Raw genomic sequence first — 57,671 nt, 5'->3', positions numbered from 1 at the left:
GACCTGCGGCTCCAGGGCGTGATCTCCGGCCCGCTGGGTGACAGCGAGAACTGGTCGTACCGGGCCCGTGCCAGCTACCGCGACTTCGACGGCGTCGTCGACAACGTGCGCGGCAATGAGGTGGACTTTGACGAAGCGCTGCAGCTGGGAGGACGGCTACTGTACGAGGGCGATCGTCTCACCGCCGATTTTCGAGCGAGCTTCGGCGCTTACGAGGCCGGCGCGATCGAGCAGTCCCGAATCCCGGCTCGACCGCTGAGCCCCAACGACTCGCCGTTTACCGCTCGCCATGCGATCCCAGATTTCACCGGGGCGCTGTTTGTGCCGGTATTGAGCATCGATCAGACGGTCAATGATTTCGACGGTACGGCCTTCGATATCCAGAGTGACTTTCTCGGTGCTGAGGAACGAGATTTCGTCAACCTCTCCATGAAGCTGGACTATGAATTTGACCAGTTCACGTTGACGTCGATTACCTCGTATGACGACGCTGACCAGGAGCTCGCCGGCGACTCTGATTGGGCTGCTACGGATATTCTGGGAATCGCCGGCGCCGCGGCCTCTGGCTTTTTCCCGTCGCTGACCGGCTTGACCAACGTCACCGGTCGCGCCCAAAGTCTGGATGATGATTTCGAAGCCTTCACGCAGGAATTTCGCCTGACCTCCAACAACAACGGTCGCTTTCGCTGGCTGGCCGGCGCGTGGTACCAGGACCGTGAGGCCCGGACCGTCTTGTCCCTCCCCGTGGCGCAAAACACCAACCAGCTTGGGCCCGACTTCTTTCAAGCCGTCGGCGCACCGTTTCCGCGGACGGACTTCAAGAACGACGAACTCTGGGCGCTGTTCGGTCAGGTCAACTACGACATCAGCGACCGGCTCGAGCTGACGGTGGGCTTACGTTACGACGACGCCACCTACGACAACACGGGCTACCAGTGTTTCGGCTGTGAGGATGCCGCATTTCTGCTGCCCAGCAACGACGAGTTTGGGAACGTGGTCAATACGCCGGAAGAAAGCGACGACGACCTCCAGCCCAAGGTCTCGCTGTCCTACGACTGGAGCGATCAGCTGATGACCTACGCAACATATGCGGAAGGCTATCGACCGGGTTTCTTCAACACCGGCAACCCGACGGCGGCCGAAAGCACCGAGAACATCGAGCTGGGGTTCAAGTATGCTGACGCGAGCAACCGCTGGTCGCTCTACGGCGCAATCTTCCGTATCGATTACTCCGAGCAGCAGTTCAGCACCATTATCGGCGGTCCGCCCTTCCGCCTGACCACCAACATTCCGTCGGTGGATATCGACGGGCTGGAGCTCGAAGCGGCCCTCAGAGCCACGGACGATTGGACGCTGTCCGCCGGCTACGGCTACGTGGACGCTGAGGAAAGCGGTAGCGGGCTGGCTGTGCCGAATGTCCCGGACTACACCTTCAATCTATCCAGCGACTATCGGTTCCCGGTGGGCGAGTCACTAGACGGCAGTTTCCGGATTGATTACCGGCGCCAGGGATCTTGGTATCTGGCACGGCAGGAGCTTTACGAGGTCACCGACCGTGACTACCTTAACGTTCGTGTTTCGGTCGCGGGAGAGAACTGGATGGTGACCGCCTTTGGCACCAACGTGCTGGAGGAGTTTCAGGCCAACGAGTTTGGACTGATCGACGGCGTTGTCGGTTTCGTGAGGTCCTGGTCCGGCGGTCGACAGTTTGGCCTGGAGGCCACCTGGAACTTCTAGGTCCCTCCTTGACCCGCCGAGGGCTCGGCCCCTCGGTCGGCGGCGGGTAGCGAATATGGGTGGTGCCGCCAAACCCGTGGAACCAACGGGTATCGCGTCGGATCAGTTGGTCAACGGCCTGCAGCTGTCGCTGGTCATCGTCGGGGTGGCAATCACGATCCCAGCCTTTTTGGTGGGTGGTGAGGTGGTCGCCGGACTCGGGCTGAAGCGGGCCGCGATTGCCGTCACCCTCGGCAGCGCGGCGGTTGCCGTCATTGCGGCGCTCACCATGTCGCTGGCCGCCAAGCTGCGGCGCTCCACCTATGAAATCATCCGCGGACCTTTTGGCGCGCAGGGCTGTCGGCTGGTTACCCTGGTCATGGCAACGAGTCTGCTGGGTTGGTTTGGCGTCACGGCGCAGCTGTTTGGGCAGGCGCTCGCCGGAGCAATCCAGCAGGTTGCAGGCCTCAGCGCACCGCAATGGGCGATGACGCTCCTCGGCAGCGGATTGATGGTTGCCACCACCCTCTTTGGCTTTCGCGCCATCGAGCGGCTGAGCCGCTTTGTCGTGCCGCTGCTGCTGGTCCTGCTGGTGGTGGCCGTCTGGTTGAGTGTGGGCCAACTCTCACCGGAAGCGCTGACGGCAAACGGCACCGGGAACATCACTTCCCTCGGCACCGGCGTATCGGTGGTGATCGGCGCCTACATGGTGGCCGTGACGATCGCGCCGGATCTTGCGCGCTTTGTGAAGACCCGTGGCCAGGCCACAGCCGCAGCTTTCGCTGGCTATGGTCTGGGCTATGGCGGTGTGCTAATGCTTGCGGGGATCCCCGGGCTGCTGCCGATCGAAGGCGGCTACGTGGAGCGGCTCGTCTTCCTGGGGCTTGGAATACCGGCATTGGCCCTGGTGGTGTTTGCTACCTGGACCACCAACTGCAGCAACCTGTATTCCGCGTCCTTGGCCTTCGACACGCTGATTCCGGGCAAACGTTACCGTCTGGTCACCGTGCTTGCCGGGGCTGCCGGCACGCTGGCGGGCCTTGCTGGCCTGGCTGATAACCTGGTGCCCTATCTGGTTTTACTTTCAATCGCCGTTCCCCCGATCAGCGGCATTTATCTGTCGCACTATCTGCTGCTGCAGCTGACCGAAGGCGACGAGAAAGTAGGGTTAGCCGCGGAGATTCCGGCGCTCCTGGCCTGGGGTGTAGCCACCGGGGTCGCCTGGCTGGCGAGCACCGGATACCTGACGCTGACCGGCGTTGGCTCGCTGGACTCTTTCCTGGTCGCCGGGGCCAGCTATGCACTGCTGCGCCGGATCTGGCCGGGGCAGCACCCTCGGGGCCACCTCTGAATCTCGGCGACTGGCAGCCGGTGATTACGCCATCCAGCTCCAGCCCGCCCTGGTGAGCGGCAGCTCTCGGAGGCGTTCGCCGGTTGCCGCGAAGATGGCGTTCACAACCGCGGGCGCAGCCGGGGGCAGCGCGGGTTCGCCAAGCCCTGTCGGCGAAGGATTGTCCTCGAGGAATTTAACCTCAACCGGCGGTGCGCTCGGCATACGCATCATGGGATAGCGATCAAAGTTGGTTTCGTTGACCCGGCCGTCGGTGAACGTGATTTCCAGCCCCATCATGGTGGAAAGACCGTCACAGACCGAACCCACAACCTGGTGCTCCGCCATGCTGCGATTGATGATGGGCCCGACGTCGCCGCAGGCAAACACCCGATCGACTCTGAGCCGCTTTTCTTCGACAGTCACCTCGGCAACCTCGGCGAAGTAGCCCCGGTGGCTGTAGTAAAACGCGAGCCCCTGACCCTGGCCGTCCGGCATCGGGCGGCCCCAGTTTGACTGCCGCCCAACCGCTTCGAGCACCGCTTTGGCTCTTCCGGTATCCATGCCTGAGCCTCGGCGCCACGACAGCTGCCGGTCGCGTCCCATCAGCTCCACAAGAAATTCGAGGTGATCACGATCCGCTGAACTGGACAGCTCGTGCAGAAAGCCGTTGCTGACAAAGGCCAGCGCGTTCGATCCCGGCGCACGCCAGGCGCCGGTCGGAATGGCGCTGGGCAGGAGCGTTTGCTCAACCCGATAGTTTTTCACCAGGTGCTGAGGAAAGCTGCCCTGACGCATGCCCGCCGAGGAAGACGGCTTCTCGCCGTCGCTGGTCACCGTCACAAAGTGGTTGTGCCAGGCGCTCAGGCGACCCTTCTTGTCCAAACCGCCCTTCAGGTGGTGGAGTCCGCCAGGGCGATACAGGTCGTTCGCCATGTCGTCTTCCCGCGTCCAGGTGAGTTTGACCGGCACGCCTGCTCGCTGCGAAATCGCTACGGCCTCGACTACGTAGTCGTTGTAGAGCCGGCGCCCAAAGCCGCCGCCGATGCGGGTCTGGTGCATGACCACCTGAGCCGGGTCAAGTCCGCAGATTTCGGCCGCCAGGCTCGCGCCCCGGGCTGGCGTCTGGCTCGGGGCCCAAATCTCCGCGCTGCGACCCGTCACGCTGGCGGTGCAGTTCTGCGGCTCCAGCGGCGCATGAGGCAGGAATGGATAGACGTAGCTTGCGCTGATCTGCTGCTGCGCCGACGCCAGCGCCCGCTCGGCGTTGCCGTCGTCGAACAGGGTGTCCCCGCTCTGCGCAGCCCGCCGCATCCCGTCGCTGCGCAGCGCATCCCAACTGTCTTTGGATGCATCATCGAGGTTCCACTCCACCTGGAGCTGGCGGCGGGCCTTCAGCGCTTGCCAGGTGGTTTCCGCAACGATAGCGACCCCGCCGCGCAGACCTCGGGGCTGTTGGGCGGGCTCCAGCACAAAAACATCGACAACCCCTGGGAGCGCCTGGATGTCAGCGAGGTTGGCCTCGGCGACGGTCCCGCCGGTAGCGGGGGCGCGGACGTAGGTGGCAAAACGCAGGTCCGGCAGATCCTGGTCGATGCCAAACAGCGGCTGACCGGTGACGATTGACCGGTTGTCGACGCCGCCGATCCGGGTGCCCACCAGCTGGTATTGATCGGGGGACTTGAGCTCGATCTGACTCTCGGCTGGGGCCGTTAGGGCTGATGCACGCTCGGCCAGCTCACCATAATCCAGCGACCGCCCGGAGGCCTGGTGGGTGACCTGGGCGTTGCCGGTCTCACAATCTTTGACCGGAACGTCCCAGGTCTCTGCCGCGGCCTGGCGCAGCAGCGCTCTCGCGGTAGCGCCGGCTCGCCGCAGCGGCTCCCAGCTATTGCGAATCGACGTGGAGCCGCCCGCCACCTGCCGGCCGAAGGTGGCTTCATCAACCGGTGCTTGGGTCACGGTCACGCGCTCCCACGGCATGTCGAGCTCCTCGGCCACAATCATGGGGAGCGCGGTCTTTACCCCTTGGCCGATTTCGGGATGCGTGGCAACGATGGTTGCCGAGCCGTCGGGTTTCAGGGTCAGCCATGCGTTATTGGCGAGGTCCGCGGCCGGGGCTTTGGCGTCGCTGCCGCAGGCGGGAATCGTAAACGCAACAACCAGACCGCCACCGGCGCCCAGCAGCTGGCGACGGGTTAAGCGCACGCTCACAGTGAGCTCCCGCTGGTTTCATCCGCCGTGTTCGGTCCGATCTCGGCGGCCCGATGGATCGCGGCCCGGATGCGTTGATAGGTGTGACAGCGGCAAAGATTGCCGGCCATGGCGCTATCGATATCGGCATCGGTGGGCTTGGGGTTGCTGGCCAGAAGCGCGCTGGCGCTCATAATTTGACCAGCCTGGCAGTAGCCGCATTGAGGCACATCCAGCTCGATCCAGGCCTCTTGGAGAGCCGTGAGCTGGCTGCCGTCGGCGAGTCCCTCGATGGTCGTGATTTCAGCGTCAGCCGCCGCCGCCAGGGGCAGACTGCAGGACCTGATCGGGCTGCCGTTCAAATGCACCGTACAGGCGCCGCACTGACCGATCCCGCAGCCGAATTTGGTGCCGGGCAGCCCCAGCACGTCGCGGAGATACCACAACAGCGGCATCTCCGGATCAGCGTCGCCTGAGCTGACGGTTTTGCCGTTGACCGAAAGGGAAATATTGCTCATGGAATCGACCCTGCTTTGGCTGCGCAGGACGCCTGTCCTGCCGTAAGACCAGCGTAGATCGACCGTGCCGGCGGGACAAGGGCAACCGTTTGTCGCCGATGTCCGGCCCTGTGGAAGCGGCGTGCGAAAAATGAGGCATCTTGCCGGGAAGTTCCGAATACAATAGATAGCCTGCGCTGCCGCAGGTGGTCGGATCACGAAAAGGAGCTTGTCGGTGAGGGGATCAAAAAAACAGCAGCACTTGTTTCTAGGTTCAGCTTGCAGAAAGCTGACCTCTCGGTTCGGTCTGGTTCGGACGCTCGCGACGCTGGGCCTGGCTCTAGCGGCGTTTCCTGCGGCTGCACTTCAGGTCGCGCTGGAGGTTTACCCGAACAACCCGGTGCCCGGCCAGGTCGTCAACCTGAGATTTACGGCCACCAATGATACGGCGACGACGGCGAACGACCTGCGCATCGAGTTTGTCATCCCCACGGCGCTCGAAAACACCTCAGACATCCTTCTGTCGGACGGCGGCGACTGCACGCTCATCAGTGGCGCCTCGACCTGTGATGCGGGTGAGACCGCCTTCTGGGACCTGGGAACGCTGGCTGCGGGCACCGGCCGCACGGTGAACATGTACACCACCATCGACAGTGGTCTGAGCGGCGGTGAGATGATCAACATGGATGTGGACCTGCTCGCCGGCGGGATGGTGGAGGCCACCAGCAGCAATGTCATCGACGTGCTGGCCGAGGAGTTCCTGACGCTGTCGGTGGACGCTAGCGCTGAGCCCGTGGCGCCGGGATCGACGCTGACCTACGAACTGACCTTCGGCAACCGCAGCGCCAGCAGTGCCAGCAGCGCCGCGCTGCGGTTCCCGCTGCCTGCCGGGACCACCTTTGTCTCTGCCGACGGCGGCGGCACGCTGCAGACCACCGACGTGGTCTGGAACCTGGGAATCATTGGCGACGGCGCGGGCGGCAGCCGGCGGGTCACGGTACAGCTTGCGGGCAGCGTGCAGGCCGGGGACATCCTGCGGGTCGATGCAGCAGAGTTGTCCGGCTCCGTCGCGCTGGCCACGCGCACGAGGCTTCAGACGGCGACAACCCGGGTTGAGAGCCTGACCGACTTTGCCCTGGCGCTCGACACGGATTACTCCACCGTTGGGGGCGGGGACCAGACGCCACTGCGCCTGACCGTGACCAATCGCTCGGGATCAGCCCTGTCGGACGTTGAGGTCGAGCTGTTTTATCCAGTTGGTCTCGCCAGCGGCAGCGAGGTGCTGCTAACCGATGGAGGCGACTGCACGGACTTTGGCACAGCAACCATCTGCAACAGCGGCGAGCGCGCGGGCTGGACCATTGGTGACCTCGGCGTCGGGGAAGGAAAAACCGTCGCGCTAACGCCTTTTGCGCCTCCCGCCATCACCAACGGAGACCTGGTGTCCCTGGTGGCGCGAGGTTCAGCCTCGGGAACCACCGAGCGATGGGTGCGCCGCGCGCTGCGCAATGACAACGGGCGGGCTCTGGACCTCAGGGTGGACGCCAGCCAGGAGCCCGTGGCACCTGGCGAAAACCTGACCTACGAGCTGAACTTCGGTAACCGTGGCGGTAGCGCCAGCAGCAACACGGAGCTGACCTTTCCGCTGCCGGCCGGCACCACCTTTGTATCGGCCGACGGCGGAGGCACCCTTTCCGGTAGCGATGTGGTCTGGGACCTCGACATTGTCGGCGCAGGCGAGGGCGGCACCCGCCGGGTCACCGTGCTGCTCGGTGGCGGCCTCGCCGCCGGCGACATTCTTGAGGTAAATGCGGCGGAAATCACGGGTGACGCCAACTTCGTCACCCAGGTCACCCGGCAGTACGCGAGCACGCGGGTCGAGGGCCTTGCTGACCTCGCACTGTCCGTCGACAGCGACATTTCGCTGCTGTCCGCCGACACGTTTACCCCAGTAAGGCTCACGGTTACCAATCGGAGTGGTTCGCCCCTGACCAATGTGGCGGTAGAGCTCTTTTATCCCGACGGACTGCCCTCGGCGGGTGACGTCCTGCTGACCGATGGCGGCGACTGTACAAACTTTGGTACCACCACGAGCTGCAACAGCGGCGAAAGGGCCGGCTGGGCGATCGGCACGCTGGCGCCGGGCAGCGGCAAGACGGTGGTCATTAGCCCGCGTTCCTCAGCCAGCATCCCCGACGGAGAGCTGCTGTCGCTGGTTGCCCGAGCGTCAGCCGACAGCACGACGGAGCGCTGGGAGCGCCGTTCCCTGCGCAATGACAGCGGTCGGGTGCTGAACCTGAACGTGGACGCGAGGAGCGAACCCGTGGCGCCCGGCGACACGCTGACCTATGAACTGACTTTCGGCAATCAGAGCGGCTCATCGACCACCGGTACCGAACTCCGGTTTCCGCTGCCGGCCGGCACCACGCTGGTGGCGGCAGACGGCGGTGGCGCCGAGGTCGGAGGCGAGGTCGTCTGGGATCTTGGGCTGCTCGGCGCCGGCGAAGGCGGCTCTCGCCGGGTCACTGTGCAGCTGGGCGGCACCATCCAGGCCGGCGATGTGCTCGAGGTGGACGCGGCGCAGATCTCGGCCGACGCAAACTTTGTCACCGAGATTAGCCGCCAGTTTGCCAGTACTCGGGTCGAAGACCTGCCCGATCTCGCCTTGGCGCTGGATACGGACGTCAGCCCCCTGACCGTGGACAGCCAGACGCCCATCCGTTTGACCGTGAGCAACCGGGGCGGAACGCTCTTAACGGGTGTCGAAATCGAGCTGTTCTACCCCTTTGGTCTTGCAAGCGCCAACGACGTGCTGCTGACCGACAGTGGCGACTGCACCGATTTTTCTGCGACCACCAGCTGCCGCGACGGGGAACGGGCCATCTGGCCAATCGGCGACCTCGGCCCGAGCACCGGTAAAACGGTGGTGATTGTGCCCTCCACCGCCGGCACGATCACCGACGGAGGCCTCGTGCCGGTCGTCGCCAGGGCGTCAGCCGATACAACCACCGAGCGCTGGCAGGCTCGATCGCTGCTCAACAACGCTTCCCGTTTGCTAAACCTGGCGGTGGATCCCGCTCAGGAACCCGTGGCGCCGGGTGACACACTGACGTATTCGCTGACTTTCGGAAACAGCAGCAGCTTCACCGCCACGAGCAGCGAGCTTCGCTTTCCGCTGCCCGCAGGCACCACCTTCGTATCCGCTACCGGTGGTGGGACGCTATCCGGCAGCGACGTGGTCTGGGACCTGGCGGAGCTTACGCCGGGACAGGGCGGCAGCCGTGAGGTGACCGTACAGCTCGGCGCCGGGGTGCTCGCCGGTGACATTCTGGAACTGGACGCGGCGACGATCAGCGCGGACGCCAACTTCATCAGCCAGCTCAGTCGCCAGGGCGCCAGCACGCGGGTCGAAAGCCTGCCGGAACTCAGCTTTGCGCTCGACGGCGATATGTCCCCGCTCCTGGCCGACACCATCACCCCGCTGCATCTGGTGGTCTCCAACACCGGCTCAACGGTCCTTACCGGCGTGGCGATCGAGCTGTTCTACCCGGAGGGTCTGGCCAGCGCTAACGACGTTGTGCTCAGCGACAACGGGGATTGCACCAACCTCAGCGTCAGCACCGACTGCCGTAGCGGCGAGCGGGCGCAGTGGCCGATTGGCAACCTGGCGCCTGGCAGCGGCCGCACCGTGACGATCGCTCCCGAAACAGCAGCCGCGCTGCTGGACGGTGATCTCATCACGCTGCTGGCGCGGACGTTCTCCAACACCACCACCGATCGCTGGGAGCAGCTCACCCTTCGCAACAACGATGAGCGGGCGCTGACGCTGTCGGTCGATGCCGAGCTGGAGCCCATCGCGCCGGGCGGCACAATCGATTTTGACGTCAGCTTTGGCAACGCTGGAGACACGTCCCTGCAGAACGGACAGATCCGCTTCCCGCTGCCGGCTGGCACCAGTCTGGTGACGGCCACGGAAGGCGGCACGGTCACCGATGGCATCCTGACCTGGGATCTAGGCCTCCTGACCCCCGGCGAAGTGGGCGTGCGCAGTGCGGTGCTGCAATTCGACGCTCCGCTGACCGGCGGAGAGCTTGTCGAGTCCAGCGCCGTGGAGATCAGTGCGGACGGCGTGCCTCCGACGCGGACCAACCGGGTGACTCGGGCCAAGACCACCAACGCACTCGATCTCAACCTACCCATCAACCCGGTGCTTGCGACTCAGGGAGATATGCTGCAGGTCGACCCGACGGTCAGCAACAGCGCCGGCATCCAGGCCACCGACGTGGCGCTGCAGCTCTTTTTTGCGCCGTTTCTCAGCGACCTCCCCGATGGCCAGATCTCCGGTGGCGGCGACTGTACGACTCTGTCCGGCAGCACCGTCTGCGACAGCGGCGAGACGGTGTTCTGGCCCAGCAGCCTGCTGGACTCCGGCTTCTCGCGAGTGGAGAGCATCGCGCCCACGATCCGGCTGGGTGCCAATGAGCCGCCGGACGGCACCCTGATCAACTTTTTCTCGAGGGTGAGAAGTTCCTCACTGGACGGTGGTTTTGTGACCCGAACCGCTCGAGTAGGAAACGCTGAAGTGATCGGTGAGCCGGAGATGGAGGTTCTCGGGAACGGTCAGACCATCGCAGACGATGACGTCGTGACCAGCACCACCAACGGGACCGACATTGGCGGGCTGGCGATCAACGCTTCGCCTCGTGATCAGACTTTTGAGATCGAAAACATCGGCAACGCGGAGCTTCAGCTGATTGGCGATCCGCGGGTCGAGCTGCTCAATTCGGACGGCAGCTTCTCTATCTTTCAGCAGCCGGTGAGCGCGGTGGCCCCGGCAGAGACGGTGAGTTTTGTGGTGCGTTTCGATCCTTCGACCATCGGGATCAAGACGGCCACCGTCTCGATCGACAACAGCGACTTTGACGAAAACCCCTACACCTTTGCCATCGAGGGTCTCGCCGAGGGCCTGCTGTTTCCGGAAATTGCGGTTTCCGGGAGAGGCCTGGAGATTCCGTTTGGAGATATTTCACCTCGAGCGGCAGACGGCACCGACTTTGGTGAGGCCGCCGTGGACGGCGCCCCGGTGGACCAGGTTTTTGTGATCGAAAACCTGGGTCTTGTCGATCTCGATCTGACCGACATGCCAGCGGTGACCATCGGTGGTGGCAGCACCGCGGCTTTTCTCGTGGTGAACCAGCCAACCACGCCAATCCCGGCCGGCGGCAGCTCCAGTTTTACCATCCGCTTCGATCCGGATGTGCTCGGCATTCAGACCGCCAACGTGATCTTCGGCAACAACGACCAGGACGAGAGCCCATTTACCTTTGGCATCCAGGGTACGAGCGTGACGGAACTCAGCGACGTGCTGTTTGCTGACGGGTTTGAAAACTGAGCCAGTCCCAGTAGCCAAATTCCGGCGATACCTGAGAGAGAATTGAGTGCAGTCATCATTTAAGGGCCGGACCGTTATCGTCACGGGGGCATCCATGGGCGTAGGCGCTGCGGTTGCCCGAGCCTTCGCGCGACTGGAAGCCAATCTTGTGCTTCTGGCACGAGGTGAGAAGAAGCTGCAGGAACTTGTCTCAGAGCTGGACGCGGGCGACCGGGTCCATGGGATGTCGATGGACGTGACCGATATTCAGGCCTTCAAAGATTTGCTGGCCGACACCAAATCCCGTTTTGGCGGCGTGGACGTATTGGTCAACAATGCCGGATTTCATCAGCGTGGCCCGGTAGAAACGATTGAAGCGGACGATCTGGGCCGGATGATCGACGTTAATCTCAAGGCGCCGATCATGGCGACCCGGCTCGCCTTGCCGTACCTGCGAAAAGCAACAACACCGGCCGTGATCAACGTGGCCTCGCTGGCGGGGCGAACGCCGATTCCCGGCGCCGCTGCCTACTCGGCCAGCAAGTTTGGGATCCGGGTCTTTGGCCTGGCCCTGGCCGAGGAGCTTCGCGGCTCGGGCATCAAGATCGCTGCGGTGTCGCCGGGTCCGATCGACACGGGTTTCATCATGGATCAGATCGACCAGGTGACCAATCTCACGTTCTCTCAGCCGATCAGCACCGCCGAAGAGGTTGCTGACATGGTGGTGAAGCTGGTTACCAGCGACAAAGCTGAGCAGGCTATGCCGCCGATCAGCGGCGTGCTCACAACGCTCACCTATCTTATGCCGGGCCTGGGCCGACTGATGCGGCCGCTGCTCGAACGAAAAGGCCGGCGAACGAAGGCCAGGCTCAAACGCGAGCGCGGCTGACGGGTCGTGTGACCCGCTAAGTTCCCTGCTCCGCCACCGCCGCTTCCGCCGGTGCCTCGCTGGTGGCTGACGCTTCATAGCGACGACCGAGCAGGAATCCGGTAAAGGCCCACAGAGCGGCAATGCCTGCGCCCACCCCGGCGACGGCCGCCAGACCTAGCCCCAGTCCCTGCGTCAGGCCGGTGAAAAACCAGCCCATAATCACGTCACCGCCCCGATAGGCCACGATGTCGATGACCGGTTTAGCCTTAAAGCGGTCCTCCCGGCTGACCTGAGTGAAGAGCATCTCCCTCGCGGGTCGAGTCAGCCCGTAGTTACCGGCCTTGGACACCACGTGCAGGCCAACGGCGACGATCAGCAGTGGTGAAAAGGCCAGGATCAACATGCCCGCGATAACGAGCACGGGCATCAGCGGCAGCGCCACCGGCATCCCCAGCTTCGACACAATTCGGCCTGTGACAAAAAAGGCCAGCACGTAGGTCAGCGTATTGAGCACGGCGTCCCGGTAGCCGTAGATCGCTGTTCGGGTCTCCACGTCATAGGGAGCGAGCAGGTTTTTCTGCTCGAGGTAAACAAAGGATCCGATCCCGGTGTAAAGAATGATGAAGATGCCAATTCCCAGCAGGTAGGGGTTGCTGAAAAAGGCCTTGAATCCACCAAAAGGGTTTCCGCCGATCGCATTTTTGGCCGCTTCGAACTGCAGATCGGGATTCTTAAGCTCCGTAACCTTCAGCTTCCCAAGATAAAGAATGATCGGAATCGGCAGCATGAGCATCACCGCGGAGATGAGCATCAGGTTTTCGACGCCAATGCGGCTGGCGAACAGGCCGGAGATCAGCGGGCCCACGATCGCGCCGAGACTGGCGCCCGCCGCAATGACGGCAAACAGGCGTCCGGCCTGATCCTTGTTGAAGGTGTCGGCCATGAAGCTCCAGAAAACCGACACGTGAAACAGCGCAAAAACGCTGACCCAGAGATAAAACGCTTTGTCGATCAGTACCCCGTCCGACACCCCCTGAACTGCGAGATAAAACACTACAAACGACGCGGCAAAGAAGGTGTAGATGGCAGGAACGAGCCTGCGAAACGGCATTTTGGCCACCGCCAGACCGTAGGCCGCGACGATGCCGGTACTGATAAAGAAGTTCAGCGTCCACAGAAAGCTGACCTCAGCATCCGTCCAGTCGCTGGCGAGCGCATCCCGGACCGGACGCAGAATGTAGTAGGCGGCCATGAGAATGAAGACAAAAGAAAAGGACAGTGCGGCCGCCTTGACCTCGTTGTCGTTGATGGTCGTGATTTTTCGCAGCAGCTTTGCAAGCGCGGTGTTGCTTTGAGCCATGATTTGCCTTTCGCCTGGTGTTTGGTGAGGGCTGGTTCAGCTAGAGCCTACACGTAATTTAGCCCGCAGCCGACCGCTTTCGAAGCAAACAGCTCGCGGCGAAGCGGCTGCAACAGCATTCGGTTTTACGAAACCATGCTAGCGCCGCTGCGGCAGCACCGGTTGCACGATCGTCGTGGGCCCGGGAATTCGTCGACAAAACCCCGAAAATTGTCGTTGAAGATGAATCGCTCGTTGTTCCAGGCCCAGGAGAGCACGGCACGCCGCATGGTCGCGAAGCACTTAGGGCGCCAGGGCCGGAAGGATCCGCTGTCCCAGCCAAAGCAATGGTTCAAGCTGGTTGGGCTTTTCGTAGCGTGTGCCGGCAAAGGTGATAACCGTGGCAATCTCGGGGAGCACGATCAGGTAGTTGCCGCCATTGCCCCAGGCCATCTGTAGCCGAGTCTCCGGTAGCTCAGCGCGTGTTGTGGCGTCCAGCCACCACAGGTAACCGTATCTTTGTGACTGGCCGGGGATGGCCGTGTGCTCTTGGGTCATCGCGTCCAGCCAGGCTGAACTCGCGATCCGATTGCCGCCGCTCAGCCCTCGATCTATCACCAGCTGACCGATGCGAGCCAGGTCCCTGGGATGAAGCCGTAGATGCCCACCCGTATCGACATCGCGGCTACGATTCCAGCGTTCCCAGCGGACCTGCTCAATCCCGAGCGGCGAGAAGAGCTTACGCTTGGCAAACTCGTCGACCGATTCTCCGGTGGCGTTGGCGAGGATTCGGCCCAGCGCAATCACGTTGCCGGTGCAGTAGCGGAAGATCTGTCCCGGCGGCTCGACCTGCTTCTGACCCACCCAGAATCCGACCCAGTCGCGCTGGCGATACATCGTGTCTTCGTGACCCGGCGATAAACGATCCCAGTCGTTGCAATCGAGCCCAGACCGCATGGTCAGCAGATCCTCAATGGTGATCGCACGTTTGCCGGACGCTGCTTCAAAGGCGTCACCGTAAGCCGGCAGCCACCGTTCGATGGGCACGCTTACACCCTCCAGGTGGCCCTCATCAATCGCGATGCCCACCAGCAGAGAAGTGATTGACTTCGTAGCGGAACGGATATCGAGGCCTTTGGCTTTGAGTTTTCGGCTGGCTGCGTCGATCACAACGCGGCCGTCGCGCAGCATGACCATGCCAACAATTCCCGGGTGATCTCCGGCCTCAATTTCATCGCCCAAGCTCTCGATCGTTTTCTGGTCTGCGGCGCAAACCGCACAAGCGGTCAGCGTGAAAAGCACTAGCAGCACCATCCGAGTCATGACGGTCGGTCGTTTGCGGGGAGCGTTCATGGATTCTTCAATGGAAGTGGATGAGCCATTAGTTGTCGTACGGTACCTTGCATGCCCCGCTGGCGTATGGCCCAACAGGCCCAGGACCCTAGAAGGGATTCAGCGTGTACCCGCGCTGCTGCAGCAGCGCATGAGCGGTCATGGCAGAAAGCGACATCTCAACGCCGGGCAGCAGGTCAGACGAACTGATCCCTCGCGCGGCGGCTGTCTGCCCACAAAGCTCAATCGTGACACCCGCCTCGATCAGTGCCGAGACAAGACCGGCGTTGGGGTTTTCGCCGCCGAAGCGGGAGCTGTTAACCACGTCCAGCGCGGCCGGGCCGTGGATCACCAGGGCAACCGACAGGTTTTCGGCGGGGACGCCGGCGGCAGCATGCATATTCAGGAACCGTGCCGCTGACTCCATGGAGCGATTGACCTTGCCCCGCCTGGCGGCCTCAGCGATGTCGAACGCCACCCGGAAAACCGACTGCGAGCCGATCCGGTTATCGGGAACCGAGGCTACCGGGCCGTAGTCTTTGATCAGCGGGCCCTTCGCAAATTCGGCAGCTTGGCTCACTAAGGAAGTAAACATCAGCATGGCGCCGACCCAACAGACACGAAGATTTGTCATACGATTGCTCGCCAAAGGTTTAGGCTGATTGAGGCCTATCGGAGCACAGGCTCCAGGTTGAGGCGTCTTGCAATCGCGCGAAACGCCGGGTCATCGTGGAGCTCAAAGAACACCGAGTCCACCGCAAGATAGAGCAACCGATCGTCCCTGGCCGCCACCGCCTGCTCGAGCGATGCGATGGCTCGCTCCTTGTCGCCTAGCCCGAGGTAGGCAACGGCAAGCTTGAATGGCGGTACGTAGCGCTGCCCGGTAAGGGTCTCGAGCGCCGTCAGGAGTTCGCTGGCCTCCTCGGTGTCACCGCGTCGCGCCAGTGCGTGGATCAGCGGCCCGCCCGCGATCGCCAGACCCAGGTCCGGGAGTACGGCGCGATAGCTGGCTACCGCGCTGTCGAAATCCTGTAGCCCGACGTACGCATGGCCGAGCGAAAGCTGGAGGAACGAAAGATCCGGGAGCTCCGCTCGCGCCGACTCATAACGCACAACCGCGCTCTCAAAATTGCCCGCATACAGATCGGGTGAGCCCTGCAACATCCGCAGCACCGGTGATAGCGGGTCGAGGCTTGCGGCGGCCGCCAGCCGTTTGCGGCATAGGTCGAATTGACCTCGATAGCAGTGCATCTCTCCCAGCCATTGCTCGGACGTGGCGTCATTGAGATTGAGCGTCAACGCACGACGCAGGTAGGCTTCCGCTTTCCCCCAGTCCCAGTCGTACTGCATGCTGACCACACCGAGCACGGCGTGAGCGCGAGCCTCCGAAGGATCGATCGCCAGCGCTCGCTCCGCCGCCGCTCGGGCGGTCGGGATCGCCTCACCTGGCGGCATGGCGGCGTAAAGGGGCAGCAGCAGCCAGGAGTCGGCAAGGCCAACCAAGGCATCGACGTAGTCCGGCTCTAATTCGAGCGCCTGATCGAACGCTTCGATGGCGGCCCGAATCGCCACGTTAGAACGCTGATTCCAATAGTAACGACCACGAAGGTAAAGCCGGCGAGCCTCCGGATTGACCGGCTCTTCCCGATCGCGAAGCTGCAGGCTGGCCCAGAGCCGGCCGCTGACGGCGCGCGCAAGCTGGCGCATCTGGGCGTCACCGCCGTCGCCGGCATCACCGGGTTCACCGGCAAACGACCACAGCAGGCTGGCGTCGCGGGCCGATACCAGTTCCGATCTCAGCAGGGCCGAGCTGTTCGAGCGGCTTAGCTCGCTAACCAGCAGGGCATCGACGCCGAGCTGTTCGCCTGCCTCCAACGGGTCTGACCCGGCCTCGAACTGGGACGCCGAGCCGTAGGCCACCACCGTCACACCCTCTATCCGCGCCAGCGTACGGGTCAGCTCCTGGGTCAGCTCCGCCGCGGCGACGCGGTCACTTTCGGCAGCGGCTATTGGCAGCACGGCCAGTCGGCTGACGCTAGCGAGCGGCGTCGACTGGATCGGGCGAAACATCAGCCAGCCCAGGCCCGCCGTGGCGAGTACCAGGGCCGCGATTGACACCAGCAGCAGGCTGCTGACGCGATTGCCGCGGCCGTGGTCGGAAGCCTTTGGCTCCAGCGGGATAGCAATCGGTGGTGGTATTGGCTCAGGTTCGTCCGTTTCGCTGACCGGGGCGATAAAGCGGTAACCCTCACCCCACCGCGTCTCGATAAACCGGTAGGGCTCATCCAGGTCTCCCAGCACTTTCCGCAACGTGCTGACACAGCGGGTTAAGGATTCATCGTTGGAGGAGCGAGGCCAGAACTTTTGTAGCAGCTCGTCACGGCGTACGAGGCGTGACCGGTGGTCGAGCAGGTAGATCAGCAGCCGCAGCGGCTTGTTTTGAATCTTCTGCGCCTCGCCGTGGCGAAACAAACGGCGTGTCGTCTGATCCAGCGTGAAGTCGGCAAACTTGAGCAATTTGCCGGCATCTTTTGCGCCCGACGAAGTGCTCGGTGCTGCTGGTTGATCGGAGTCTTCCAAGGTGACGATGGCGTTTTGCTGGACCTGGCGCGTTCCCTAACCACTCAAGAATAGCGCAGCCGCGCGTGATTCTCTCGTGACCGTTTTTTCTGCCCGTTTCAGGAAATTTCAGGCTTTGGTCAGGAACTCACCCTGTTCGTACAGCAGCCTGAGTGTAAGGAATCGAGGTCTAACGGACTGGGAGCGAAATCTGATGCTCAAACGGGCGCTTAGCGCAACATGTATGGCCATGCTGGCGTTGTCAGCGTCCGTTCCGGCCGCAGTTTTCACGGTCGACCGAGCAGACGACGACAGTTCCGCTTCAGGCTGTACCGAGGCGCCCCTTGACTGTTCGCTGCGCGGGGCTCTCCAGACCGCCAACGTTGCGCTGGGTCCAGACGAAATTGTGCTGGCAGCAGGCACTTTCTCGCTGACCCAGAACACCGGCAGCGCCGACGCGCTGCCCGTCAGCAGCGAGGTGACGATCCGCGGCAGCGATATCGATCAGACTTTTGTCGTCGCGGGCGCCGGGTTTCCCGGGTCAGCTTTGGTGGTGAATGCTGGTGGTGCCCTGACGCTGGAAGATCTCACGCTGTCCGGGTTCGACCCGAATCCGGCGCAAAGTCCGGCGGGCGCGCTGCACGTCACCGGCGCGATCGGTGCCAGCGCGCTGCTGCGACGAGTCCGGATCGAAAACTCCCGCGGACAGTCGGGTGGCGGCATTCTGGTCAGTCCCACGGACGGAGGCCTTGAGCCGGAGTTTCGGCTTCAGATCTTCGACTCGATCATTTCTGGCAATGGTGCGAACGGAATCCTGCCCGGCCAGCAGTGCGTTGGTGGCGGCATGGCGCTGTTCAACGGTCGAACGTCCATCGAGAACGCCACGATCTCTGAGAACGTTACGGAAAACTCCACGCTCGCGGGGGGTGGTATGTGCATCGTCGATGCCCAGGAAGTTGTCATTCGCGACAGCACCATTTCAGAAAACACCGCCAATCGAACGGGCGCAGGCATTTACAGTGAAGAGACCAATCTGGAGATCAGTGGAAGCATTATTGAGGGTAACGATGTGCCGAGTACCCAATTTGGCCAGGGAGGTGGTCTCTACGTCCGGGGCGGTGAGGTCATAATTTCCAATTGTGAGTTCCGCAACAACGTCAACCTTTCTAACTCGGGCACGGCGATCTACGGTGACGGTTCGGTCAGGCTACATCTCATAGGCTCGATTATTCGGGATACGGTGAGCTCGGGACTCGCGCTCGAATTTCGACCCGCTGATCTTGTCGAAATCACCGCGACGACATTCAGCGGACCAGGTGCAACCATTTTTGCTCGCAATTCAACCGTCGTGATGACACGAATAGAGATGTTCCCATTCTCGGGTCGCGTTCCAGCGGTCTGGATGGCAGATTCGGTGTTCCTGGCAAACGGGCTGGTTGTTAATGGACTCCGGCCTGCAAGCGTGCGCCTTGGCGGCGCGCTTCGGTTGGACGGAAGTGTCGCGACCGTTAGAGACTGTGACTTCAGCTTTCTGCGAGCCGAAGACGGGATGGGTGATCCGGCATCTGGCGTCGGTGGAGCGGTTTACGCCACGGATAGCACCTTGAACCTGTCCGAATGTAGCCTTCACCGCAACTTCGCCGAGGTGAGCGGCGGGGCTATCGCTCTTCGCGACGAATCGGTTCTCACCCTTACGAACAGCACGCTCAGCAACAACGGGGCCAACGGTGGCGAGGCGCTCAGCGTGATCGGCAACAGCCAGGCAACCCTGCAAAACGTGACGATTGCGGATCCTAACGGCGCCAATCAGCTCGAGGTGTTTGGGGCTTCTGCCACTATCGGCAACAGCGCGATCGAGGGGACGTGCTCCCTGTTTTCATCAGGTGGCGACACCGATTCCCTGGGCAACGTGGTCACCGACTCAAGCTGCCAGGTTCAAAACGCCGGTGATCTGGTGGTAAACGATCTGCTGATCCACCCGCTGGCGGACAACGGCGGCGGTTCGCTGAGTCATCTGCCTCGACTCAGCAGCCCGCTGCGGGATTTCGCCATGAACTGTCCGGACGAGGATCAGCGCGGCGAACTTCGCGATGAGCCCTGCGATGCCGGCGCCATCGAGCGCGTGACCTCCGACAACAACGTGTTCATGGACAGCTTCGAGGAGTAGCGGAAACCGCCTCAGTTCGGTGGTTTACCGTCCGCTGCCATGTCGTAGTACTCAAACTTTGGGCTGGTGACAAAAGCCTCCAGCTTCTCGATTTCTCGAGTGAGCTCGGCCTGGCTGGCCGGGTCAGAGTCTTGTTTGAGCTCGGCAATTCTTGCCCGGGCGCTGTCGAGGTTTTTGCGGGTGTCCATCAGCTCGGGATCAATTCTTTCCCAGTTGACGCTGGACATGATGGTGACCAGGCTGTCGGTGCGCTCGGCGAGCTGCTGAATCTCATCACGCGTATTTTTCAGACCGGTGAGCTCTTCCATCTTGCGCTGCTCCCACTTGTGGCCCGTTCCCATCACGCTAAACGCGTGGATCACAATCGCGATGCCCCAACCCATCAGCGGAAACAGGAACCACCAGGTGTCCGTACCGGTGATGACGTTGACCCCCAGCAGGAACGCGTTGACCGCGACATATACCGTCATGTGGGTGTAGAAGTCCTTGAGTTCTTTGATGCGTTCCCGCGCCTGTTCTTCGTTCATCGTTCTGTTTCCCAACCTTGGCCAGTCCAACGTTAACAGCAAGAAGCGTTCCAGGTTTTGGCGCTATAGCAATCAGACACTTACGTGGGTTGATCGCGAGAAAAGGCGATGATTCACCACATGTTGGTGAAATCTCCGGTGGTGGTTAGCTGCCGGCGGACTCTCTCGGCGTGCTTGCCACCACGCTGGACTCTGGCGGCGTGACGTCCGTTTGCCAGACGTCGTCGAGTTCGATCACGGGCTTGTCGTCGCTGTCCAGCACGCCCGCGGTGCGGTCGCTTACCACCTGGTTGCGACCATTGTGCTTAGCTTGATACAGGGCTTTGTCAGCATTTTGCAGGAGCTTTGACGAGCTGAACTGCGGGGAAGGCCGCACCACCGACAGGCCAGCACTGATTGTGAGGTGCGGCGCAACTGGGGAAAACTCGTGACGGATGCCGGTCACCGCGACTCGGGTAACAAAGTTGCGGGTGATCTCAAGCGCCTCAAAGTGTGTGGTGTAGGGCAGTAGCACGACAAACTCCTCCCCACCGTAGCGCGCCACGCAGGACTCCGGCGGTGCGTAGGCGGTAAGGATCCGGGCAACGTCGATCAGGCACTGGTCACCCTGCTGATGGCCGTAGTTATCGTTGTACGCTTTGAAGTGGTCGACATCCATCAGGATCAGCCCAAGCTCGTGACCCCGCCGCATGGCTCGCCGCCAGGCCTTCTCCAGCGACAGCTCGAGGTGTCGCCGGTTTGCGATATGGGTCAACGGATCGGTGGTGCTGAGCTTTTCCAGCTCCCGGGCAAACGCCGCGATACGCTCCTGTTCCGACTTCAAGTTGCTGTTGGATTCGCCCAGCTCGGCGATCTTTTCGTGAAGCGATCGGTTGAGGTCGCTCACTTCCTGATTGCGCTGTTCGAGATCGTGCACGAGCTCCTTATTGGTGAGCGACAGGCGCAGGGCTCGGCGGTAGAAGTCGGCAAACTTGTTTGAGCAGGACCAAAGGAAAAGGAACCAGGCGGCAGCGAGCGCGGCGCCTAAAACCAGCGGCTCCGGGCGCAGCAGGAGTCCGATGGTTGGAGGCAAACACATCCCCGATGAAAAAAGCACGTAGGTAGGCTGACGGTAGCTGTATGCCAGCAGACCGCCGGTCACCAGGCCCGTCATCAGCAGTACCGCCACCACAATCTGTTCGGGCGTGCCGATCAACACAAGGTAAGTCAACAAAGTGCCCCATAGGGTGCCGGTGCAAAACTGAATTAGGTCGACTCGGCGGCGCCAGGCCTTCAGATTGGTGGCAGAGCGGTCGGAGTCCGCAGCACATTCAGCAATTTTTCGGGCTCGGTAAAAGACCAGCAGGCCGTAGCTCGTGATCCAGACTAGCCATGCCCATGACGGTACCTGCCGCCAAAAGGTAAGCGCCGCGATGGAAAACGCGAAAAGCCCGCCGCTGGTGGCGTTATTGTTCTGGGCAAAAACGGTGTCCAGCAGGCGCCACTGAAGCCGCTCGTTTTCGTTGAGCGCTTCGGGTCGATTTCTCACTTTTTTTGCCGACGTCGTTTCCATAGAGACTCGTAGCCAACCAGCAGAGGCATAGCGTCCGTAGCGCCTGTACGTTCAGCGGTTCTGCCGGACCGCGGACTCAACGCCCAAGGCCAACAGAATCGGTTGTTCGAGCAAAGCGCTCCTAAGCGAAAATTATCGGCTAGGGCGAAATAAACTTGAGCGCCCGGCGGTCCTGACTATTGGCACATGGCGACGGCTTTGGAAGCGACTAGGCTCGCCCGCCACAGGCCGTGCCGGCTCTCCCGCCGGCAACTTCCAGTTCTCGAGGACCCTAGTTCCATGAAACGACTTTCCCTGGTGCTGCTCAGTGCAGCTTTGGTCGGCTGCGGTGATGCGCCGGACTCCTCCCCAAACCAATCCGCAAGCTCTGCGGCTGATAAAAACGCCGCAACGATGAACGAAGTGAATCCAACGCTCAGCTATCCGTCGACCGCTACGGTCGATCACGTTGACGCTTATCACGGTCAGCAAGTGGCCGACGCATATCGCTGGCTTGAGGACGACGTGCGTGAGTCCGAGCAGGTGGCGCAGTGGGTGGATGAGCAAAATGCCGTTACCTTTTCGTACCTGGACGGCATCGAGGAGCGTGGGCCGATTGCTGAGCGCCTCACTCAGCTCTGGGACTACGAGCGCTTTTCAACGCCAATACGTAAAGCGGGGAAGTATTTTTTCAGCTACAACGACGGGCTCAGCAACCAACGGCAGGTCATGATGCAGGAAGGCCTCACCGGTGAGCCCCGTGTCCTGATCGATCCGAATGAATGGTCAGAGGACGGCACCGTGGCGTTAGCTTCCTATGAGATCAGCCCAAGCGCTCGCTACCTGGCGCTGGCGATCCAGGACGGCGGCTCGGATTGGCGAACGCTCAAGGTGCTGGACGTTGCCACCGGGAAAACGCTGGAGGACGAGGTCAGCTGGGCGAAATTCACCCCGATGGCGTGGGCCTCGGACGACTCGGGGTTTTACTACTCGCGGTACCCCGAGCCTGACGAAGATGGTGCCTTTCAGGACCTGAATCTCAATCAACAGGTGTACTTCCACCGAGTTGGCACGCCGCAGGCGGAAGACGAGCTCATTTACGGCAACTCTGATAATCCGGAGTGGGGCTACTTTGCTTCCGTGACCGACGACGGTCGGTATCTGGTCATCACCATCTGGCAAGGCACCGACTCGCGCTACCAAATTGCGTGGCAGGACCTGACGGTCGCTGACTCCTCGCCTGCGATGCTGATCGAAGGTTTCAACCACGACTATTCCCTCGTCGGCAACGTCGGCAGCCAGCTGGTTTTTCGCACCGATCGGGATGCCCCGAATGGCCGTCTGATCGCTATCGACGTGAACAAGCCGGGTGCTGAGCTGCCGCTGGTGGCGGAACGGGAAGACGTGCTGCAGGGGGCCGTGATGATCGGCGGCCGGCTCATTACCAGCTATCTGAAGGATGCTCGGTCGCAGATTCGCATCCACCAGGAAGACGGCACTTTCGATCGCGAGCTCAACCTCCCGGGTATCGGAACAGTGAGCGGATTTTCCGGCACGCCCGACAACCCGGAGACCTTTTACACGTACTCCAGCTTCAACATCCCGCCGACGACGTATCGCTACGATGTTCGCAGCGGAGAGCAGGAGACGTTTCGCCAGGCAAGCGTGGACTTTGCGCCGGAAGACTACATCGTGCGCCAGGTGTTCTTTCAGTCCAAAGATGGGACCCGGGTTCCGATGTTTATCAGCCACCGCAAAGACTTGGTGCCGGGCGGACAGCACCCGACGATGCTTTACGGTTACGGCGGCTTCAACTCATCGCAGCGGCCCGCGTTCTCCGTCACCCGCCTGGCCTGGATGGAGATGGGCGGCATCTACGCGGTCGCCAACATTCGCGGCGGCGGTGAATACGGTCAGGGCTGGCACAAGGCGGGCACTAAGCTGAAGAAGCAGAACGTATTCGATGACTTCATTGCGGCGGCCGAGTATCTGATTGCCGAGCAGTGGACAACCCCCTCCCAGCTGGCGGTCTTCGGCGGCAGCAACGGCGGCCTGCTCGTGGGTGCTGTGGTCAACCAACGACCTGAGCTGTTTGCCGCCGCCATACCCGCGGTGGGCGTGATGGACATGCTGCGGTTTCATAAGTTCACGGCCGGGCGATTCTGGGTCGACGACTATGGCTCCTCGGACAACCCCGAAGAGTTTGCTGCGCTGCTGAAATACTCGCCGTATCACAACATCAAAGAAGGCGTGGACTACCCGGCAATCATGGTGACCACCGCTGATACCGACGATCGCGTGGTGCCAGGCCATAGCTTCAAATATGCCGCCCGGCTGCAGGCGGCCAATCCTGACGGCAAGCCGGCACTGATTCGTATCGAGTCCCGGGCGGGCCACGGTGCCGGCAAGCCTACCGACAAGACGATCGCAGAATATGCGGACCGTTGGGGTTTTCTGGCGGAACATCTCAACATGACGCTGCCGGAAGGTTACGGCCAGCAGGCCACCGCGTCTGGGCCTTAGTAGACTGTTGAAAAAGCCATCCATGGCTATATCAAAACGCTGCTAGTTACCGGGCTCGAACGACTCACTATCTGCAGAAAGTTGCGCCCCGCCAGCCGGAACGGGCTGACGGGGCGCAATTCTCCTACCTCCCACTCAATCAGGGTGCTGAGTTCTGCCAACGCTGAGGCACCCGGCGCAGCTCGGTGAGGTCGTAACCCATGGCTGCTACCTGCTTGGTCAGCGCCTCATAAGCCGCATCGGACAGCTCCGGCTCGCGAGCCATGATCCAGACATAGTCGCGCTTGTTTCGACCGATGATGGTGGTGCCGTATTCCTCGTCCAGGTGGACAATGCGGAAGTCGGAACGAAACGGCCACAAGAACTGCATCCCCCACACCGCGTTTGAGTCTGTATCCGTCACAATCGCGTTGGGTTCATATTGCTTCTCGGGTCCGTCAAAACCCTTATTCCGGAACGTAAACGTGGTGTTGATCCGATCGCCGTTGCGCTCGTAGCTCTCAATCGCGTTATACGCATTGCGCTCCACAAACGCCGGGATGTGGGCAATTACATACCAGTCGCCCATAAAACGATCCAGGTCGACCTCCGGGACGGTGGCAAGCTCCGGGCTGCGGCCCGCGCATCCAATCAGGGTGGCCAGCAGCATCAGCGGCGCAATCGCTCGAAGGCGGCTCATGATCGCACCAGCCGGTAACGGAGCTGACGCCCCTTTTTGACGTAAGAAGTCAGGCCCAGCCATTCACCTTCGGGTGAGTACCACAGATCGAGATCGAGTCCCTCCGACTCAAGGCTATAGCGGTCTGCGGCAACCTGCTCACCGTCCACATCAATCGACTCACGACCGACGAGGTCGACATCCACGGACTGATAGGCACCGGTTTGAGAGTTCAGCAGCCGGGCATCTTGGAGCGCCGCCAGGTCCCAGTAGGCAAAGGTATGCACACATCCGGAATCCAGTGAGTCGCTACCGCCCGTCGCCGCCAGCTCGAAGCCAGCGGTATCGCGCTGACCGGTAACCTCCAGACGATCGCCGTTGTCGTTGGTGCGCGCCTCGATCCGCTCCAGGCATCCATCACGCCATGTTTCGATGTTTTCGTGCTCGTAGCGGTAGGCGGTCACAAAGAGCACTTTCACCTTAAACTCGGCTTCCGTCAGGAGCTGGTATCCACCGTCCTGTGGGTCCAGCCGAAAGTTGTGATAACCGATCGGATCGTCGTTCAGATATACCTGAAAGTTCCATTCGCGCGGTTCTGTATCTACGTCCAGCGCGGACAGGTTGCCGTTGGCGACGGCGGCACCGCCTGCCAGCAGCAGGGTCGCCCCAGCAGCGGCCGTTGAGAGTTGATTTAAAAGCTTCATGCCAGATCTCCTTGTTCCAGATCCGAACCGGTCGAGCGACGACGGGGTCCGGGAAAAAACGCGTTGGTTTCCCGCACGTAGCGGGCGTAAGCCGGCCGGCGTTGGCCGATGCCTTTCTCGAGCAGCGCGACGCCGGACACCTTCAGCAGCAGCAGGCCGGACATCAACAGCGGTGAAATAAAGGTCCACCAGCCTCCGGCGCCGAGGCTCAGCAGGAAGAAACCCCACCAAATGCAGAAATCGCCGAAGTAGTTCGGATGCCGGGTAAGGCCCCAGAGACCGCTGTCCAGCACCTTGCCGCGGTTGTCGGGGCTGGCCCGGAAGCGAGTCAGCTGCCAGTCGCCGCCGGCCTCAAAGATCAGGCCGATCAGCCAAAGCAACGCACCAGCCGCGTCCAGCGGCCCGAGCGGCGCGTCGCTCTGGACCGCCACCAGCAGCGGCAGAGCGATGACAAACGCCAGCAGCGCCTGCAGTCCAAACACGATGTACAGACTCTTAAACTCGAAGCCCGGCTGGTTGTTCGCGCGGATCTCCTGGTAGCGAAAGTCTTCACCCTCACCCCAGTTTCTCCAGGTGATGTAGGCCGACAGCCGAATCGCCCAGATCGCCAGCAGGGCCAGCACCAGCGCAACGCGGGGGCCGGTTGAGCTCAGGGTGAAGGCATACGTCGAGACGGTCAGCAAAAACATGAGCGACCACATTGAATCGACGATGCTCACATCCTTCAGCCGCAGGCTCAGCACCCAACCCAGGCCGGCGAACGCGACAACCGCCGCGAGGGCCGTCAAAAATGCGCTCAGCTCAAACATGGGCCACCTCCCGCGACTCAGCCGTTGAGCCGAAATTGGAAGCGAGCGCCAGCAGGCTGGGGAGCAGCACCGACCAGGTTGCCGACAGGCTGACCAGCGCCAGCGCGGTGTCGGGAAAGGTCACGGCTCCCATCTTTGCGCCGGCGAGATACGACAGCGGTCCGGAGACGGCGCCGAGAATCGTTGCCACCGTCCAGCGGTGCTGCAGCCAGCGGAAGGCGACGTTCAGCGTGGTGCCAAAACCGATCCACAGGCCGAAGATCCACACCGGCGCGAGCCATGATGCGAGCTGCCCCGACGTGTACTGCAGCATGCCGGTGGCAGCAAACAGGCTGTCGGTGCTGAAGCCAATCAGGGCTGTCAACAGCACCAGCCGAAGTTCCTGGTGTTTGTTGGGTACGGCAAACAGATGGCCCGTCAGGACGGCTGCTGCGGCCCAGACGCCGAGCCAGGGGCTAAGGTTGGCTGCCCCGAGGATGGCGGCGGCCCACACCAGCTTGAAGGCTACAGCGTTGGCCAGCACGTGGACGGTGGATGGCGTCTTCGCGGCTGGCAGGCTTGCCATGGCGGTTGCGCCGGTTTCGGTTTGGAACTGCATGATGGTGTCTCCTGTTGTGATGGACACATCCTGCGGCTCCGGCGCCTTTCAGAGGTCTCTGTTCCTTTTCCAGTTGTTTCTAAATGTATCTGTAGCCCCGAAACTCGGTGTTTGAACGATTTTTTGATGCCCAATGCCGCTATGCTGTGGCCATGAACAGGGTCCTGATCATTGACGACGACGAGCGCCACTCGGCGCTGCTCAAAAGCTACTTTGAGCGCTTTGGCATCGAGTTGATCTGTGCCGGGGACGCGGAGACCGGGCTGCCGATGATCGACACCGAAAAGCCTGACCTGCTGCTGCTCGACGTGATGCTGCCTGGCAAAGATGGTTTTGAGATTTGTCGGGAGGTCCGGCGCCAGGGCCAGCTTCCGGTGATCATGCTTACCGCCCGTGACGACGTGATCGATCGCGTATCCGGCCTTGAGCTCGGCGCTGACGACTACATCACCAAACCGTTTGAGCCCCGCGAACTGGTTGCCCGCATCAACACGATTCTGCGCCGATCCGGCGGGCAATCTGAAGCACCACAAAATGGTGTGCTGCGCTTTGAGGGGCTGGAAATCGATCCGTCCAAGCGCTCGGTGCACGCTGATGGTGCTGAGGTCAATCTCACGTCCATGGAATACGAGCTGCTGTTCCTGCTCGCCAGCAACCCGGGACAGAAAATGTCGCGGGATGAGATCCTTAATCAGCTCAAAGGGATCGACTCGACAATTCTCACCCGCTCGGTGGACATCATGATCAGCCGACTGCGCCAGAAGCTCAACGACACGGAAAAACCGGGTCGACTGATTCAGACCGCCTGGGGTTATGGGTATCTGTTTACCGGCCAGTCAGTCAGCGAATGAGCAACCGCCTGACTCGATCGCTGTCGCTGCGGCTGCTGATCATTTTCCTGCTGTTAGGAGCCCTGTTCGCGTACGGCGCAAGTCTGGCGGTGCGCTGGGTATACGCCACCGATCAGCTGCGCGAGCTGGTCAGCGGCCACCTGTCGCTGCACGTGAACTACGTGCGGCAGGATGTCGGTTTCCCGCCGGAGATAGCAAGGGCTGAGGCGATCACCCAAAAGGTACCGGTGGACATACGGCTTGCCGGCCCCGATCTGGATTGGGCCTCCCATCCTGATTTCCCCCCGCTTACTGAACTGGAATTTGGGTCGAGCGAAACGTTTGGCGCCGACGTACAGACCTGGCTCCGCGACCTGGAAGATGTGACGTTCGCCGTTTGGGGTGGCCGCGGCTACCTTCGCATGGTCAACGGCCCCTACGTCATCGTGGTGGCAACGCCGACATTGCGTCAGCCGATCGATGACCGCCAGCTAACGCCGTTGATTATGGTTATTGGACTCGCGCTGGTGCTCCTGGCCTACCTTGCCGTGCGGTGGTTGTTCAAACCGCTGGATGCGATACGAGAGGGTGCGGCAAAGATGGGTGGAGGGGAGCTGCAGCACCGGATAACCCGGGTCCGACAGGATCAGCTGGGTGACCTGGCGAGTGAAATCAACGCGATGGCTGATCAGGTTCAACGCATGCTGGACGCCAAGCGTCAGCTGCTGCTCGGCATCAGCCACGAGCTGCGCACACCCCTGTCGCGCATGAAGCTGGCGCTGGAGCTGTCCGAACCAACCGCTCAGTCTGAGGGAATGAAGGAAGATGCGCTCGAGATGGAGACCATCATCGACGCGCTGCTGGAGGCCGAACGGCTCAACGATCGGCACCGCGCGCTGGCCCGCTCAGAGGTTGTCATCAGCGATCTGATCGAGACCATGCTGCGTGATTACTTTGCCCGCGACGGTGAGTACATTCAGGTGGAGATGGAAACCGACGTCACGCTTCTTGCCGATCGGGTCAGGCTGACGCTGATGCTGAAGAACTTGATTGCCAACGCGCTGCGCTACGGGAATCGAGAAGAAGGACCGGTGGCAATCCAGGCGAGACGCGACGTCGATCACCTGCAGATCGCCGTCGCCGACCACGGTCCGGGCCTGGACGAACAGCAGGCTGAGGCACTCGGCGAACCCTTCTTCCGGAGTGACGCCTCCCGGGCTCGCCAAACGGGCGGCACCGGTCTCGGGCTTTATCTCGCGCGGCTGGTTGCCGAAGCTCACGGTGGCAGCCTAGCTCTGGACCGGACCTGGAAATCCGGGGCCCGGCTGGTGGTTACGCTGCCGCTCTAACGCGCATAACCCGCCGGCGAAACGCCGAAGCGCTCTTTGAAGCGCCGGGAAAAATACGACACGCTGTTGAAGCCCACCGTCATCGCAACCTGGCTCACGTTACCGGCCTTGTTTTTCAGCAATGTTGCCGCCTGGAGCAGCCGTTGTTCGCGAAGGTACTCCTCAGGCGCCAGGTCGGTTTCCTTTTTGAGCTGCCGGTAAAGCGTGGTTCGATCCATATGCAGCGCCTCGGCCCAGTCCCGTGGGCCAAAGTCGCCATCGCCGAGGCGTTCATCGAGCACCTCGTGTGCTCTGGTCATAAACGCGGACCGCGTTTCTTGTGGCTCCGCTGCCGCGAGCTCCCGTAAGCGGCGCCTCGAGCTGATCAGTCCCGCCACGCGGGCGGCGAGTTCAGCGGTATCGAAAGGCTTGGCGAGGTAGTCGTCGGCGCCGAGCTCCAGTCCGGTCACGGTATCGCGTTTAGTGGTTTTGGCGCTCAGCAAGATGATCGGAATGAAGTCGGTTTCCGGATCCTGTTTCAGCTCGGCTGTCATCTGGAGGCCGTCCTTCACCGGCATCATGACATCGCTGATGATCACATCGGGCACTTCCGCTCGCGCGGTGTCGAGCCCGGCCTGACCATCTGCGGCCTGCAGGATTCGGTAGTTGGCTCCGAGGCGCATGCTGAGAAAACCGCGCAGCTCCTCATTGTCGTCGACCAGCAACACGGTGGGAATGTCGTCGCTGTCGAGCGAGGCGAGCTCGACTTCCGGATCCACCACGGGGCGAGCCTCCTGGCGAAGGTCCGGCAGCTCGTCGGGGAATCGGACCTCAAAACGAGCGCCGCTGCCGGGCTTGCTGGTCGCCGAAATGTCGCCGCGGTGAAGGCACACGAGGTCTCTGACCAGCGCCAGGCCGATGCCGGTTCCCGGCGCGCTGGCGTGAGTTTGGTCGCCCTGATAGTAGCGCTCAAAAATTCGGGGCAGATCTTTTTCCGTTATTCCGGGACCCTGGTCGGCGACCACCAGCACCACCTCCTGGTGGTCGGGGCCAGGCTCGACGGTGAGCGTGACGCTGATGGCGCCCCCTGCGGGGCTGAATTTCATGGCGTTTGACATGAGGTTCCGAATCACCTGCTGCATATGACCGGGATCGTAATCGGCGATCACCGTCTCGCTGATGCCGGCTGCGTCGAGCACCACTGCCTGTTTTTCCGCCTCATTCACAAAGCTCAACACACCTTCTTTGATCAGCTTTGCCAGGTTGTCCCGTGCGATCGATACCGGCATCTCGCCGGCTTCCAGGCGTTTCAGGTCCAGGATCTGTCCGATCAAACCCTGCAGCGTGTGGGTGTTGCGCAAGGCCATGGCCACATGCTGCTGAGCCTCCTCGCTCAGCTCGCCTGCCCGCCCGCTCGCCAGCTCCTCCAGCGGGCCCCGGGCCAGTGTCAGAGGCGTGCGGAATTCATGGGATACGTTGGCAAAAAATTGCGACTGCGCCTCGTTCAGCGCCTTGAGCTCCCGGGCCTGGCGGCGAACTTCACCGGTCCGCTCCGCAACTTCCGTTTCCAGCTCCTGCTGGCGCGCCAGCAGCGTGGCCTGTCTTCGTCGCTGGCCCAGCCAGCCGGCCAGCCAGAGCAGGAGGATGCCCGCTGCGCCGTAGGCCGCGAGCGCTGGGCCTGAGAGATAGGCAGGGGGCCGTACCGAAAACGCGAGGGGCGCCGAACGCGATACCTCACCTAAAACGTTTCGGGCTTCCACCTCGAATTGATAGTCGCCGCCAGGAAGATTGGTGTAATCGCGGCGCGTTTCCTCACTCCAGGGACTGAACCCCTCTTCCAGTCCATTGAGGCGGACCCGGTACTCGTTGCGCCTGGGCTGCTGAAAACTGGCGAGCGCATATTCGAAGCGGAGCGCGTCACGCCGGTTGGGAAGCACCGCCGACAGCTCGCCGCCATTCCCAGCCAGCAATAGGTCCCCGGTGTCGGTGTACCCCATCCGACGAACGTGCACCTGACTTTCAGCGTCAGCCTTTGAGGCAAATTCATCCGGGTTCACGGCCAGCAGGTCCGGCAAGCGTGGCAGCCACACCTTGCCACGCAGCAGTCGGAAAAACGCTGTAGCCCCCTCATTGATGTCACGAAGAACGCGCCCCTCCCAGACGAACTGTCCAGAGGGCTCGATGCTGCCGTGCCAGATGTCTGACACCCCGCCAAGCACCGCCAGCAGCTTACCGGGCCGATACTCGTCGAGCCTGAATACGTCTTTGGTCTCGCCAAGCTGTTCATTACCAAACAGCGGGTCCAGCTCCAGCGCGTTGCCGTCTGCGGTGAGCTGATAGCCACCTTGGGTCGTACCGAAAACCAGCCGACCCCCAGCACGAAACACGTGGGCGTTGCCTTCCGGGACACCGTCGTCAGCGTCAAGCGTCCGGATCAAGTTCAGCGAATTGCCCTCCCATCGAAGCTGGTGAAACTGACCCGTACCGGACCCGGCCCAAACGGTGCCGTCATCAGCTTCCGCCAAGGGCCCAATGCGTTCATCGATACCGGCGATCTGATCCTGGGCGACCCACCCACTTCCATCATTGGTCAACAAGCCCATGCCGGCATCGAGTTCGACATAAAAAGCGTTGCGAAAGCGCGACGGAAAAAGTGAGTAGGCGTAGCTGTGGCTCAGCAGGACGCCGTCGCTGACAGCGGTTCGTGCCTTGATGTCGATCTGCATGAGCTGGACGCCATTGTGGCCCGCCACCAGCAGGCCTTCTGGCGTCAGCTGCATGTCGAACGACTCCTGGATGGGTGCTTCCAGCGAAACCAGCTCACCGACCGAACCCTCACCTTCGGTTAGCAGCCCCACACCGATCAGCCCGCCAACCAGCAGCTCACTATCCTGCTCAACAATCGCCCGCGGTGAGTTCATGTTCAGGTCAGCGTCATAGACGCGCAGCGATCGCTGCAGCTCTACACGAGCGATGGCGGCATCCTGGGCCAGCCACAAGCCGCCCTGATGGTCGACGGTGATACCGGTCGTCGTGTTCTGGGTGAGCCCGGCGTCCCGGTCGACCTGCTCGAGGAGCTGACCGTCTACCCCCAGCCGGAACACGCCGCTGTTGATGGTGCTCACCGCAACGGTGCCGTCACTCAAGAGCAGCCCCTGGTAGGGCCAGGCAGTCCGCAGCGACTCATCGTTGTTGAACCGCTCAGGCGGCCCATCGCTCAACAGATACATGCCATCGTCGTAGGTGCCGATCACGATGCGCTCCGGGTCGAGCGGCACAAAAAACGTGATCTTGCTGCTTTCGGGCCAGCGCCAGCGATCCAGTGGCTCGGGCGGTTCGGCGGGAAGGTCGGTCAGGTCGTAAAGTCGGTCTTTGGAAAACACGTAGTAGCGATCACCCAGCACGAAAGTGATGCTGAACGGACCGTCCCAACGGTCCATCGTTCTGAACCCGTCGCCGTCCCAGCGATAGATCCGGTCGATCGTGTTGAAGTAGACCGCATCACCGAGAAAATGCACGTGGCGGGTCTCGCCGAAGTTTCGTTCATCCTCGGGCAGCTCATCGCTGATTGACCGATAAGCCAGCTCGCCCCGGCTGTCGCGTCGAAAAACCCCAAAGTTGCTCGGCGAGGCGACCCAGACGCCACCCTGTTCGTCGATCTTCAGGTCGCGTACCCGGCCATCGTTCTGCGTCTGGACGTTGCGCCAGCTCGCTCCGTCATAAACCAGCAGGCTGGAGCTGTTGCCGGCGTAGATCAGGCCATCCGGCCCCTGACGAATCACCCAGTTCTGCGCGTTGCCGCCGTACTCGGCCATGGTCCAGGACTCGATCAGCGGCTTGCCGGCGGGCGTTTGCGCTACGGCGCTGACCGTAACGATTAGGCCAAGCAGCAGAAAGCATAAGGCTAAGCGACGCAAGCCGATGGCCCCCGCTCTGGTGGTGGGAAATCGTTGCCTCGAGGATCTCCCTGCTTTTGCCGGTGCCGGGGCGCCGGACTGCGCGGCTGATTCTTTGGTCCTCACGGTGGTCATGATACCCGGCGTGCCGGGTTTTCGACGGTTTTTGACCCTGAAAGGCCACGGATCACGCCATAGCCAATTGCGGGTGCCAATGCGCCACAAAGCAAAGATCTGCAACGGCGGAGCATGCTACGAGATGTCTCGGCGTGCAGACTGAAGAGCATGACAAGGAGGGATTCAATGGTAATCGGCCCGATACCTATCGGCGGGAAAGCGATACCAATCCGTCGGTTCAGGCTTTGGTGCCTGCAGGTGATTGTGTTGCTCGCCGCCGGTCACTTCACCGGCGCTTCGCGGGCGTCTGTCACCGACTACGGCGTCGATATCTACGCGTGGGCGGCGCAGGCGGGCGACTGGCAGGCGCGGGCTTTCGAACAGGACTTTGCGCTTCAGCCCGGCAACGGCTGCCTGTCCGGTGTCGGCACTCAGGTCATCCTGCTGGCGGGTGGCGGAACAATTCAGGTTAGTTTGTCCGACGGTAGCTGTCCGATCCGCGACGGGGTCGCGCTGGAGGACGTAGCTGACGCCTACATCACCGATGGGGATACGCTGAGCCTGCGGTTTGATCCGCCGATTCATGCGTTCTACAGCTACTACGGCTCTGTGGCCGCCGGTGCCCTTGTGACCGTGACGCTCGTCGATTCGCAGGGCGGCATGATCGATGCGCTCGAGGGTCCTGAGGACCCTTCGTCAGCGTCGCGTATCGGTCATGGGTTTGTGTCTGAAGTTCCCATAGCGGAGCTGATCTTTGACAGCACCGAGGTTGGATCAACGTTGCTGGGGGCGTTTTATGATTTGAATACCGACCAGCAGCCAACCTTCGAAGACCTGGGTCTGCGCTGTGCCGCTCGGCCCGAATATGGCGGTGCGCGGTGCGACTTTGCCTTTAGCTATGGGCTTTCGCCGATTGAAGAGCTGTCCTCAGGCACGGCCAGGTCGAGCTACCGCAGCGCTGTTGCCCTGGACTCCGACACGCTGCTGGCCACTGAGCAGAGCAATCAGGTGGACGTCTTCGATCGGCAGGGGGAACGCTGGGTTGTCTCGCCGTCACCGATCGTGATGCCCGCCACGGGCGGCTTGTTGATTGCGAATCAATTCGGTCGGGCGCTGGCGCTTGACGGAAACCGGGCGCTGATCGGGTCTAACCTCAGCCTGACCGCCGAGATTTTTGATCGCCAGCCAAGCGGCGAATTCCTTCGCGACGAGAATTTCCAGACGCCCGCCGCGCTGCCGCAAAACAATGAATATGGTACTGGCGTTGCCCTGCGGGGGGACCTCGCCGCCGTCAGTGCGCCGCTATTTACTCCGCCTCCCGGCAAAGGCATGCCATCGAGCCTGGTCTATATCTTTGAACGCCTGGCGACGGGTGAGTGGGACTTGGTCAGCCGCATTAGTATCCGTCTGGAGGAGCTGCCCGTGCCTGGCAACAGCTTTGACTCCGGCCAACCCTTCGCCGGTCAGCTCGCGTTCACGGCGGACGATGAGCTGCTGGTCAGCGCGTTCGACAGAGGCTTCGGCGGTGGTCTTGGCACCGTTCAAGTCATTCGCAACAACGGCGTGGCCTGGCGAAGGGAGCAGACGCTGCGGGCGACCGAGCCAAATAGCCAGGTGTTTGGCGGGCGGCTGGCGGCCGAGGATGGGCGCGTGGCCATCGCGGACCCGCTGGGTAAGCGCGTTTACCTGTTTGAACGAGACGCGTCAGGCGACTGGCAGCCCCAGCAGACGCTCATGCCTGCGGACGAGGGCCGGGTCGATGTTTTTGGCCTGAGCCTGGCGCTGGATGAGCAGCGCCTGCTGATCGGTTCTGCGGCAGACCTTGGCCGGGTGATGTCAGCCATCTACGTCTTTGAGCGGGATGCAGGCGGCATTTGGCGGCAGGTTGCGAAGATAGCGCCAAGGGATCGCGGCGTTGGGCCGCCGGGTCTTGGGTTCGCTCGCTCGGTAGCCGCAGGCGACGGTACGGTCGTCAGTCCAGGCAGTCCGCTGGGGCTGTATCTGTTTGAGGATGGTGCGTTTGAGTTTCCCGACCTAAGTGCAGTTTTCTCCGACGGCTTCGAGGAATGACCAACCAAGGTTGCTAACCGAACCGTCCGCCCAGCGACTTCTTTAAATTCAACGACTTAGGCCAGGCCCGCAACCACCGTACAATCTTTGGCAACCAGCCGATATTCCGCCACAAACCTGCCGCCAGCATACTCACCGAAGGACACGATGAGAGAACGTCATGAGTGGCTTACGGAATATTTTTCTAATTGTGCTGAGCATGTGCTGGTGCTCGGCAGCGCTCGCGATTACCGATGTCATTACCAGCAAGTCTCGATTTCTGACGCTGACGGGAGCAAGTCAGGTCACGGAGCCGTATCCAAGCGGTAACCTGGGCGCCACGTCCTTCGAATCCGGCAGCGTGACCTTCACGCCCGTGCAGGGGTCGGGGCTGAATTTCTCCGAGTGGACGTCGCTGTTTCCTGGCAATGACCTGGCACTGAACGGCTCGACTAATCTAAACCTCGATCTCAGCTTTTCTGCATCAGCGATCGGCTTCGATTTCGCCGATTCGGGCAGCAACTCAACTTTTGCGATTCTCCTGCGGCGCGATGGTCAAACGGTGGCATCCGCGTCCGTTTCTACCGACTCGGCAACGCGTTTTGTTGGGCTCTGGAGCGATCGGACGTTTGACCAGATCGAGATCCGCGAGACCGTCGGCGGGGCGGAGAACGAGTTTATTGGCCGAGTCTACGTCGGCAGCCTGAGAAACCGTGATCTGAGCTCAAATACCCCGGCGCTGATTTGCCAGTTTCCGCTGCTCGCGGCGCACAATTTTTCCCTCGGGGCCTCGCTCGTGGCCCCGGAGCCGCTTGGCTTGGGTTTTGGCCTGGCGGCCCACAGCGCCAATCTGGCGCTGAAGTTTTGCCTGCCGTTTGCGGTGGCGCCTGCCGACATCATTGCCTACGCCGACGATCCGTTTAACGCGGACCCCAATAGCCCAAGCGCCTGCTTCAAGACCTTCGACCACAAGCGGGTGCATTCGCAGTTCACCAACGTGCTGGGCATCCCGGTGCAGTACGACTATGACTGGGGTGAGCTGGGCACGCCGCAGGTGGTGCACCAGAACTCCGACGTTGAGGTCTACATGTTGCGTGGATTGCTACCGCCGTTTGTGGACGACGCAAGCCTGGCGGCCTTTCTGGGCGATGAGTTTGCCACCGACGGCATCTACTCAGACTGTGATGGCGTCAAGGAGATCAGCAACTCGGGCCATCTATGCCCGTATTCCAGTCAGCGGCAGCTGACGCACAAGGTGGGGCGGGGCGGCAACACCTACCGCTTCGACGTCAACATGGGGCTGCTGGACTTTGTGTTTGTACCGGTGCCCAAGTTCCCGCAGGGCACCAAGAACCCGGCGGTCAAGCAGTTTGCGCTGCAGGTGCTGGTAGAGGTGACCCAGATCGTCTGGGACATCGCGCTGGGCGGCTGGCGCTTCGGCAACTTCGTCGACCGTAATCAGATTGTGGCGATCTACGATGTACACCCGCCAGAGATCGACAAAGCCAGCGGTGACTTCAACGGCGACGGGCAGGTCAACGGCGCAGACCTGGCGTTTATCGACAATGTTGTTATCGAAGCTGACGAGATCGGCGGCGTTTCTGCCAGTCGGTTCCGCAGCTTCCTGCGGGGCATGTACAACGTGTCCGACGCCTGCGACCGGGCCACCAGCTTCGGCCCGACCTTTCCCAGCGACGAACTGCGGGTGTTCTGGCCGGTCGACACCGCTGTCCAGGACAACTCCTTTGAAATCACCTGGCTTGCCCGAGACGCGGGGCCCAACGAGCAGGGGTTGCGCAACGAAGCCTCCACAACTCAGCGCGTCCGCGTCGTGGACACCCGCCCGCCGGTCATCCAGCCGCCGATGGATATCGTTGAGCTGACCAGCGAAACGCAGGTGACGCTGGATCTTGGGCAACCGCTGGTGTTTGACCTCGTGGATCTGAATCCCGTCATTATCAATGACGCCCAGTTTCCGCTATCGCCCGGCATCCACGACATTACCTGGACAGCCACCGACGCCTCGGGCAACGCCGCATCAGCGGTTCAGCGGGTCAACATCAAGAACAGCAACATCACACCTGAGGCGCTGTCCCAGACCGGCGGCGAGCGCGCCAACGCTGTTTCGTTTGAGCCGATGGAGCTGCGGGTTGAGGGGAGTGACCCCGACGGCGACCCGCTCAACTTCTTTATCGAAGACTATCCTGAGAACGGCTTTTTTGTGGCGCCGCTCTATCCGTTTTTCATCGAGGATTATCGGCTGGAGGCGAATTTGACCGACGAGGACGTCGAGGAGATCTGCGAAAACCGGACGCCCGGTATGGGCAGCTTTCTCGACCTGGAGGTGATTCGCGACCCCAGCTATTTCTCCGTGCTCGATGATGGCACTACCTATGTGATCGATCGCGGGCTGGTTGAGTGTCGCGAGGACCGCGGCCTGCCCCCGAGCTTTGACTTTCGGCTGGCAGTTTTTGATTCCGCAGGCACTTTTATCGCCGCAGAAGTGCAGAATGACGAGCCCGACGATCTGTATATCGATATTCGAACTGACCGGGTCTACAGCACCTTCGGTGAAATCAGCCGAAGCTCGATAGAGACACTGGATGCCGACCTCAATCCGATTCAGTTTTACAACCTGTTCAGCATGCCGACCAGGGATGGAGGCTCTCGCAATATTCCTTTTGCCCGCGGCGCGGTCGCGGATACGCAGGGTGTGATTTACGTTGTTGATAATCAGGGAAACGTCCACGCCGTTCGAGCCGAGATTGATCCCAACGGCAACAGCATCCGACCCGAGTACCTGGGGCTGGTGCTGAGTATCGACGGCAGCGGCAACAATAACGCTGACCTGGCAATCGACACGGACGACAACGTCTACGCGTCCGTAAACGAGCGCATTTACAAAATTCCGCGCGCGGCTCCAACGGACGACGGCTACTTCGATTTCAGCACCGAAATCCGGTGGATGGGTCGCTGCACCGTCGACCGGGCACCCGGTGATCAGGCCGTGTGTGATGTCGCCAACGAACGCACGCTTGGCTATAGCTGTACCGACGAGTGGTGTGAAGACGGGTTCGGTGTCGCGAGAGGGGGCCAGCCCGGCCAGTTCGACGACCCTCGCGGCATTGCCATCGATCCCAACGACAACCTTTACGTGACGGATTTTCAAAACTTCCGTGTGCAGCGCTTTACGCCGGACGGGTTTTTTGCCGGGCAGGCGGAGTCGGAGTGTGACGGCAACTGTTTTGTGATCGGCGACTTCGGCCGCCCCAGCGACATCGCCGTGAACTCTAACCACTTTTTTATCTTAGATACGTTCACCGAACTCCTTCACGTATCCCAGACCACCCCCTTCAAGGAAATTGGCGATGACTTCGCGATCCTTGACTACTCGTCCAACAACAACTTTGCCTGCGTGCTAAGCGCTGACTGCGTCGATACCTTTACCTTCAGCGTTTCGGACGGCGTGAGAGATCCGGATTCGGGCCAGATGCAGCGCAGCGCGCCGGCGCTGGTGGAAATCGAGGTGGCCCGAAACTTCCGACCACCCTTTGCCACGCCGGGCATCACGGTAGAGGTACGGGAAGACACGCCGACGCTGATTACGCTGGACGGGTCAGATCCCGATCCGCTGGACATGCTGACCTTCACTATCACTGAGATGCCGCAGCACGGAACGCTGACCCTAAGCGGCAACCAGGCGACCTATACACCGGATCTCAATTTTGTTGGCGAAGACCACTTCAGCTTCAACACGAGCGACGGTCTGGATACCTCGGCCAGCGAGGCGGTCACCAACCTGGTGGAAAACGTCAACGACCCGGCCGTCGTAACCTTCGATGACGAACCGATTACGGCAGCGCGGGGTTTTGACACCCTACTGGAAGGCACGCTGACCGATCCGGACGCCGCGGACAAACATTCCCTGCTGGTGCGATGGAACGACGGCAGCCCAGACGAGCCCGAGGGGGAGATCACCATGATGGGCATGATTACCGGCCCCATGCTGATGGAGCGCGCCACGGGTGACGGCTCAATCCGGGCCAGTCACGTGTTCGAAAACGCCGGTTTGTTCAGCGTCCAGTTCTGCGTCACCGACCAGATCGACGACTCCAGCGGGAACAAGGTTCCGACGGCGGACTCGCTCACGCTGTGTTCGCCGGTCGACGTGCAGGTCGAGGACCTGCTGGATCTGACGCTGACCGTGAATGGACCCGACGTGCTTGTGCAAGGCCAGTCGAGCAACTACGAAATCACGCTGACCAATGAACAGCCGTCGAGCGGCTCGGGTCTCACCGCCACTGGCCTGACCGCCACTGTCGACATCGATCCGGTGCTGATCACCTCAGCGCCGGCGGGCTGCACGCTGACGGGCAGCCGAGCGTCGTGCAGCTTCGGCGATCTTGCAACGGGCGAAAGCGACACCATCACCATTCCGATCATCGTGCCGGCGGACCCCGGCGGCGCCAACAGCGTGACGAGCGAGGTTGACGTACTGGTGGATCAAACTGACAGAAAAGGAGCCAACAAACTGGTTGTCACGACGCCGCTGGCGACGGATGCGGACATCATCATCGGCGGAGCGGGCGATCAGGAACTGGCGGATGATGAGGATGCGGTTCCGGGCGACGGTCTCTGTGAGGGCAACAACACCAGGACCTGCAATCTTCGGGCAGCCGTGATGGAAGCCAACGCGTCTGCGTCGATCAACTCGATTGCGCTGGGCAACGGCGTGTTTGCGTTGACGCAAATGCCCCCGGGCCTGACCAAGTCGTCGGCACTGGGTGATCTGGATGTGACTGAAGATCTCACAATTACCGGTAATGGCCCGCATTTCTCTTTCATCAACGCGGGCGGCGTCGACCGGGTGCTGGACGTAACCGCAACCCTCGTGCTGGAAGGCGTGACGCTTTCGGGCGGGCTCTCCGCTGAGGGTGACAACGGCGCCGCAATTCGCGTAACCGGCGACGGCCGGGTGGTCCTGCGCAACGTGCGCATCACCGGCAACGACGCGGCGGGCGCGGGCGGCGCGATCTGGGTCGACAGCACCCAGCCGGACGCGCTGCTGATCGAAAACAGCGTGATCAGCGCCAACACCGCTGCAGACGGCGCCGGGATTGTCATGGTGAACGGCGGTGCTCAGCTCACGAACGTGACCCTCTCAGCGAACCGCGCCAGCGGTGATGGCGGAGCTATCCTGCTTCAGGGCGGTACGATGACCTTGCTGAACGTAACGGTAGCGGGTAACTCCGCCGTTCGTGGCGGTGGTGTGCTGCTGGACGGCGGCACGCTGGACACAACCAATTCACTGTTGGCGGACAACGCAGCGAGCACGGGCGCGGACTGCCAGTCGCTCGGCGGCAGCCTGATCTCCGGCGGCGGTAACCTGGTGGAACGGCCCGACGGCTGCAGCGGCTGGAATGCCAGCCTGGACAAGCTGGATGCACCACCCGGCATCACCGAACTGCTGGACAACGGCGGCCCGACCCGAACCTACGCGCTGCTGCCGGGCAGCCCGGCAAGGGATGGCGGGTTGCTAGCATCCTGTCCAGGGACCGATCAGCGTGGCCAGCCGCGAGCGACAGACGGTGTCGGTAACGGCCAGCCCGGCTGCGATATCGGTGCGTTTGAAGCGGCCGCGGTTCCGCTGCAGGAGACCATCTTTGCTGATTCGTTTGAGTAATTGCCGTGTTGAACGCCCCGAGTTACAACTGGCTTACCCGGCTCGCCTAGGTCTGGCGGCACGCGCTTAATCCGATTATGGTTGAGGTGGGCGGCAGTTCGACGCTTGCCAGTGCGCGGTCGGCTGACGACGTTCTTTTTTGATTGAGGGTGTGATTATGAACAGGCGCGACATGATGATTTTGACAGGTTCCATGGCTGTGGGCCTGGGCGCTTCGACCGAGATCCTGGCGGAGTCCGAGGTGCCTGCGGGGTTCAAGGGTCCTTACATCGATCTCACCACACCCAAAGGAAACGTTAACGCAGCGGTACGGATTGACGCCAATCTCGACGAAAGCAAGCAGAAATGGGCCAGCGTCAGCGGCGTGGTATGCGGCGTACGCGACGGTGGAGCGCTGCAGGACCTGTTTGGTTTCGAGGTGGTCTCGGTGGCCCGCGCCTGGGCGCAGCCTGACGGCAGCTACCGCGTTCCGCATCGGGAAGCCATTTTCTATACGGACCTAAGAACTGGAGACGTCCTTCGCACCTGGAAAAACCACTACATCGACGAAGAGGTTGAGGTGGTCGACGTGATCAACGATCCGTGGAATCACTCATTCGCGGAAGAGGTAAAACGTTTCGAGCCCAATTACGGCGGACTCAACAAACCCAAGCCCAAGCCGCCGATTCCGTTCAGCAACGGCTTTTTTGATGCGGGTAACGGCATGGTGCAGAAGCGCCGGCACATCAATCTCTATTACCCGGCGGCCCTGCAGCCGGACAAGTGGCCGCGTGAAAGCGCGGGAAAGATGAACCGGGTCAGCGAATTTTTTACCACCTCCGCAAAGCTTGCGGATCTGCAGAATCCGGAGATGACCTCGGTGCACATCACCGGATCATGGTCGCGCGTGACCCCTTGGCTCCCCTGGATGCTGATGGGGCAGGCGCCCGGGCACATTGTTTACCACTCGACGTTTCATTCATTTGATTCGCTGGACGGTTTTAAGCCCAAGGTCCTGGCGCATGCGGAGAAACACCATCCGAAAATGCTGGAGGCGCCGCCGAGAGACGAGTGGGACAAGCCCAACCTCTCGAGCCTTGAGGTCTACGCTAAAACGCAGAAGCCGAAGCCGCCGAAAACCTGAGGCGGGCAGCGGCTTTTCGCTGCCCTTAGCTGCGACTACAGGCCTGTCGGCCATCGGTGCCGACGGCCACCCCAACCGTTACTGTGCTGCATTCCCAGACACGTTGTGGAAATATGTGTAGGCGAATTTATCTTTACGTAAAGATAAACTTGACTTAATATCTTTATATGAAGATAAAAAAGCTGGCGGTTTCTCATTCCCTCTCTTCGCTCGTAGCAGGACTCGGATTTCTGGTGGTCTTCTGCGTGGGTATGATCGGCTGCTCAACTAACAGCGAGTCGCCTGGAGAGGCCTCCAAACCACTCACGCGCCTCTCTGATCGCACCGCATCGCTGGAAAGTGGCGGAACATACCGCTACGACCGCGGAATTCTTTCGGTACCGGAGAACCGCGGTCGTCAAAGTGCTCGTAGCATTGACCTGGAGTTTCATCGCCTGCCGTGGACTGGAGAAGGTAGTGGAAACGTGCCGCCGATCTTTGTCCTCAAGGGTGGTCCAGGCTTCGAGGGGCTCGAGGACGATCTGGCCCGTGTCGGCTACTACGAATTCTTCCTTGAGCGATACACCCGCCTCGCTGACGTTGTCGTGGTTGGGCAGCGCGGCTTTGGCAATAGCGGGCCGCTACCCTGCCCCGATCTGCCTGCGGTCTCGATTGATCAGGTTGATAGCGCCCGGGAACGTCAAGCGCGTCTGCGCACGGGCATGCAGGTGTGCCGCCGCCTCTACGAAGACCAGGGCGTCGATCTATCCGGTTACAACGTTGTGGAGATGGCGCACGACGTGGCAGCGGTGGCCAGTGCTTTGGGCTATGAAGATATCCAGCTTGTCGGCAACAGCTTCGGATCCCACTGGGGCATGGCCATACTGCGTGAGTATCCGCAGCTTGTCAGCAGGGTGACCTTTAGCGCGCTGGAGGGCCCCGACCACACCTTCGACCACCCGCTCGAAGTGGATGCTGCCCTGAGGCGTATCGCTGACGCGGCACGGCCGGACCCGGGGCAAAACGATCAGCCGGCAACGCCAAACCTCCTCGATCGGTTCCGTGGCGTCGTAAGCACAGCAGAGTTGTCGCCGATGCCCGTCCAATGGCAGCCTGATGAAGAAAGCCCCGCTCAGGAGATCCTTTTGGACGGAGATGCGCTGCGGCTGCTGAGCCGAGGATACTCCCGCGGAACAACCTGGCGTCATTTGCTGCCGGCCTGGCCACAGGATCTCGAAACGATGATTGAGGGCAACTTTTACGGTGGTGTCCGAAGGCTCACTCGCTGGTGGCTCAGCAACGAAATGGATAGCGCGGCCTACTTTTCCGCGGAGTGTGGCTCCGGAATTAGCGCCAAAAGAGCTGCTGACATTGCTGCCAGCACCGGAGCCAGCGCTTCGTCGGTTAACGAGCTGCTGGCGGACGGGCACTGTGACGCGTGGCCGTCCGACCTTGGCCCCGATTTCCGGGAGCCGTTTGAAACCGATACGCCCGCTCTTCTGATCCACGGAGACTGGGATACCTCAACCCCCATCGAAAACGCGGCGGTCGTGCGATCCATGTTCAGCAACCATCACTTTGTGGTGATTCGCGGTGGTTCGCACGGCGCGTGGCGAGAGGCTGAGGAGAGTGCTCCCGAATTCCAGCAGGCGGTGCTAGCCTGGATCGCGACTGGGAGTGCCGAGCGATTGCCGAAGTCTCTCTCACTGCCACCGCTGACGTTTTTGCCAGCGGGGCAGAACCTCGACTGATTTCTCTTGCTGGAAATGGACTGACCATGTCGCGAAATGCCCCAAACGATGCCGATGTGATCGACCTGCTGCGAAGCCAGTGGAAATCTCAGTTGCCACACCTGAATACCGAGGCGATGGAGGTGGTGGGGCGTATTACGCTGCTCGCGAGCCGCTGGGAGGCTGAGCTACAACGAGCCCTCAAACCCTTTGCGCTGAGCTACACCGACTTCGACATCATCGCCACGCTCAGGCGGAGCGGCACACCTTACGAGCTAACGCCGACGGAGCTCCTGGAATCGGTGGTGCTGACCTCCGGTGCCATGACCACGGCCCTTACCCGCTTGGAAAATGCCGGTTTGCTGAGTCGAACGCCCGATCCGAGCGACGGTCGGGTGCGTCGAGCCAAACTGACTCGATCCGGTGCAGCGCTGGCGGCAAAGGCGGCGCGTGTCAGGTTCAACGTCGCCGCGGAACAGGTCACCGAACTGACCAAAAAAGATCAGCGAATCTTGGTCGACCTGCTGAGAAAAATGGTCCAAGCCTGACCGTACGCTCGGCGCACGCGAGCGAAAGGACTTTCTAATCGCTGGAGATTTTCTGTCGCAGGTCTTTCACCCGGCGGCGACTGACCGGATATTCGATGCCCGAACGAAGCTTGGCTCGGTACTGACTGCCCGGCAGTGACTGGATGGATTCGATGGTCGAGAGCCTCAGAATATGCGAACGGTGAACGCGAACAAAGTCCTCGGGTAGCACTTTTTCCAGCGCGTCGAGACCTTTCTCGTGAAGCCTTGAGCTGCTGTCGGACAGCATGATCTCAGCGTAGTCGCCGGCACCGTGAATCGACGTAATGCGCTCGGCTTCAATCACCTCCAGCCGACCGCGATGACGAACCGTCAGCCTCGCAGCCGGTGACCTTGCGGCAGCGGTGAGCCGATCAAGCGCTGTTGCCAGGCGCGCCTGATTAAACGGCTTGGGAACAAAATCGACCACGCCCCACTCGAAGGCTTCCACGGCACGGTCAACGTTGGCTGAAATCACGATCGTCTCCGCAGCGCTGGCTACGGCCTCTGCGAGCAGCTGAAAGCCGTCGTTCCCCTGCAGGTTCAGGTCTAGAAGCACCACGTCAGCTGAATTCTCCGCAAGGCCTGCCAGGGCTTCCGGCAGACTGCTGAAATGCTGCGTTGTGGCCTGCGGTCTGACCGCTTTGGTGAGACGCTCGATCCGCTGCGCGATCAGCGGCTCGTCTTCAATGATCGCAATTTTCACGCGGCAGCTCCAGGCGCGTTACCCACGCATCCATGGTGTTCTCAACCACCATATTGGCCCGCCCGCCGAAGACCTCTTCAAGCCGGGCCGTGATGTAGCTCTCCCCAAGCCCTCCTCCGACGTGCTCCTGGTTGTCCCCGCGCGGCGCGTGGAATTCGAGATGGTGCCCTTGCTTGCTTGTGCCGATTTTGAGCAAGAAATTTACGCCTGCGATAAAGCGGTTGTGTGTCAGCGCATTCTCGATCAGCGTATGAAGCACGACAGGCGGGAGGCGAAGCTCCTTACCGTCAAGACCGCTATCCTCGATCTCCAGCGACAGCGGCACGTTGTAGCGCAGCGACATCACATCAAGGTGAGCACTGCACAGCGCAATCTCCTCAGCCAGAGACACCGTTGCCTGCCGACTGAGCTGACTCATCATCCGAAACTCTTCTCCCAGCGCGTCGATCATCCGGCTTGCGCGCTCCGGGTCGGTTTCGATCAACTCCTCGAGTGTTGCCAGGGTGTTCAGGAGAAAATGGGGCTGGAGATGCCGTTTCGCGTAGTCCAGCTCCAGACGTGTCGCCTTTAGCTCAGCAGCTTCTCGCTGGGCTCGCTCGCGGAAATAGGCGCGCAGATGGTCGACAAAAAACAGCAGCAAAATGACGGCCAGCCCAAGATAAAAGAAGAGGTCCAGAAAAACGGTTTGACTCAAAACCAGCAGCAGGCCGAAGGCAAGAAACGCTACTAGAGCAATCCCTGCCGAAGGCCGCCTTCGCCGAATCCCATGGGCGGCGGCAATGCCTCCCCCGAGCGTCGCCAGCGCGAAGTTGAGCAGAGAGATCTCATCTCCGCCATTCGCAAACAGCACCAGCACCCCGGCTATGGCGATGTAACTGGCAAGCCATGGCCACGCAGCGCGATCGGGCACAAAGCGTCGGAAGCTGAAGCCCAGCAGGCCAAGGCCAGCTAGCCCGGCAGCAGCGCCAATCGCAGCGAGCCGAAGGGAGTGAAGCGGATAAGGGTAATTCACGAAGGCGCGCGAGGTCTCCGCGGTTAGCTGCAATAGCGCACCGAGCGTTGCCAGTGCGAGCCAGGCCGTTGCGGCATCGCGACCTCGTACTGCCAGACCGATTAACAAGAGTAACGCGAGAGCCAGAGAGCCCCCAACGACCTGAGCCGGCAGATAGCCAGCTCGCGAAAAACGCAGCGGATCACCGTAAGGTCCGATAAAGACGGCATCCACCGGCGTTCGGACTCGCGGCCCGGCGTTGTGAGACGACCAGCGTACAGCCAGGGTGTGCAGGCCTTCGGCAGGCGCTGGCAGCGGCAGCACAAAGGCAATCGTGCCCGGTACCTCGCTCTGTTGATCATCGGCGGGTCGGCCATTGTGTCCGAGGAGCTGTCCGTCCCAGTGAATCTCCGCCGACGCTGCGGCAAACAGATAGAGCCCCAGCGGCTGGTTCGACGCGCGCAAGGCTTCGGGAATCTCGATGCTGGACCGCATCCACCAGCTTTCCCGCCGATCGACCTGTGCCCAAGAAACCATCTCCCAGTCGGCGTCGTCCAGCTCCCGTGCGGCCCAGCTGGGGTCGTTGCCGAAGCGAACCTTGACCTCACCGATGCCGGCGAGTGGCTCACGGGCGCAGCCGGCCAACGCCAGGGCCCATAGAAGAACAGCGATCCGCATGGTGGGATTATGCCAGCCGCGCAGGCGGCTCCGCGCGGTGCAATGAGCCGTTGGGCGAGCTGAATGAGCACTTCGGCGTGGTTCCCGTTTTTTGCCCTCAAAACACCGGGCAGGGCGGGTTAGGGTGCCCAAACCCAACGAAAGACGGAGTTCTCTATGCGCCGCTTAGCTCGCTCGACTGGTCTCATGCTTTTGCTTCTGACTTTCCAGGCGCCAGCTTTGGAATTCCAGAGCAAGCCCTACACCTTTGAATCGAAGGGTAAAACGGGCGCCGTAGTCGAAGCCGAGTGGGGTGAGCTGGAGGTGCCTTTGCGGCACAACAAGCCTGACGGCGAGCAGCTGACCCTGGCGTTCGTTCGCTTTCCCTCGACCAATCCCAAGCCGGGGCACCCGATTGTCTACCTCGCCGGCGGCCCCGGAGGTTCGGGTATCGGTACAGCCAAAGGGCGGCGTTTTCCGCTCTTCATGGCGCTTCGCGAAGTGGCTGACGTTATTGCCCTGGATCAGCGCGGAACGGGCGCGTCGTCCTCCGGGCCGGCCTGCCGCTACCCGGAAGCGCCCGACCTGAGCCAACCGGATTCTCGCGAAAACGTGGTCGCCTACGTGCAGTCTACGGCTCGTTACTGCCTCGACTGGTGGGCAGAACAGAAGGTCGATATTGATGCATTCACCACGCGGGAAAGCGCTCGTGACCTGGAACTGCTGCGGCGAGCGCTAGGCGCCGAAAAACTGAATCTTTGGGGAATCAGCTACGGGACACATCTCGCCCTGGACGCTTTCCGGGTGCTTGGCCCCGACCGCATCCATCGTGCCGTACTGGCGAGCCCGGAGGGATTGACCCAAACCGTCAAGCTACCTGGCTACTCGGACCGCTACTTCGAAAGGGTGGCGGAGCTGGCCAAGGACCAATACCCGGATTTTCTCAAGGTCCTGCGCGGGCAGATGCAGCGGCTTGCCGACAAACCCGAGACCTTGACGCTGTCACCTTCGGGCGCCCCTGATCTGGTCACCATGACGATCGGCGCCCAGAGCTACCGGATGCTGATCGCGTTTGCGATGGTAAAAAACCCCGGCAACGTGGCTGGCCTTCCGCAAATGGTCTACGGAGTCGAAGCACAGGGGATGCAAATGCTGGTGCCTTTCATCCAGCAAATGTTCGCCGAACCGATGACGCTGCGACCGATGAGTTTTGCGATGGACGTCGCGTCCGGCATCAGCCCGGAAAGGCAGGCGCTGGTGGCGAGCCAGGCAGAAAACGCTGTACTCGGTGACGTGATGAATTTCCCAATGCCCCATGTATTGGGGGTGCCGGGTCTGCCGGACCTGGGAGAGGACTTTCGCACCGAGGTCGAGAGCCCGATCGAAACACTGGTACTCACAGGAACGCTGGATGGCCGCACGTTCCCGGAGGCGCACGCCGAGATCCTGGCCGGGCTTTCCAGCGGGCGTCAGATCATCGTAGAAAACGCCGGCCACGACCTGTTTATGGCCAGTCAGGAAGTTCAAGACGCGGTGATTCGCTTCTTTGCAGACGGCACGATCAGCGCTCCGAAAATCGACATCCCTCCACCGGCGTTTCGGTGACCCTGCAATAGCCCTGCAGGCCGACCGATCCTAGTGCAACCTGGAGGCAGGCTTATGCAACCAGGGTGACAGATCAGGGGGCGTAACTCTGGCAAGCTAAACGGCATTCCACGGAGCGGGAGTGCGGCTTATGTCAGGAAAAAATATCTTTTTTGCGGTCATCTGCGGTTTTTGGCTCATCTGCGAAACGGGTACTGCCGCAACGCCACCAGACCTGTCGGGGCTGACAGCGCTGCAATCATCTGACAAGTCAGGCGGAGACGCTGAGCTGACGCGGCACACGCTGCAGACGCTCCCCTATCGGCAGGGGCGGATTACCCTTACCGAACCCCTGGTCCTTCAGTTCTTAGCGCCGCAGACGCGCTTTGTTGCGCAGCTGGACGATCCGGCTGGCGACTCGATCTACGCGATTGAAGCCTTTCGCGGACCGGAATCGCTCGCGCTTGAGCGTTTTGCCTTGGGTGACCAGAAGCTGCCCAGCGTCAGGCCCGCGCCAGACGGCATGCTCTCCCTGAGCACTAGGCAACCTTTTGACCGGGTGGAAATCCGAGAGATCCACGGTCGAGCTTTGAGCGATCCGGAGTACGTCGAGGCGCTCTATGCTGGGAATCCGTCGCAGAAAGGCGGGGGCAACACCGATGCGCTGATCTGTCAGGTCCCGCTGGGACTCACCTACAATGTCGCCTTCGGAGTTGCGCTCGTCGCGTTCGACCCCCTTACGGTGACCGCCGCAAACGCCGCTGCCTACACGTCGAATCTGGGCCTGAAGTTCTGCAAAACGGTGATCGAGCCGCCGGCGGATATCGTGCGCTCGGTCGTACCCGGCCAGTGCGTGAAGAATTTTCTGCAGCCGCACATGGTGGCGGAGTACGAAAACGCCCTGGGCGTGCCTCTGAAATTTGAATACAACTGGGGCCAGCTCGGTACGCCGATTGTCTACCATCACAATACCGAGGTGGAGGTGAGCCTCCAGTTCGATTCACCCCCCGCACCCAGCGTCGAAAACTTCAGCCTTCGCGCCCTGCTGACCGATTCGTCGCTCGACGGTACCGACGCCATCTATCGCGAGTGTGACGACAAGAACGGCACGAAGCGCTTCAGTCAGCTGGAGTCGGGGGTCGGCCCAAGCTACGAGTGCCCGTACGTAGTCAATCGCGAGCTGGCGGTACCGGTCGGCGAGAATACGCTGGTGTGGCGTGCCAACGCCAAGATGGGTCTGCTGGACCTATTCTCCCCGCTGATACCCGGCGTACCCACCGGCGCCAAGGTGCCGTACTACAAGTCGATTCTGCTGCGCGTTGCGCAGGAAGCGCTGCTAATCACCAGCGACTTCTTCCTCGGCGGCTGGCGCTGGGGCAATACCAGCGTGGCGTTTCAAACGGTCACGATCATCGACGACCGACCGCCGCAGATCCTTCCGGAACCGGAAAATGCCGCCATGCTCGAAGGGCGGATCACCGCCATACTGATCAACGACGAGCTGCGGGTGCAGATTGAGGCGGACGAGCCAGGTGGCGTTTCAACTCGCCGCTACGAGCCGCTGCTGAAGCAGCTTTACCGAGTGTTCGATCCCTGCGATCGCCCGGTGACGTTCACGGCGGCGTATCCGAATGATGCGCGGCGCACCTTCTGGCCGGTCAGCACGCAGGCGCAGGACCAGAGCTTTACCATCACCTGGACCGCTGAGGACCTCGGACCCAACAACAACGGCATTCCCAACCAAACGCCGGCCACCATGCGGGTTGAGGTGGTGGATATTCGCCCGCCGGCGCTGCTGCCGCCGCCGGATATTGTCGAGATCACGGAGCAAACCGTGAGCGAGCTGGGTCAGCCGCTGGTGTTCGACTTTGTCGACTTAGATCCGCTGATCACCAACAACGCCAACCTGCCGCTGGAGCAGGGTTTGACCGAAGTGACCTGGACTGCCACCGACGCCTCCGGCAACAGCACAACGGCAGTGCAGCTTGTGAATCTCAAGGCCAGCAACGCTGATCCCACCGCGGATGCTCAGACCGGCGCTAATCGGGAGGAGGCCGTTTCGTTTGAGCCGACCACGCTGCGCCTGACCGGCAGCGACCCGGACGGTGACCCGCTGCGCTTTTTTGTGGAGCAGTATCCCGAGAACGGGTTCTTTGTGGCCCCGCTTTATCCTTATTTTGTCGAAGACTTTCGCGTTGCCCGAAACGTGCCGACCGGAGACCTTTTCGACCAATTCTGCGACCCGGCCAATTCCGAACAGGACTTCCAGATCAAGTATCCGGTGGAGCCGAGCTTTATCGACGTATCCGAAGACGGCAGGACGTTCGTGATGGACCGCGGCCGAATCGACTGCCGCGGTGGTGGGACGGCCAGCCGCAGGCCGCGAATCGCGGTGTTTCCGGCGGGTTTTGACCCGGACGGCAGCGAGTCCCCGCTGGCGATCCAGACGGCGGAGCCCGCGGATCTTGTGGTTGATGAGTTCACCCAGCTGATTGTTGTCACCACCAACTCCAGCGGCGGTGACGCTTTTGTTCGGACCTACGACCTTGCGCTCAACGAGGTGCAGGCTTACGACCTGGACGACGTAGACGATCGCGCCACCGGGACCTGCACCAACTTTGGCACGAATAATTTTTGCGAGATTCGCGAGGCCCGCAGCGCGGTGGTCGACGCCAACGGCGTGCTCTACGTGATGGACGAAAAGGGGAGGATCTACGCCCTGGAACTGGTTGACGACACTACCTCGGCCACCCAATTCATTGACTACCTGTCGGACGACGTAACCAACAACAGCAATACAAACGTCTCGTCGCGCGCGCTGGCGCTGGACGCTGACGGGTTTGTCTACGCAACCCGCAACAACCGTATCTACAAGTACGGACCCTCCTGGGTGGATGCTGACGGGCTGGTTCAGATTGGTGAACCGATCGGCTGGCTGGGACGTTGCGACGTAGACCTGGCGCCCGGGCAGGATGCGGTCTGCGACGTGACCAACCGCCGCAGCCTGGGTTTTTCCTGCACGGACGCAACCTGCATTATCGATGATGCCATCACCCAGGAAGAAAAGGACTTCTGCGGCCTGACCTTCTCCAACCTGGGCAACTTCGGCTGCCGGCCGGGCCAGTTTCGCAGCCCCCAGGGGCTGGACATCGATCCGCGAGGCAACATCTACGTCGCGGATACGGCCAACCAGCGCATCCAGCGCTTTACGCCGGAGGGGTTTTTCGCTGGCGAAGCGGAGTCGGAGTGTGATGGCAGCTGTTTTGTCCTGGGTGACTTCGGCAATCCGCAGGATATCTCGGTCAACTCCGGCCGCTTCTACATCCTGGACCCGAGCACCAACCTGCTGCACATATCGCTGCTCACGCCGTTTACCGACCAGGGTCCGGATTTTGCTGAATTGGTCTATCAGTCGAACAACGACTTTGGCGCACTGAACCCGGCCGAATCGGTGGATCAGTTTACCTTCAGCGTCAGCGACGGCGTACGCGACCCCGACAGCGGTCAGCCGGCCCGCACCGCGCCCGCCACGGTGGAGATTGCGGTGCGCCGAAACTTCCGGCCGCCGACCGCAACGCCCGGCATCAGCGCCGTTGCTTTAGAGGATGTTGAGACGCCGATTATGCTGGACGGCGCGGAGCTGGATCCGCTGGACGTGCTCACCTTCAACCTGATCGACCCGCCGTCCAACGGCAGCGTGATTGTCGTCGGTGACGAGGCGCGCTACCTGTCCGACCCCAACTATGTCGGGCCAGATAGTTTCACCTTCGCTGCTTTCGACGGCCTGGATGAATCGGCGCCGGAACGAGTGGAGGTTGACGTCCTGAACGTGAACGATCCGCCGGTAGTCAGCCCTTTGGATGACGCGCAGGTGAGCACTGGCTTTACCTTTACTCTGCGTCATGATTTTGATGATCCGGACGCTAAAGATTTGCACGGCCTGGCCATCAACTGGGGTGACGGCACTGCGTCACCGGAAGGCGAGATCGACATGAATGGCCAGCTGACCGGTCCGATCCTGGACGAGGGTGACGTTGGACCCGGCCGGATCACCGCTGAGCATGTTTACACCGCGCCGGGCAGCTATACGCTGGAGGTTTGCGTCACCGACCAGATGGTGGGCTCGGGTTCCAGCAAGGTCCCTACGGCGCAGTCCACCACCGGATGCGCCGAGGCGACGGTGACCGTGATCGACGGTTTGGACCTCCAGCTTTCGAGCTCGCCCTCAAGCGACGCCGCACTGCCCGGCCAGATTGTCGGCTATGAGTTTTCCGTTGAGAACCTGGCGCCGAGCGCCGGTGCTGGGCAGATGGCCACCGGCGTGGAGATGACCATCGACGTTGCGCCGGAGTTTGAGCTCAGCTCCATCGCCGCCGCTGGGTGTCAGCGCAGCGGTCGGCAGCTGCGCTGCGCCTTGGCTGACCTGGGGCCCGGGGCAACGGCCGCGGTCAACGTTAGCGCCCGAGTGCCCTTCGATGTCGATCTTGGCCTGCGCCTTCGGACCGACGTGCGGGTGACCCAGGATCAGTCGGATCAGACGCCAGACAACACGCTCGCCCAGATCACGCCGGTCTTAAGGCCAGCCGATCTTCAGGTGGGCAGTACTGAAGAAGCGCTAACCGACAAAGGTGACGTTAATGCCGGTGACGGCCTATGTGCCAGCGAAGACGGCGTCTGCACGCTGCGGGCCGCCATCGAAGAGGCCAACGCGCTGCCAGGCCAGCAGTCGATTGCGCTGGGCAGCGGCACCTATCAGGTCGGGGAGACCGCACCACTGAATGTCACCGACAGCCTGACGCTGCTTGGCAATGGCGCTGAGCGTACGATCATTTTTGGTGGCGCCGGCTTCACGGCGCTGGTCAACGAGGCCGGCGCAACCCTGCGCCTGGAAGATCTGACGATCAGCAGCGAAGGCGGCGGCCTCAGCGCGCGGGGAGACCTGTTTACGCGGGGGGTCCGATTTACCGCCAACCGGGTTAACGGCTCTTTTGGCGCCGCCGTTTTTGCGGACGCGAATGTCGATCTTCGTGACACCACCTTCGATGGCAACCAGACGTCCGCCGACGGTGCGGCGCTCTTTAATATCTCGGGCACCAGCTATCTGGAGAACGTCACCGTGGTAGGCAACCGCGGTGGAGGCCTGGTGTTCAATAACGACGCGACCCTGGTCAACCTGACGATCACCGGCAACAGCGGCGGATGCTGCTGGGTGACAACGTCCGCCGCTCTGAACGCCTTCGGGTCCGGCACGGAGGTGACCCTGGTCAACTCGATGCTGGCAGGTAACTCGCCCTCCGCGGACTTTTTTGCTGGGCCCGATTCGCCGCCAAACTGTGTTACGGCCGACGGTGGCAGCATCGTGTCGTTGGGCAATAACCTGCTTGGCGATCTAGCGGGCTGTGAGCTGTCGCCGCTGCCCAGCGATATTCTCGCCGAAGATGCGGACCTGAATCCCATTGGGCCCAACGGCGTTCTTGTGCCGACGCTGAATCCGCGGATCACCTCGCTGCTGGTGGATGGTGGTGATGCCGCCAGCTGCCCCGCCGGCGATGCCCGAGGCGTGACACGGCCGGAGGATGGCAACGGCGACGGGAGTGCCGCGTGTGATATCGGCGCGGTGGAGCTCAGAGTGGACGGGCTGTTTGCCTCGGGTTTTGAGTCGCAGTAAAGCGGCTCGGTCGTCGGCCGAGGACTTAGGACTCGAAGCTGTTTCGGAATATCGTGTCGGTCACTGGGTCCAGCTCCAAAGCACCGATGTCGGGGCTGGGGCCACGCTCCCGCCCAAGGATGTCGTCAAATGGTGCGGTCGCTGGGTCGGCCGCATCCACACCAGCCGTGCCCGGTGCGGGTGTGCCGTAGCGACTGACAAGCGACTCGAACACTTCTCTGATTGTGCTGGAGCCGTCGGTAAAGGTCGTCCCGTTCCAGGTGGGCGGCACGAGACCACTCTGATCGGCGAACTGCGGATCGGCAACGATGGCGTTAGCGTCGTCGCTGAAGCGCAGGTCCTGACCGTTATCCTCGGGGATGGGGTTCGCGCCGTTGAAGTATAGGTTGTTGTCCAGCGTAGCTGCTGCCGTGTCACCGGCAGGCGCGTCGAACAGGTCGACACCGCTAAATCCCTCCGTGCCCATTGTCCCGGTGGGGTCCGCGTAAATGTTGTTGGTAAATGTCAGATTCTCGTTGGCCGGATTGGCGCCGGAGGCCAGCAGCCGGCCGGCAAAGCTGCGCGCTGCCATATCGCCCACCAGCGTGTTGTTGCGGAAAACCAGGTCGCGAGAGCCCTGGACGGTTAGCGGGGAGCGCATTAGATCGGTGCTGTTGCCGATCATCAGGTTGTTTTCCACCAGCAGGTCGCGAGCCTCAAAATTGGACGTCCCGTCTTCACCGAAGCGCAGAAAACTTTGTCCTGCGTTGCCTAGCCAATTCGCAAACACGTTGCGGCGGACCGTGACGTCTTGGGTGCCCACCACCGTATCGCTGCTGCCGTTGGAGTCTTTGACGACCACGTAAGAGCTGGTGCCGTTATCCACGCTGTTGAAGAACACGTTGTCTTCGATGACCACATCGATCACGCTGTTGACGTCCATGTGCTCGTCGGAACCAAACTGGTTGTAGAACAGGTTGCCGATCACCCGCACCCGCTCGGCGCCGTTGTTGATTTTAAGCAGGTCGTTGTTGGTGCTGTCGTGGATAATGTTGTTGCGAAACGTAATGTCTGACACAACCGGATCATTGCCGCCATCGCTGCCGTTCACCGCGCCGAGCAGATCCTGAACCTGCACCACCAGCCCGCCGGTATTGCCCGGCGCATGGGCAATGTCGAATCCTTCGATCACGAGGTTGCGGCCAGTGAACACCACGAGGGCCGCACCGCTGTTGTGCCGAAGCTGTGCCTGGTAGGGCAGCTCTGATCGCACCGTGACGGGCTGGTCAAACTGCCGGCGCAGGGATTGCCGCCCATTGTAGAGGCCAGGCCGAACGAGAATTGTGTCGCCCCCGACCGCGTTGTCCACCGCGTGGGTCAGGCTAGCCCAGGGGTTGCCGATGGTGCCGTCACCGGTTTGATCGCTGCCGTCTGCAGCTACATAGCGTAACCCGCCCGCGAGGACAGACGCGCTCAAAAACAAGAGCGTGACCGCACAAAGGCATCGACACACAAGCCGAGGATTCATCACCAACACTCTCCCAAAACGACCCAGGACACTAGCACCGCAGCTACGCGAAAACTGCGAACTCTGTCGGGCACTCCAGTCAATACAGGTTCACCGTGACGTGATGCGTCAGGTGCGTCCGATCCATGTGTTATCGGTCTGTCGTAAGGAGAGTTTAAGAACGCCGCCAGCCACAAGCGTCCTTCGTAGTCGGTTTGCCTTCGTTTGAGGGTCGGCGCCGCAGCGACGCCGACCCCGGAGATTCAGCGCACGAAGCAGGTTCCTGTGAAGCCGGCCTCGGCTTTTTCGAGGGGCGTCGCGAGACGCCAGCTGCTGACGCCGGCATGATCTCCCAGCAGGCCGGCGTTGAAGTCCGCCAGCACCGCTGCAACGTCGGGCGAAAGGCTACCCCCCTGTCCGCCGCACAGAACGCCGAGCCAGTCATAGTGCTGGAGAGGACTGCAGCGCAGCCAGACCAGGTTGGTAGAAAGTTCGAGCGCCTGCGAGCCGACAACGTCAAACGCCGTTGAGGACAGCCTGGTTCTGTCGCTGAGGGAGCAAGACTTGAGACCAACTATCTCCTGCTCGAAACCGTTCGCAAACAGCCGGTCGTCCGTAAACAGCAGCGTGGCGGACGCTGGATTTCCTCGCACGTAGCTACCGAGGAGGAGATCTAGGGTCAAGGTTTCGTCACCTTCCGTCAGATCGTCAAGCGCTGCGGTAAAGCCTAGCTCACGACTGGCCGACCCTGCTGGCAAGGTAATGGTTCCGAAAGCCTGCAGGGTGCCGCCGTCGTCGACTGCGAAGTCGCTGTTGCTAACGGTTGAGCTCGCGCTGATCTCTGCGTTGATGGTCAGCGCTAGATCGATGTTTCCGCCGGTACGATCCACGCTGACTATCCCGGCGGGGCCGCCCTCGGCGGCCTGCTGCTGAACGACGCTAACGCTGACGACCGGTGGGTCGTCTGCCAGGAGTGCGCTTCCGCTGCTGGGTGTACCGACAACGTAACTACCTGAGTTAATCGACAGATCGAGCTGTTCATCGGACTCCAAGCGGTTGTCCAGCACCGGCGTTAGCGTGACGTCGCGGCTAGCGCTTGCGCCAGGAATCGAGACTGTCTGAAACGCCGACAACGTACCGCCATCGTCAGCGCTCAGATCAAAACCACCGCCGGTGAGGCTGACGGTTGTCGTCGGTTCGATGTTGACATTCACTGTGAGGGCCTGATTGATGTTGCCTCCGGTGCGGGCGAAGCGGAAGACGATCACATCCTGGCCCGCTTCGTCTGCAATGTCGTCGATCGCTTCCAGCGTCACGGTCGGCGGATCGTCGGCCAGCGTGGCGCTACCGCTGCTGGGAGCGCCGATGTTGTAGCTTCCAGGGGCGATGGACAAATCGAGCTGCTCGACGGACTCAATTCGATTGTCGAGTACCGGCGTATAGGTCAGATCACGGCTCGCATTGCCGCTTGAGATGGTGATCCGCTGAAAAGTTGCGAGGGTGCCACCGTCGTCGCCGCTCAGATCGAAGGCGCCGCCGGTGAGGGTCACGGTTGTGGTCGACTCGATGTTAACGCTGACGTCGAGGTTTTGATTAACGTTGCCGCCGGTACGGCCGAAGCGGAACACCATCACGTCTTGACCGGCCTCGTCCGCGCTGTTGTCGATCGCTTCCAGGGTGACAACGGGTGGGTCGTCGGCCAGGGTGGCGCTTGCGCTGTTCTGTGAGCCGATATTGTAGCTCCCGGAATCCAGTGACAGGTCCAGTTGTTCGACGGGTTCAATCCGATTATCCAGTACCGGTGTAAACGTCAGGTCTCGGCTCGGATTGCCACCGAAGATGGTAATCCGCTGAAAGGTCGCCAGGGTGCCACCGTCGTCTCCCGAAAGATCGAAGGCCGCGCCAGTAAGGGTCACCGTTGTGGTTGGTTCGATGTTGACGTTGACGTCAAGATTCTGGTTTACGTTGCCGCCGGTACGGCCGAAGCGGAACACCAAGACGTCCTGCCCGGCCTCGTCCGCCGTGGTATCGGTTGCTTCAAGCGTCACCACCGGTGGGTCGTCTTCGATGACGATGCTTCCGCTGGTCGACGAGCCGACGCTGTATCCAGTGCCGGCTTCCAGAGAAACGTCGAATTGCTCCTGCCCCTCAACCAGGTTGTCCAGGGCGGCGGTAAACACAATGTCCACGGTGTCCTGACCGCTGAAGAAACTGACCCGTTCAAGAACGGCCAGCTCGCCGCCGTCGCTGTAGCTGAAATCGTTGACCGAGGCCGTGCCGCTGATCGATACGTTCACCGTTAGACTGCCAGCGGTCGTATTTCGCGTCACGCGAATGGTCCCGCTTTCCTGACCAAGCTCATTGGCAGTCGGGTCCGTGGCCGATAAGTTAACCTCGACCGAGCCTCCGAAGGCCAGCGCCGGCAGCAGCAGAAGCAAGGTGGTGAAAGTAGCTCGGATGATCATCGCGTCGTCTCCCTGTAAGCGGCTGATACAGGGAAGAGCATGTGTCCGGAGGCGCCATATTGCTTGATGGAAGTTTGACGGACTTGTT

32 protein-coding genes (1 of these 32 running past the window's edge) are annotated in these 57,671 nt (G+C 61.5%); 15 read left to right on the top strand and 17 right to left on the bottom strand.

Annotated elements, in window-relative coordinates; translation table 11 throughout:
* Together AAF358_21220 and AAF358_21215 are read left to right on the top strand one after the other, a co-directional pair.
* Positions 1 to 1,737, top strand: the 3' portion of a protein-coding gene (locus AAF358_21220; protein ID MEM7708087.1) for a TonB-dependent receptor. 585 nt of this gene lie to the left of the window's left edge; the window shows 1,737 of its 2,322 coding nt (coding positions 586-2,322); the start codon falls outside the window, past its left edge; it ends in the stop codon at positions 1,735 to 1,737.
* 76 nt (positions 1,738 to 1,813) lie between these two features.
* Positions 1,814 to 3,067 (top strand): cytosine permease, encoded by a 1,254-nt coding sequence (locus AAF358_21215; GenBank protein MEM7708086.1) that lies wholly within the window; start codon positions 1,814 to 1,816, stop codon positions 3,065 to 3,067.
* 24 nt (positions 3,068 to 3,091) lie between these two features.
* On the opposite strand, the gene AAF358_21210 is transcribed toward AAF358_21215, so the two are convergent.
* On the bottom strand, positions 3,092 to 5,260 hold the full coding sequence (locus AAF358_21210) for a molybdopterin cofactor-binding domain-containing protein (GenBank protein MEM7708085.1): 2,169 nt from the start codon (positions 5,258 to 5,260) through the stop codon (positions 3,092 to 3,094).
* Positions 5,257 to 5,757, bottom strand: coding sequence for a (2Fe-2S)-binding protein (locus tag AAF358_21205; GenBank protein MEM7708084.1), 501 nt, complete (start codon positions 5,755 to 5,757; stop codon positions 5,257 to 5,259). The genes AAF358_21210 and AAF358_21205 overlap by 4 nt, the downstream gene beginning before the upstream one ends.
* A gap of 214 nt (positions 5,758 to 5,971) precedes the next feature.
* Between AAF358_21205 and AAF358_21200 the strand changes: the two genes are divergently transcribed.
* Together AAF358_21200 and AAF358_21195 are read left to right on the top strand one after the other, a co-directional pair.
* Positions 5,972 to 11,128: a choice-of-anchor D domain-containing protein gene (locus AAF358_21200; GenBank protein ID MEM7708083.1), complete on the top strand. Its 5,157-nt coding sequence runs from the start codon at positions 5,972 to 5,974 to the stop codon at positions 11,126 to 11,128.
* A 46-nt stretch (positions 11,129 to 11,174) separates the two neighbouring features.
* Positions 11,175 to 11,996, top strand: a complete 822-nt coding sequence (locus AAF358_21195) for an SDR family oxidoreductase (protein ID MEM7708082.1) — start codon at positions 11,175 to 11,177, stop codon at positions 11,994 to 11,996.
* Between the two features lie 16 nt (positions 11,997 to 12,012).
* Here AAF358_21195 and AAF358_21190 read toward each other — a convergent pair whose 3' ends face one another.
* The 4 genes from AAF358_21190 to AAF358_21175 form a co-directional block, all read right to left on the bottom strand.
* Positions 12,013 to 13,338 (bottom strand): MFS transporter, encoded by a 1,326-nt coding sequence (locus AAF358_21190; GenBank protein ID MEM7708081.1) that lies wholly within the window; start codon positions 13,336 to 13,338, stop codon positions 12,013 to 12,015.
* Positions 13,339 to 13,620: 282 nt separating this feature from the next.
* Positions 13,621 to 14,670, bottom strand: a complete 1,050-nt coding sequence (locus AAF358_21185; GenBank protein ID MEM7708080.1) for a serine hydrolase — start codon at positions 14,668 to 14,670, stop codon at positions 13,621 to 13,623.
* Between the two features lie 88 nt (positions 14,671 to 14,758).
* Positions 14,759 to 15,283: a DsrE family protein gene (locus tag AAF358_21180; GenBank protein ID MEM7708079.1), complete on the bottom strand. Its 525-nt coding sequence runs from the start codon at positions 15,281 to 15,283 to the stop codon at positions 14,759 to 14,761.
* A 35-nt stretch (positions 15,284 to 15,318) separates the two neighbouring features.
* On the bottom strand, positions 15,319 to 17,166 hold the full coding sequence (locus tag AAF358_21175; GenBank protein MEM7708078.1) for a winged helix-turn-helix domain-containing protein: 1,848 nt from the start codon (positions 17,164 to 17,166) through the stop codon (positions 15,319 to 15,321).
* A gap of 256 nt (positions 17,167 to 17,422) precedes the next feature.
* Between AAF358_21175 and AAF358_21170 the strand changes: the two genes are divergently transcribed.
* Positions 17,423 to 19,375, top strand: coding sequence for a right-handed parallel beta-helix repeat-containing protein (locus AAF358_21170; protein MEM7708077.1), 1,953 nt, complete (start codon positions 17,423 to 17,425; stop codon positions 19,373 to 19,375).
* 11 nt (positions 19,376 to 19,386) lie between these two features.
* On the opposite strand, the gene AAF358_21165 is transcribed toward AAF358_21170, so the two are convergent.
* Together AAF358_21165 and AAF358_21160 are read right to left on the bottom strand one after the other, a co-directional pair.
* Complete coding sequence (locus AAF358_21165) at positions 19,387 to 19,902, bottom strand: 2TM domain-containing protein (GenBank protein ID MEM7708076.1); 516 nt, start codon at positions 19,900 to 19,902, stop codon at positions 19,387 to 19,389.
* Positions 19,903 to 20,047: 145 nt separating this feature from the next.
* Positions 20,048 to 21,430: a diguanylate cyclase gene (locus tag AAF358_21160; protein MEM7708075.1), complete on the bottom strand. Its 1,383-nt coding sequence runs from the start codon at positions 21,428 to 21,430 to the stop codon at positions 20,048 to 20,050.
* Between the two features lie 303 nt (positions 21,431 to 21,733).
* Here AAF358_21160 and AAF358_21155 point away from each other — a divergent pair, with 303 nt between their 5' ends.
* Complete coding sequence (locus AAF358_21155; GenBank protein ID MEM7708074.1) at positions 21,734 to 23,956, top strand: prolyl oligopeptidase family serine peptidase; 2,223 nt, start codon at positions 21,734 to 21,736, stop codon at positions 23,954 to 23,956.
* Positions 23,957 to 24,095: 139 nt separating this feature from the next.
* Here AAF358_21155 and AAF358_21150 read toward each other — a convergent pair whose 3' ends face one another.
* The 4 genes from AAF358_21150 to AAF358_21135 are packed head-to-tail and all read right to left on the bottom strand — an operon-like array spanning position 24,096 to position 26,725.
* Positions 24,096 to 24,635, bottom strand: coding sequence for a lipocalin family protein (locus tag AAF358_21150; GenBank protein ID MEM7708073.1), 540 nt, complete (start codon positions 24,633 to 24,635; stop codon positions 24,096 to 24,098).
* Positions 24,632 to 25,318, bottom strand: coding sequence for a DUF6134 family protein (locus AAF358_21145; GenBank protein MEM7708072.1), 687 nt, complete (start codon positions 25,316 to 25,318; stop codon positions 24,632 to 24,634). The genes AAF358_21150 and AAF358_21145 overlap by 4 nt, the downstream gene beginning before the upstream one ends.
* On the bottom strand, positions 25,315 to 26,127 hold the full coding sequence (locus AAF358_21140) for a DUF1295 domain-containing protein (protein ID MEM7708071.1): 813 nt from the start codon (positions 26,125 to 26,127) through the stop codon (positions 25,315 to 25,317). The genes AAF358_21145 and AAF358_21140 overlap by 4 nt, the downstream gene beginning before the upstream one ends.
* On the bottom strand, positions 26,120 to 26,725 hold the full coding sequence (locus AAF358_21135; GenBank protein ID MEM7708070.1) for a DUF2878 domain-containing protein: 606 nt from the start codon (positions 26,723 to 26,725) through the stop codon (positions 26,120 to 26,122). Before AAF358_21135 ends, AAF358_21140 begins: the two co-directional genes overlap by 8 nt.
* Positions 26,726 to 26,877: 152 nt before the next feature.
* On the opposite strand from AAF358_21135, the gene AAF358_21130 reads away from it, so the two are divergent.
* Complete coding sequence (locus AAF358_21130; GenBank protein ID MEM7708069.1) at positions 26,878 to 27,576, top strand: response regulator transcription factor; 699 nt, start codon at positions 26,878 to 26,880, stop codon at positions 27,574 to 27,576.
* A complete protein-coding gene (locus tag AAF358_21125) occupies positions 27,573 to 28,904 on the top strand; it encodes a HAMP domain-containing sensor histidine kinase (protein ID MEM7708068.1) in 1,332 nt (443 codons plus the stop codon). The genes AAF358_21130 and AAF358_21125 overlap by 4 nt, the downstream gene beginning before the upstream one ends.
* On the opposite strand, the gene AAF358_21120 is transcribed toward AAF358_21125, so the two are convergent.
* On the bottom strand, positions 28,901 to 32,800 hold the full coding sequence (locus AAF358_21120; protein ID MEM7708067.1) for a hybrid sensor histidine kinase/response regulator transcription factor: 3,900 nt from the start codon (positions 32,798 to 32,800) through the stop codon (positions 28,901 to 28,903). The two genes, AAF358_21125 and AAF358_21120, sit on opposite strands and share 4 nt — an antisense overlap.
* 282 nt (positions 32,801 to 33,082) lie before the next feature.
* On the opposite strand from AAF358_21120, the gene AAF358_21115 reads away from it, so the two are divergent.
* The 5 genes from AAF358_21115 (at position 33,083) to AAF358_21095 (ending at position 44,008) form a co-directional block, all read left to right on the top strand.
* Positions 33,083 to 34,966, top strand: a complete 1,884-nt coding sequence (locus tag AAF358_21115; protein MEM7708066.1) for a hypothetical protein — start codon at positions 33,083 to 33,085, stop codon at positions 34,964 to 34,966.
* A gap of 160 nt (positions 34,967 to 35,126) precedes the next feature.
* Positions 35,127 to 40,628: a choice-of-anchor Q domain-containing protein gene (locus tag AAF358_21110; protein MEM7708065.1), complete on the top strand. Its 5,502-nt coding sequence runs from the start codon at positions 35,127 to 35,129 to the stop codon at positions 40,626 to 40,628.
* Between the two features lie 172 nt (positions 40,629 to 40,800).
* Positions 40,801 to 41,751: a DUF1838 family protein gene (locus AAF358_21105; GenBank protein MEM7708064.1), complete on the top strand. Its 951-nt coding sequence runs from the start codon at positions 40,801 to 40,803 to the stop codon at positions 41,749 to 41,751.
* 167 nt (positions 41,752 to 41,918) lie between these two features.
* Positions 41,919 to 43,481 (top strand): alpha/beta hydrolase, encoded by a 1,563-nt coding sequence (locus tag AAF358_21100; protein ID MEM7708063.1) that lies wholly within the window; start codon positions 41,919 to 41,921, stop codon positions 43,479 to 43,481.
* A 26-nt stretch (positions 43,482 to 43,507) separates the two neighbouring features.
* Positions 43,508 to 44,008, top strand: a complete 501-nt coding sequence (locus AAF358_21095) for a MarR family transcriptional regulator (GenBank protein MEM7708062.1) — start codon at positions 43,508 to 43,510, stop codon at positions 44,006 to 44,008.
* A 34-nt stretch (positions 44,009 to 44,042) separates the two neighbouring features.
* Here the strand turns inward: AAF358_21095 and AAF358_21090 are convergent, their stop codons facing one another.
* The gene (locus AAF358_21090; protein ID MEM7708061.1) at positions 44,043 to 44,732 is read right to left on the bottom strand and encodes a LytTR family DNA-binding domain-containing protein; all 690 of its coding nucleotides are present in this window, start codon (positions 44,730 to 44,732) and stop codon (positions 44,043 to 44,045) included.
* Positions 44,713 to 46,401 carry a histidine kinase gene (locus AAF358_21085; protein MEM7708060.1) on the bottom strand — a complete coding sequence of 563 codons (1,689 nt, stop codon included), beginning with the start codon at positions 46,399 to 46,401 and terminating at the stop codon, positions 44,713 to 44,715. Before AAF358_21085 ends, AAF358_21090 begins: the two co-directional genes overlap by 20 nt.
* Before the next feature lie 219 nt (positions 46,402 to 46,620).
* Here AAF358_21085 and AAF358_21080 point away from each other — a divergent pair, with 219 nt between their 5' ends.
* Positions 46,621 to 47,985: an alpha/beta fold hydrolase gene (locus tag AAF358_21080; protein ID MEM7708059.1), complete on the top strand. Its 1,365-nt coding sequence runs from the start codon at positions 46,621 to 46,623 to the stop codon at positions 47,983 to 47,985.
* A gap of 130 nt (positions 47,986 to 48,115) precedes the next feature.
* Positions 48,116 to 53,632 (top strand): choice-of-anchor Q domain-containing protein, encoded by a 5,517-nt coding sequence (locus AAF358_21075; protein ID MEM7708058.1) that lies wholly within the window; start codon positions 48,116 to 48,118, stop codon positions 53,630 to 53,632.
* 25 nt (positions 53,633 to 53,657) lie between these two features.
* Here the strand turns inward: AAF358_21075 and AAF358_21070 are convergent, their stop codons facing one another.
* Entirely contained in the window at positions 53,658 to 55,139 is a 1,482-nt protein-coding gene (locus AAF358_21070) for a hypothetical protein (protein MEM7708057.1), read from the bottom strand.
* Between the two features lie 242 nt (positions 55,140 to 55,381).
* A complete protein-coding gene (locus AAF358_21065; protein ID MEM7708056.1) occupies positions 55,382 to 57,583 on the bottom strand; it encodes a hypothetical protein in 2,202 nt (733 codons plus the stop codon).
* Positions 57,584 to 57,671 lie beyond the last annotated feature (88 nt).

The sequence above is a fragment of the Pseudomonadota bacterium genome (assembly GCA_039033415.1).
In the GTDB taxonomy this organism is placed as follows: Bacteria; Pseudomonadota; Gammaproteobacteria; order Xanthomonadales; family SZUA-38; genus JANQOZ01.
This window is presented reverse-complemented; position numbering and strand designations above follow the sequence as displayed.

Bases quoted from the DNA above. Each gene is read 5' to 3' on its own strand.
- AAF358_21170 (MEM7708077.1), top strand. From the start codon at position 17,423: ATGCTCAAACGGGCGCTTAGCGCAACATGTATGGCCATGCTGGCGTTG.
- AAF358_21155 (MEM7708074.1), top strand. From the start codon at position 21,734: ATGAAACGACTTTCCCTGGTGCTGCTCAGTGCAGCTTTGGTCGGCTGC.
- AAF358_21095 (MEM7708062.1), top strand. From the start codon at position 43,508: ATGTCGCGAAATGCCCCAAACGATGCCGATGTGATCGACCTGCTGCGA.
- AAF358_21140 (MEM7708071.1), bottom strand. From the start codon at position 26,127: ATGTTTGAGCTGAGCGCATTTTTGACGGCCCTCGCGGCGGTTGTCGCG.
- AAF358_21075 (MEM7708058.1), top strand. From the start codon at position 48,116: ATGTCAGGAAAAAATATCTTTTTTGCGGTCATCTGCGGTTTTTGGCTC.
- AAF358_21105 (MEM7708064.1), top strand. From the start codon at position 40,801: ATGATGATTTTGACAGGTTCCATGGCTGTGGGCCTGGGCGCTTCGACC.
- AAF358_21110 (MEM7708065.1), top strand. From the start codon at position 35,127: ATGAGTGGCTTACGGAATATTTTTCTAATTGTGCTGAGCATGTGCTGG.
- AAF358_21065 (MEM7708056.1), bottom strand. From the start codon at position 57,583: ATGATCATCCGAGCTACTTTCACCACCTTGCTTCTGCTGCTGCCGGCG.
- AAF358_21180 (MEM7708079.1), bottom strand. From the start codon at position 15,283: ATGACAAATCTTCGTGTCTGTTGGGTCGGCGCCATGCTGATGTTTACT.
- AAF358_21165 (MEM7708076.1), bottom strand. From the start codon at position 19,902: ATGAACGAAGAACAGGCGCGGGAACGCATCAAAGAACTCAAGGACTTC.
- AAF358_21185 (MEM7708080.1), bottom strand. From the start codon at position 14,670: ATGAACGCTCCCCGCAAACGACCGACCGTCATGACTCGGATGGTGCTG.
- AAF358_21205 (MEM7708084.1), bottom strand. From the start codon at position 5,757: ATGAGCAATATTTCCCTTTCGGTCAACGGCAAAACCGTCAGCTCAGGC.
- AAF358_21135 (MEM7708070.1), bottom strand. From the start codon at position 26,725: ATGCAGTTCCAAACCGAAACCGGCGCAACCGCCATGGCAAGCCTGCCA.
- AAF358_21115 (MEM7708066.1), top strand. From the start codon at position 33,083: ATGGTAATCGGCCCGATACCTATCGGCGGGAAAGCGATACCAATCCGT.
- AAF358_21145 (MEM7708072.1), bottom strand. From the start codon at position 25,318: ATGAAGCTTTTAAATCAACTCTCAACGGCCGCTGCTGGGGCGACCCTG.
- AAF358_21085 (MEM7708060.1), bottom strand. From the start codon at position 46,401: ATGCGGATCGCTGTTCTTCTATGGGCCCTGGCGTTGGCCGGCTGCGCC.
- AAF358_21125 (MEM7708068.1), top strand. From the start codon at position 27,573: ATGAGCAACCGCCTGACTCGATCGCTGTCGCTGCGGCTGCTGATCATT.
- AAF358_21070 (MEM7708057.1), bottom strand. From the start codon at position 55,139: ATGAATCCTCGGCTTGTGTGTCGATGCCTTTGTGCGGTCACGCTCTTG.
- AAF358_21130 (MEM7708069.1), top strand. From the start codon at position 26,878: ATGAACAGGGTCCTGATCATTGACGACGACGAGCGCCACTCGGCGCTG.
- AAF358_21190 (MEM7708081.1), bottom strand. From the start codon at position 13,338: ATGGCTCAAAGCAACACCGCGCTTGCAAAGCTGCTGCGAAAAATCACG.
- AAF358_21150 (MEM7708073.1), bottom strand. From the start codon at position 24,635: ATGAGCCGCCTTCGAGCGATTGCGCCGCTGATGCTGCTGGCCACCCTG.
- AAF358_21100 (MEM7708063.1), top strand. From the start codon at position 41,919: ATGAAGATAAAAAAGCTGGCGGTTTCTCATTCCCTCTCTTCGCTCGTA.